The organism is Nocardioides sp. Z24_21 (assembly GCF_058134345.1).
The window spans coordinates 330,423-384,917 of sequence record NZ_JBYTTH010000005.1; the positions used below are offsets into that span (position 1 = coordinate 330,423).

Here is a 54,495-nt window from a genome sequence, read left to right on the forward strand (position 1 = left end):
GCAGCGACGAGCGGGTCGCCGTGGGCGGCACCGCCAACCTCGCCCGCTACGGCGACTTCGACACCGCCGTCCGTCCGCTCCTCGAGGCGCTCGAGGAGCACGTCGTGCTGCTCAAGCTGCTCGGGGAGTCGGGCGTCGACGCGCTGACGGTGCGCATCGGCCACGAGGGCCCCTACTCCGAGCTCGCGGCCACGAGCGTCGTGGCCACCGGCTACGGCCCGCAGGAGCTGCACCTCGGCTCCCTCGGCGTGGTCGGCCCCACCCGCATGGACTACCCCGGATCCATGGCAGCCGTGCGCGCGGTCGCGCGCTACGTCTCGCGGATCCTCGATGAAGGAAACCAGTGACCCAGGATCCCTACGACATCCTCGGCGTCTCGCGCGACGCGAGCGCCGACGACATCAAGAAGGCCTACCGCAAGCTCGCGCGGCAGCTCCACCCCGACGTCAACCCCGACCCGGCCACGCAGGAGCGCTTCAAGGACGTCTCGCGCGCCTACGAGGTGCTGAGCGACCCCGGCAAGCGTGCCGCGTACGACCGCGGCGGCGACGCGTTCAGCCAGGGGTTCGGCGCCGGGCAGGGCTTCAGCTTCACCGACATCATGGACGCGTTCTTCGGCGGCGGTGCCGCAGGCGGCGCGCAGACCCGCGGCCCGCGCTCGCGCGCCCGGCGCGGCCAGGACGCGCTGATCCGGCTCGACGTCGAGCTCGCCGAGGCCGCCTTCGGCGTGACCCGCGACCTCAAGGTCGACACCGCGCTGCGGTGCGAGGCCTGCCACGGCGAGGGCACCGCGCCCGGCACCAAGCCGGTCACCTGCGAGACCTGCCACGGTCAGGGCGAGGTCGCGGTCGTGCAGCGCTCGTTCCTCGGCGAGATCCGCACCCTGCGCCCCTGCGCGGCCTGCCGCGGCTACGGCTCGATCATCCCCGACCCGTGCCGTGAGTGCTCCGGCGACGGCCGGATCCGCTCCCGGCGCACGCTGACGGTCAAGATCCCGGCCGGGGTCGACCACGGCACGCGCGTGCAGCTCACCGGTCAGGGCGAGGTCGGTCCCGGCGGTGGCCCCGCGGGCGACCTCTACGTCGAGATCCACGTCGAGCCGCACCCGACCTTCACCCGTCACGGCAACGACCTGCACACCACGATCTCGCTGCCCATGACCGCGGCCGCCCTCGGCACGCACCTCACGCTGCCGCTGCTCGAGGCCGACCTGCCCGCGTCGTCCGAGGAGTCCTCGGAGACCGTGACGACCTACGACGTCGACATCCGTCCCGGCACGCAGTCGGGCAGCGAGCAGGTGATCCGCGGCTTCGGCGTGCCCAGCCTGCGCGGCGGTCGCGGCGACCTCGTCGTCAGCATCGCCGTGGAGACCCCCACCCGTCTCGATCCCCGCCAGGAGGAGCTGCTGCGCGAGCTGGCCGCCATCCGCGGCGAGGAGCAGCCCGACGGCAAGAACGAGGCGCCGCACAAGTCGATGTTCGGCCGGCTCCGCGACGCCTTCCAGGGCTGAGCCGGGGTGTCGCTCCCGGTCCATCTCGTCGAGTCGCTGGACGGAGCAGCGCCCGGCACGCTCGTCGAGGTGAGCGGCGACGAGGCGCACCACGCGGTCGCCGTACGCCGGCTCCGCGAGGGTGAGCGGGTCGTCCTCACCGACGGCCGGGGCACCTGCGCCACGGGGTCGGTTGCGTCGACGGGCAAGCGGGTCTTCGCCGTCACTGTCGAGGACGTCTCCCACGACGAGCGCCCCGAGCCGGCCATCACCGTCGTCCAGGCGCTGCCCAAGGGCGAGCGCGGCGAGCTCGCCGTCGAGGTGCTCACCGAGGTCGGCGTCGACCGCATCGTCCCGTGGGCCGCGTCGCGCTCGGTGGCGGTGTGGAAGGGCGAGCGGGCGACGAAGTCGCACGCGAAGTGGCAGGCCACCGCCCGCGAGGCAGCCAAGCAGTCGCGCCGGTCGTGGCTGCCCACGGTCGCCCCGCTGGCGACCACGGCCGACCTGGCGGCCCTGGTCACCGCGGCCGACCTCGCACTGGTGCTGCACGAGGACGCCACCTTGCCCCTGGGTGCGCTGGAGGTCCCCGAAGCAGGCCGGATCGTGCTCGTCGTCGGACCGGAGGGCGGCATCAGCCCCGACGAGCTCGCGGTGCTGGCCGACGCCGGCGCCCACGTCGTACGCCTCGGGGCCGAGGTGCTGCGCACGTCCACCGCCGGGGTCGTCGCCGTGGCCGCGGTGCTCGCCCGCACCAACCGCTGGGCCTGACGGCGCGTCCGACAGGACGAACCCGCCGGGCGGGCGTACGACAGCGCCTCCCGGCGTACGACCTCGGCGACTTCCTCCTGTCCGACACGCGCGGGACGCATCGGCCGGCCGCGCGGGACGCCGCCCGGGTGACGGCTACTTGACCGTGATCGTCTTGGTGTCGACGGCCGGGCCGGGGCCCTCGGTGCCACCCGTGGGGTCGTCGGTCTCGCACTGGACCACGACCTCACCGGAGACGTCGCCGAGCGGCAGGTCCACCTCGAACGGGAAGAGCCGCTTGTCCATCCAGGCCTCTGCCCGGTAGCCCTCGAGCGCGATCTCCGTGCCGCCCTGCAGGAGCCGGCACGGCCCACTGGCCTCGAAGGAGTTGGCGACCCCGGTCACGGTCAGGGTGTCGCCGGTGACCGTGTCGCCCTCGGCGGGCGAGGTGATGCTGACCAGGTTGAGGGTGCGCAGGGCGTTGGCCGCGGTGAGCTCGCGGTCGGTGCGGAGGCCGAAGAGCAGCGGCTCGGCGTCCGGGCGGCGGACGACCACGGGCACCCGTTCCTGCTGCACGCCCTGCAGCGTGTAGACCAGCTGCTGGAGCGCGAGGCGGGCGTCGCGCCGCGACATCCCGTCCGGGCGGTCGGTGAACCCGTCGGCGGGCACCTCCACGAGCAGCACACCATCGGTCGCCCGCACCGAGGAGATCTCCACCCCCGGCCAGAGCGTGCGGTAGTCGGGGTCGGCGGGCTGGCCGCCGCCCGCGACCAGCCGGGCCGCCTCGGTGAGCGGGTCGCCCTGCACCCGGTGGAACTCGCGGAACAGCACGGTGCGCCCGCCCGGTCCGTCGCCGGCGAAGTAGACCGGGACGGCCGTGCCGGCAGCGGAGGGCGCAGACGGCGACCCGGACGACCCGGACGGTGACCCCGACGAGGTGGGGGACCCGGTCGGCGACCCCGGGGAGGACGGCTGCGCGTCGTCGGTCGCGGTGGGCTGGCTCGCCTCTCCGGAGACCGGGGCGGGGTCGGCGCTGCACGCGGCCAGCGACAGGGTGCTCGCCACGACGACGGCGGCCGCGCCGACCCAGCGTCGTACGGGTCCGGGGGAGGTCATGGCGCTCACGGTAGTGGGGCCGACGGCCCGGACGACGGGTCACACGCCGCCCACGGGCACGCCCGGGCAGACCCTAGGCTGGGGCGATGAGCACCACGTCCGACGACTGCGTCTTCTGCCGGATCGTCGCCGGGGAGATCCCCGCCGAGGTCCTCGCCCGCAACGACCACGCCATCGCCATCCGGGACCTCCACCCGCAGGCGCCCTTCCACGTGCTGGTGGTCCCGGTGGAGCACCACGAGAACGCCGCCGCCTCCGCGGCCGCCGACCCCGCCGTCATCGGTCGGCTGGTGTCCCTCGCCGACGAGGTGGCGCGGGCGTCGGGCAACGACGACTACCGCCTGGTCGCCAACACCGGTGCGGGCGCCGGCCAGACGGTCTTCCACACCCACCTCCACGTGCTCGGCGGCACCTCGCGGCTGTCCGAGTCCCTCGTCTGACCCCCGCGTCGCCCCTCGCGCGGGCGCCGTCGCGGGGCGGGGCGACAACGAGGTGGGCCGGACGCCTCCCGGTCGGTAGCATGGGAGGGCTCCGCCATCGACCCGGAAGGCCGCCCGACACGGGCATCCATGACTGCGACGAACCAACCCGGCACCCCACAGGACCGACCCACCCACACCGTGGTCGTCCCCAACAGCATCGACATGGTCTCCGTCCTGGGGCCCGGTGACGAGCACCTCCGGCTGATCGAGCGGGCCTTCGAGGCCACCGTGCACGTGCGCGGCAACCGGATCACGCTTGCCGGGGAGTCCGCCGAGGTGGCGACGGCCGAGCGGCTCCTCGACGAGATCGTCACGCTGGTGCGCACCGGCCAGGGCGTCACCGGCGAGACGGTCGAGCGGATCATCCAGATGCTCCGCACGGAGACGCAGGAGCGGCCGGCCGACGTGCTGAGCCTCAACATCCTGTCCAACCGCGGACGCACGATCCGGCCCAAGACGCTCAACCAGAAGCGCTACGTCGAGGCGATCGACAAGAGCACCGTCACGTTCGGCATCGGCCCCGCCGGCACCGGCAAGACCTACCTCGCGATGGCCAAGGCCGTGCAGGCCCTGCAGGCCAAGGAGGTCAACCGGATCATCCTGAGCCGGCCGGCCGTCGAGGCGGGGGAGCGGCTCGGGTTCCTGCCCGGCACGCTCAGCGAGAAGATCGACCCCTACCTGCGCCCGCTCTACGACGCGCTGCACGACATGGTCGACCCCGAGACGATCCCCAAGCTGCTGGCCGCCGGCACCATCGAGGTCGCCCCGCTGGCGTTCCTGCGCGGCCGCTCGCTCAACGACTCGTTCATCATCCTCGACGAGGCGCAGAACACCACGCCCGAGCAGATGAAGATGTTCCTCACCCGGCTCGGCTTCGGCTCGCGCATCGTCGTCACCGGCGACACCAGCCAGGTCGACCTGCCCTCGGGCACGCAGTCGGGCCTGCGCGTCGTGGAGGGCATCCTCGACGGCGTCGACGACATCACGTTCTGCCGCCTCACCGGCACCGACGTCGTGCGCCACCGCCTGGTGGGACGCATCGTGGAGGCCTACGAGGTCTTCGACGCCGAGCGCGAGGCGACCCGCCCCGGTCCGAGGACCGGCGCGCCGAAGTCGGGCCCGCAGGCGGGCCCGAAGTCCAGCGGCGCGACGTCCGGCCCGCGGAGCAAGCGATGAGCATCGAGGTCCTCAACGAGTCCGGCCAGGAGGTCGACGTGCGCCGCCTCTCGCAGCTGGCGCGCTTCGTGATGGACCAGATGCGCGTGCACCCGCAGGCCGAGCTGTGCATCAAGGCCGTCGACGAGGACACCATCGCCGAGCTCAACGGCCAGTGGATGGAGAAGGAGGGGCCGACCGACGTGCTCGCCTTCCCGATGGACGAGCTGCGCCCCGGCAAGGTCAACGAGGAGCCCGAGGAGGGCGTGCTCGGCGACCTGGTGCTGGCGCCGGCGGTCGCCGGGCGGCAGGGCGAGGAGGCCGGTCACGGCCGCGAGGCGGAGATCGACCTGCTGACGGTGCACGGCATCCTGCACCTCCTCGGCTACGACCACGCCGAGCCCGAGGAGCACGCGGTGATGTTCGGTCTCCAGGGCGAGCTGCTCGACAAGTGGCGTTCCACCGCCGATCCCGCCTGACATGACCGCTGACATCTGGCAGCTCGGCTCGGCCGCCCTGCTCGTCGTCCTCGCGGGCCTGTTCTCCGCGGCGGACGCGGCGCTGGGGGCGTTCTCCCGGGCGCGTGCCGAGGAGCTGAAGGCCGAGGGGCGACCCGGCGCGGTGCGCCTGGTCAAGCTCCTCGACGACCCCGCGCGCTACCTCAACACGGCGCTGCTGATGCGCCTGCTGTGCGAGATCAGCGCCATCGTCCTGGTGGCCACGTGGGCGCGCGACGCCTACCAGGGCTCGCCCGTCCCGACGTTCCTCACCACCATCGGCGTGATGCTGGTCGTCTCGTTCGTCGTCATCGGCGTCGCGCCGCGCACCGTGGGTCGCCAGCACGACGTACGCGTGGCGCTCGCCTCGGCGGGCCCGCTCTCCCTCGTCACGACGATCCTCGGCCCGATCCCGGCGCTGCTGATCCTGCTCGGCAACGCGATCACGCCCGGCAAGGGATTCAGCGAGGGCCCGTTCTCGACCGAGACCGAGCTGCGCGAGCTCGTCGACCTCGCCGAGGCCGGCGCGATCATCGAGTCCGGCGAGCGGCGGATGATCCACTCGGTCTTCGAGCTCGGCGACACGATCACCCGCGAGGTGATGGTGCCGCGCCCCGACGTGGTCTACATCGAGCGCCACAAGAACATCCGCCAGACGCTCTCGCTGTTCCTGCGCAGCGGCTACTCCCGCATCCCGGTGATCGGCGACAACCTCGACGACATCGTGGGGATGGCCTACCTCAAGGACCTGGTCCGCCGCGACTTCGAGGCGCCCGACGTGGAGTTCACCCAGCGCGTCGACGAGGTGATGCGCCCGGTGCACTACGTCCCCGACTCCAAGCCGGTCGACGACCTGCTGCGCGAGCTGCAGGCCCGGCGCCAGCACATCGCCGTCGTGGTCGACGAGTACGGCGGCACGGCCGGGCTGATCACCATCGAGGACGTCCTGGAGGAGATCGTCGGGGAGATCACCGACGAGTACGACGACGACGAGGTGGAGGTCGAGCACGTCGAGGGCGGCGCCATCCGCGTCTCCTCGCGCTACCCGGTCGACGACCTCGACGAGCTGGTCGGCTTCGCGGTCGAGGACGACGACGTCGACAGCGTCGGCGGCCTGATGGCCAAGCACCTCGGCAAGGTGCCGATCCCCGGGTCCGTGGTGGAGTGCCACGGCCTGCGGCTGGAGGCCGAGCGCGCCACCGGACGTCGCAACAAGATCGAGACCGTCCTGGTCACGGTGCTCGCCGACGAGGAGCAGGGGGCCGAGGACGACCACCCGGTCACCTCGGCGGGACGCTCGGGCGCTCACTAGGGTGCTGCCATGAGCAACGACCGGCCCGCCGGCTCCCCGGACGCGCTGAGCGCCGAGGACGCCAAGCTGGTGACCCTCGCGCGGGCGACCCGGGCGAGGGCACGCGCCGACGAGGGAGCCGCGGTGCGCGACCTCGACGGCCGCACCTACGCCGCGGCGAGCGTGCGGCTCGAGCACCTCTCCCTCTCCGCGCTGGAGGTGTGCGTGGCGATGGCGCTCTCGTCGGGGGCGAGCGGCCTCGAGGCGGCGGTGGTGCTCCTCGACGGCGACCCCGGCCTCGACGCGGTCCGCGACCTCGCCGGCCCGGGCGTGCCCGTCCACGTGGGCGACGCCCGCGGAGACCTCGCCCGCACCCTCGCCACCTGAGGACCCCGGCCGATCGGCCCGTGAGCCTCGCGGACGTCGCCTCGTCTCGCTAGCGTGGGCGCGTGCGCACCCCCGTCGGATGGGCCGAGCACGCCGCTGGGACGGCGAGGCTCGTCGCCTCGTACGCCGCGGTGCCGCCCGGCGCCCCGGTCCGCCTGGCCAAGCGCACGAGCAACCTCTTCCGCGGCCGTTCCGACGCCGGCCCGGGTCTCGACGTCTCCGGGCTCACCGGCGTCATCGAGGTCGACGGCGACGTCGCCGAGGTACAGGGCATGTGCACCTACGAGCACCTCGTCGAGGTGACGCTGGCGCACGGCCGCATCCCGCTCGTGGTCCCGCAGCTGCGCACCATCACGCTCGGCGGCGCGGTCACCGGGCTCGGGATCGAGGCGACGAGCTTCCGCAGCGGCCTGCCCCACGAGTCGGTCCTCGAGATGGACGTGCTCACCGGGGCCGGCGAGATCGTGACGACCAAGCCCGGCGACGAGCTGTTCGACGCGTTCCCCAACTCCTACGGCTCACTGGGCTACGCCACCCGGCTGCGCATCGAGCTCGAGCCGGTCCCGTCGTACGTCGCGCTGCGCCACGTGCGCTTCGACGGCCCCGCCGCGCTCGCCGACGGGGTCGGGCAGGTCGTCCGCGACCGGGCGTGGCAGGGCGAGCGGGTCGACGCCCTCGACGGGGTCGCGTTCGCGCCCGACGAGCTCTACCTCACCCTCGCCCGGTGGACCGACGCCCCCGGCCCGACCAGTGACTACACGGGCCGGCAGGTCTTCTACCGCTCCCTGCAGCAGCGCTCCACCGACCGGCTCACCGTCCACGACTACCTCTGGCGCTGGGACACCGACTGGTTCTGGTGCTCGCGGGCGTTCGGGGCCCAGCACCCGGTGGTGCGCCGGGTGTGGCCGCGCCGGCTGCGCCGCTCCGACGTCTACTGGAAGCTCGTCGCGCTCGACCGCCGCCTCGGCGTCGCCGACCGGCTCGACCGACGTGCGGGCCGGCCGCAGGGCGAGCGCGTCGTGCAGGACGTCGAGGTGCCGGTCGAGCGGCTCGCGGAGTTCCTCGACTGGTTCGACCGCGAGGTCGGGATGCGGCCGGTGTGGCTGTGCCCCCTGCGGCTGCGCCGTTCGGGGGAGGCCGACGGCGAGCGCCCGTGGCCGGGCTACCCGCTGAGCGCCGGCACGACCTACGTCAACGTGGGCTTCTGGGGGATCGTCAACGTCGGGCCGGAGGCCCCCTCGTCGCCCCGCAACCGCGCCATCGAGGCGAAGGTCTCCGAGCTCGGCGGCCACAAGAGCCTCTACTCCGAGGCCTTCTACCCGCCCGACGAGTTCGACCGCCTCTACGGCGGCGCGCAGCTGGCCCGCGTCAAGGCCGTGCACGACCCCGACGACCGGCTGACCTGCCTCTACGACAAGGTGGTGCGACGACGATGACCAGCTCCGACCTCGGCTCGGGCGCGCGTGGACGGATGTCCATCGGCGACGCCATGGACCGGCTCGTGCGGGGAGGGCTGCCGCTGCTCTTCACGGCCTACGACGGCAGCAGCGCCGGCCCGCCCGACGCCGGCGTGGGGATGCACCTGCGCAGCGAGCGCGGGCTCGCCTACGTGATGACGGCGCCGGGCGACCTCGGCCTGGCCCGCGCCTACGTCAGCGGCGACCTCGACCTCTCGGGCGTCCACCCCGGCGACCCCTACGACGCACTGGCGCTGCTCAAGGACCACACGCGGTTCCGGGTGCCGACGCCGTCCGAGGCGCTGCACATCGCCCGCGACCTCGGACTCGCCCACCTCCGACCGCCGGCCCCGCCGCCGCAGGAGCACCTGCCGCGGTGGCGGCGCGCGGTGGAGGGGCTGCGGCACTCGATGACCCGCGACGCCGAGGTCATCGCGCACCACTACGACGTGTCCAACCGCTTCTACGAGATGGTGCTGGGGCCCTCGATGGCCTACACGTGCGCCCTCTACGAGACACCCGACGCGACGCTCGAGGAGGCGCAGGCGGCGAAGTTCGAGCTGGTCTGCCGCAAGCTCGACCTCCGTCCCGGCCAGCGCCTGCTCGACGTGGGCTGCGGCTGGGGGACGATGGTCCGCCACGCGGCCCGCGAGCACGGCGTACGCGCGCTGGGGGTGACGCTGTCGCTCGAGCAGGCCCAGTGGGCCAAGGAGGCCATCGACCGCGAGGGGCTGGGCGACCTGGCCGAGGTGCGCCACCTCGACTACCGCGACGTGGCGGAGACCGGGTTCGACGCGGTCAGCTCGATCGGGCTCACCGAGCACATCGGCGTGCGCAACTACCCGAGCTACTTCCGCCACCTGCGCGACCGGCTCCGACCCGGTGGGCGGCTGCTCAACCACTGCATCACCCGGCGCCATAACACCCGCCGGGAGACCGGGCGGTTCATCGACCGCTACGTGTTCCCCGACGGGGAGCTCATCGCCTCGGGCACGATCATCGCGGCCGCCCAGGACCAGGACCTGGAGGTGCAGCACAGCGAGAACCTGCGCCCGCACTACGCCGCCACGCTCCGCGACTGGAACCGCAACCTCGTCGAGCACTGGGACGAGTGCGTGGCCGAGGTCGGGGAGGGCACGGCCCGGGTGTGGGGCCTCTACATCGCCGGTTCGCGGCTCGGCTTCGAGCGCGACGAGGTCGAGCTGCACCAGGTCCTCGCCACTCGCAACCACGACGACGGCCGCTCCGACTTCCCGATGCGTCCGCACTGGTGAGCCACCGATAGCCTCCTCTGGTGAGCACCCGCGCAGCGCAGTTCCAGGCGACCGTGCGCCGCCGGGAGTCGCTGTCGGACCACCTCGTGCGCCTCGTGCTCGACGGGCTCGACGGGTTCGTCTCGACGGGCGTCCCCGACGAGTGGGTCGGCCTCGTGGTGCCCGGGCAGTTCCAGAGCCGCTACTACACCGTGCGGTCCTTCACTGACGGCGAGCTGACCCTCGACGTCGTCGTCCACGACGTCGGCCTGGTCACCGAGTGGGCGATGCGCGACTGCGTCGGCGACACGGTCACGGTCACGGAGCCCAAGGCGTCGTTCGCCCCGCCTCCCGGTGCCGGGTGGCTGCTGCTCGTCGGCGACCTGACCGCGATGCCCGCGATGGCCCGCATCACCGAGTCCCACCCGGAGCTGCCGACCCGCGTCCTCGCGGAGGTGCCCGACGACCTCGCCGGCTACCTGCCCGCCGACGTCGACGTCACCTGGCTCACCCCGCCCGCCCCCGGTCAGAGCGCGCTGGCGGAGGTCGTGGAAGGCATCGACTGGCCAGAGGGCGAGGGCTACTTCTGGATGGCGGGCGAGTCGGCCCAGATGCGCGCGATCCGCAAGCACCTGATGCGCGAGGTCGGGCTGCCGACCAGCCACTACGACGTGATGGGCTACTGGCGCGCCACGGCCGGGCGCCAGCCGCGCGCCGTCGACCCCGGCCCGATCTGGCGCGCAGGCACGGCAGCAGGAAAGACTGATGAGCAGATCTGGGCCGACTACGACGCCGCCAGGGAGACGACCGATGGCTGACCACGACGAGCCGCACGACGAGCCGCACGACGAGCCGCACGACCAGCCGGACGAGGACGACGACGAGCTGGACGACGAGATGGACGACGAGCTGGACGACGACTTCGACCTCTCCGGGGTCGCCCCGGCCGGCGCGTTCTACGAGGCGCCCGAGGGCTACCGCAGCGGGTTCGCCAGCTTCGTCGGGCGCCCCAACGCGGGGAAGTCGACGCTGACCAACGCGCTGGTGGGCCAGAAGATCGTCATCACGTCCTCCAAGCCGCAGACCACCCGCAACGTCGTGCGCGGCATCGTGCACCGCGACGACGCCCAGCTGATCCTCGTCGACACCCCCGGCCTGCACCGCCCGCGCACCCTGCTGGGCGAGCGGCTCAACGACCTCGTCCGCACGACCTGGGCCGAGGTCGACGTGGTCGCGGTGTGCTTCCCGGCCAACGAGAAGATCGGGCCCGGTGACCGGTTCCTCGTCACCGAGCTGGCCAAGGTGCGCCGCACCGTGCGCATCGCGGTCGCCACCAAGACCGACCTGGTGACGCCCGAGCAGCTCGCCCACCACCTGATGGACATCGCCGCGCTCGGTGAGGAGACGAAGACCGAGTGGGCCGAGATCGTCCCGGTGTCGGCGGTCGCCGGCGACCAGGTCGACCTGCTCGCCGACCTGCTCGTCAAGCTGCTGCCGGAGGGTCCGCCGCTCTATCCCGACGGCGACCTCACCGACGCTCCCGAGGAGGCGCTGGCCGCCGACCTGATCCGCGAGGCGGCGCTCGAGGGCGTGCGCGACGAGCTGCCGCACTCCATCGCCGTCGTGGTGGAGGAGATGGGCCTGCGCGAGGGGCGCCCCGACGACAAGCCGCTGCTCGACATCGTCGCCAACCTCTACGTCGAGCGCGACTCCCAGAAGGGCATCATGATCGGCCACAAGGGCTCGCGCCTGCGTGCCGTCGGGACGGCCGCTCGTCAGCAGATCGAGGCGCTGCTGGGCACCCCGGTCTACCTCGACCTGCAGGTCAAGATCGCCAAGGACTGGCAGCGCGACCCGCGCCAGCTGCGCAAGCTGGGCTTCTGACCGGCTCGCCCGCGCTCAGGCGGGCACCCAGCAGATCCCGTAGCGCTGGCCGGCGGCCCACTGGGCGCGGGTCGGGCTCTCCTGCGACCAGGTGAGGTCGAGCGGGTCGTCGGTGCGGCCGGCGGCGGCGTTGCGGCACACCGGCTCCATCCGGTCGGTGATCGCGGGGCGCCGGGGGAGGCGCTTGCCGGGGATGTCGACGGTGGCGACCGCCCGCCACGAGTGCCTCGCGCTGCACGCGACCCGCTCGAAGCGCGGGGTGCCGGGTGGCGCCGTGGCGCACATCGCGGGGCCCGCCCACCCCGTGGTCCGGCGCGGCAGGCGCAGCAGCCGGCGGGGTGCCGCGACCGCCACGACGTCGCACCGGAACCAGTCGGCGCCCACGTCGGCACGTGCCTGGCTCGGGCTGAACCAGACCGCGCGCACCATCCGCAGCCGCAGCTCGCGGGGCGTACGCCCGAGGTGGGCGGGGAGCCGCCGGGTGCAGGCCCGGCTCATCTGCCGCTGGGCGGCACCGGAGTCCACGCGCCGGGTGAAGCCGGACTTGGTGGTGAGGTCGAGCCGGCCGACGAAGTAGGTCTGGGCGGTGTGCGGCTTGCGGCACGCCACCGGCGCGGTGCGGCCGACCACCGCGACGGCCTGGCGGAAGGTGAGCGCGTGGCACTCGCCGACCTTGGGCCGTGGGCCCGGGTCCGCCCGGGGCTCGCTCCCGGCGGAGGTCGGCGATCCCGAGGGCGTCGGATCGTCGTCGGGCGTGGTCGGCCCCGACGTGCATCCCGACAGCACGAGCGCGGCGGCCGCGGCCACGAGCACGCGCCTCATCCCATCACCAGGGCGGCGATCGTGCCGCCGAGCTCGTACGCCGACTCGCGCTCCGGCTCGCCGACGTCGCCGAGCACCTCGAGGACCGGTGCGCTCTGCCGCCAGCCGAGGGCGCCCACGATCGACTGCACGGAGCGCACCGCCCCTGTCGTGTCGTAGCGACCGTGGACGTAGAGGCCGAACGGCTTCGGGCCGCCGTCGACCGTCGCCGCCGACCCGTCGTCGGTCAGCGCACCGCCGGCCTGCAGGAAGATGGAGTCGAAGAAGTGCTTGAGCGCGCCGCTCATGTAGCCGAAGTTGGCGGTGGTGCCGAGCACGTAGCCGTCGGCGGCCAGCACGTCGTCGGCGTCGGCCTCCAGCGCGGGGCGGACGACCACCTCGACACCCTCGATCGCCTCGTCCGAGGCGCCGGCCACGACCGCCTCGGTCAGCGTGGCGACCGACGGCGTCGGCGAGTGGTGGACGATCAGCAGGCGCGGCACGGGGCTGAGGCTACTCACCCAGCCTGTGCGCGGCGTACCGTCGAGGCATGACGTTCGACGTGGCGGGTGAGACCTACGACCGCTTCATGGGGCGGTACTCGCGGCCGCTGGCGGCGCGTCTGGCCGACTGGCTCGAGGTGTCGCCCGGGCAGCAGGCCGTCGACGTCGGCTCCGGGCCGGGAGCGCTGACCGGCGTGCTGGTCGAGCGGCTGGGGGTCGAGCGGGTCCGCGCGATCGATCCGTCCGAGCCCTTCGTCGCGGCGTGCGGCGAGCGCTTCCCCGGCGTGGACGTGCGATTGGGAACGGCCGAGTCCCTGCCGTTCGGCGACGACACGTGCGACGTCGCCGCCGCCTGTCTGGTGGTGCACTTCATGACCGACCCCGTCGCGGGCGTCGCGGAGATGTCCCGGGTGACCCGGCCGGGCGGCCGGGTCGGCGCCACCGTGTGGGACCTGGCCGGCTCGCGCGCGCCGATGTGGCCGCTGTGGGAGGCGGTGGCCGAGCTCAGGCCGGACCATCCGGGCGAGCGCGGCGACCTCCCGGGCAGCTCCCGCGAGTCGCTCGTGGCGATCCTGGCCGACGCCGGGCTCGACGACGTCGAGTCGGTGGAGATCGACGTGAGCGTCACCCATCCGAGCTTCGAGGAGTGGTGGGAGCCCTACCTCCACGGCGTCGGTCCGGCAGGGGAGGCGGTCGCCGCGCTCGGCCCCGACGGGCGCCGGGACCTCGAGTCGGTGCTGCGTCGTCGCCTCGGCGCGGGACCGTTCGAGATCACCGCCGTGGCGCACGCCGCCCGCGGCCGTGCCTGACCCCCCGTCTCACGACCCGGGAGCCGGGCGGCGCGCCGTCGTGGAGACGGGCTAGCATGTCTGCGTCATGATGCGCAGCCTTCTCCTTCGCCGCCGCAGCGAGGCCTGACCCGGCCCCCTCGTTGCGGAGTGTGGCGCGTGCCGGTCGCCCCTTCGAGCAGACCGAGGAACTCATGACCACCCTGAGCAGCACCCCGCCCCACGAGCGGAACCCCCAGCGCCCCAGCGGCATGAAGCCCCAGCGCTACCTCCCCTTCATCCCGGTCGACCTGGCCGACCGCACCTGGCCCACCAAGCGGATGACCCAGGCGCCGCGCTGGTGCGCGGTCGACCTGCGTGACGGCAACCAGGCGCTCATCGACCCGATGAGCCCGGCGCGCAAGCGGGAGATGTTCGAGCTCCTGGTCCAGATGGGCTACAAGGAGATCGAGGTCGGCTTCCCGGCCGCGTCGCAGACCGACTTCGACTTCGTGCGGATGCTCATCGAGGAGGACCTGATCCCCGACGACGTCGTCATCCAGGTGCTCACCCAGGCCCGCGAGGAGCTCATCGAGCGCACGTACGAGTCGCTGCGCGGCGCCAAGCAGGCGATCGTCCACCTCTACAACTCGACCTCCACCCTGCAGCGCCGGGTGGTCTTCGGCCTCGACGAGGACGGCATCCAGGACATCGCGGTGCGCGGTGCGGAGATCTGCAAGAAGTACGAGGAGCTCGTCCCCGGCACCGAGGTCTTCTACGAGTACTCGCCCGAGTCCTACACCGGCACCGAGCTCGAGTTCGCGGTCCGCGTCTGCAACGCCGTCCTCGACGTGTTCGAGCCCACCGCCGAGCGACCGGTGATCATCAACCTGCCCGCGACCGTCGAGATGGCCACGCCCAACGTCTACGCCGACTCCATCGAGTGGATGAGCCGCCACCTGCACCACCGCGAGCACGTCGTCCTGTCCCTCCACCCGCACAACGACCGCGGCACCGCGGTCGCGGCGGCCGAGCTCGGCTACCTGGCCGGCGCCGACCGGATCGAGGGGTGCCTGTTCGGCAACGGCGAGCGCACCGGCAACGTCTGCCTGGTCACGCTGGGGCTCAACCTGCTGACCCAGGGCATCGACCCCGAGATCGACTTCTCCGACATCGACGGCATCCGACGCACGGTGGAGTACTGCAACCAGCTGCCGGTCCACGAGCGCCACCCCTACGGGGGCGACCTCGTCTACACCGCGTTCTCCGGCTCCCACCAGGACGCGATCAAGAAGGGGTTCGAGGCGCTGGAGGCCGACGCCCAGCGCGCCGGCGTCCCGGTCGACGACCACGAGTGGGCGGTGCCCTACCTGCCCATCGACCCCAAGGACGTCGGCCGCACCTACGAGGCGGTCATCCGGGTCAACAGCCAGTCGGGCAAGGGCGGCGTGGCCTACATCCTCAAGCACGAGCACAAGCTCGACCTGCCGCGTCGCGCGCAGATCGAGTTCAGCCGGGTCATCCAGCAGCGCACCGACGCCGAGGGCGGAGAGGTCGCCCCGGCCGCGATCTGGGCCGCCTTCCGCAGCGAGTACCTCGACCGCGAGGCGCCGCTCAAGCTCGACTCGGTCCACACCTCCAGCGCTGCGGGGGAGAAGGACCAGCTCACCGTCCACGTCTACGTCGACGGCGAGCGGCGCGAGCTCACGGGCTCCGGCAACGGGCCCATCAACGCCTTCACCAACGCGCTCAACGAGCTCGTCGAGGCCGAGCAGGCGGCCGGCAACCCGGCCTACGTCGGCCGCGGCGACGTACGCGTCCTCGACTACGCCGAGCACGCCCTGTCGGCCGGTGGCGACGCCACCGCCGCGGCGTACGTCGAGTGCGCGGTCGGCGACAAGGTGCTCTGGGGCGTGGGGCTCGACGCCAACATCGTCACCGCCTCGCTCAAGGCCGTCATCAGCGCGATCAACCGCGCCTGAGCGCCGGCGGCGCTAGATTCGCGCCATGGTGGTCAGCGAGCGGGTCGGCCAGTTCTTCGTCGAGTCCGACGGCGGGCGCGACCGACTGGAGTACACCGAGTACGGCTCGGGCGACGACTGGGTGGTGCTGCTGCACGGGCTGCTCATGCCGCGGCGGATGCAGCAGCCGCTGGCCCGGGCGATGGCCGTGCGGGGGCTGCACGTGGTGACGCTCGACCTGCTGGGCCACGGCCGCTCGGACCAGCCGGCCGACCCGCTCGTCTACTCGATGACGTCCTTCGGCGAGCAGGTGGTGGAGCTGCTCGACCACCTCGGCGCCGACCAGGCGGTCATCGGCGGCACGTCGCTGGGCGCCAACGTCTCGCTCGAGGTGGCGGTCATCGCGCCCGAGCGGGTGCGGGGGCTGCTCGTGGAGATGCCGGTGCTCAACAACGCGCTGGTGGCCGGCGTCCTCGCGTTCGTCCCCATCATGCTGGCCGCGCGCTACCTCCCGGTCACCGCCAACACGGTGCAGCGGCTGGCGCGGTCGGTGCCTCGTGGCATCGTCCCGTTCTGGGCGGGGATCGGGCTCGACACCCTCGACCACCGCGCCGATGCCGTCGCCTCGGTGCTCCACGGGGTCATCTTCGGTCGCATCGCCCCGTCGTCGAGCCAGCGCCGCCGGATCCAGGCCCCGGTGCTCCTCATCGGCCACCCGGTCGACCCGATCCACCCCTTCGTCGACGCCGACATGCTGGCCGCCGAGCTGCCCCACGCACGCCTGGAGCGGGCGTCCTCCATCCTCGAGTGGCGCCTGCGCCCCGAGCGGCTCACCGCCGCCGCGACCGACTTCGCCCTGGACTGCTGGAGCGACCAGCCGGCCACGAGCGACTCCGGTTCCCGGACACGCTGACGCGCCGCGCGGCGTCCGGCAGGCTCCGGACGCAGCCGGTGGGGGACAATGGACGGGTGCCCCTCTACCGCGACGAGGCGGTCGTGCTCCGCACCCACAAGCTGGGCGAGGCCGACCGCATCATCACCCTGCTGACGCGTCAGCACGGGCGCGTGCGCGCGGTCGCCAAGGGCGTGCGGCGTACGACGTCGCGCTGGGGCTCGCGCCTCGAGCCGTTCACCCACGTCGACCTCCAGCTCGCCGAGGGCCGCAGCCTCGACGTGATCACCCAGGCCGAGACCCTCGACCCGTTCCATGCCCGGCTCGGGCTCGACTACGACCGCTACACCGCCGGCACCGTGATGCTCGAGACCGCCGAGCGGCTGGTCACGGAGGAGAAGGAGCCGGCGGTGCAGCAGTTCCTGCTGCTCGTGGGTGGCCTGCGCGCGATGGCCGGCGGCGAGCACCCTGCCAAGCAGGTGCTCGACTCCTACCTCCTGCGCTCGCTGTCGGTCGCCGGCTACGCGCCGTCGTTCGACCACTGCGTCCAGTGCGGCGTCGAGGGCCCGCACCGCTTCTTCAACCCCTCCGCCGGTGGCGTGCTGTGCGCCTCCGACCGGCTGCCGGGCTCGGCCACCCCCGCCGCCGAGACGGTGCTGGTGCTGGGCGCCCTCCTCGTCGGCGACTGGCCGGTCGTCCACGCCGCCGACCCGCGCCACCTGCGCGAGGCGAGCAACCTCGTCTCGGCCTACCTCGCCTGGCACCTCGAGCGCGGCCTGCGCTCGATGGCCTATGTCGAGCGCTGACCGGCCGATCGACTCGCCTGGGCTGACGTCAGGGGAATCCGCGGTGCGAACCGCGAGATCTCATGACGCCCGCGTGGCGCTGGCCCTTGAGTCTCCCAGCGACTCAAGGCCCAGTGCCGGCTGCCCGACTCTGCGACACGCCCGGGATGCGCGTTGAGTCTCTGGGCGACTCAGAGTCCAGCGTGCGGCAGGGGCGGCCCGCGACACGCCCGGGATGCGCGTTGAGTCTCTGGGCGACTCAGGGTCCAGCCCGGCCGGCTCGGCGCTCGGACGGGCCGCCGTTCTAGGCTCTCCACCGTGAAGCGAGAGGTGAGGCCGCCGACACCGCATCTGAGTGGGGCGACGCCGCCGCCGGTGCCGCGCGACCTGGTGCCCGAGCACGTCGCGATCATCATGGACGGCAACGGCCGGTGGGCCAAGCAGCGCGGGCTCCCGCGCACCAAGGGGCACGAGGAGGGCGAGAGCACGCTCTTCGACGTCGTCGAGGGAGCCATCGAGATCGGAGTGAGGGCGATCTCCGCCTACGCGTTCTCCACCGAGAACTGGTCGCGCTCGCCCGACGAGGTGCGCTTCCTGATGGGGTTCAACCGCGACGTGATCAGACGCCGCCGCGACGAGATGCACGAGCTCGGCGTACGCGTGCGGTGGGCGGGCCGCGCGCCGCGGCTGTGGAAGTCGGTGATCAGGGAGCTCCAGGTCGCCGAGGAGATGACCAAGGACAACGACGTCCTGACCCTGACGATGTGCGTCAACTACGGCGGCCGGGCCGAGCTCGCCGACGCCGCCCGCTCGATCGGCCGCGAGGTCGCCGCTGGACGGCTGAATCCCGACAAGATCGACGAGAGGACCTTCGCTCGTCACCTCTACGTCCCCGAGCTGCCCGACGCCGACCTCGTCTGGCGCACGTCGGGGGAGCAGCGGCTGTCCAACTTCATGCTCTGGCAGGCGGCCTACAGCGAGATGGTCTTCACCAACGTGCTGTGGCCCGACGTCGACCGGCGCCACCTGTGGTCGGCCATCGAGACCTACGCCAGCCGGGACCGGCGCTACGGCGGCGCCCTGCCCAACGAGCAGCAGGGCTAGCGGCAGGCCGGGCAGGTCCCGAAGATCTCCAGCGTGTGGCTGATGTCGGCGAACCCGTGCTCGGTCGCGATCGCGTTGGTCCAGCGTTCCACGGCCGGGCCCTCGACCTCCACGGTCGCGCCGCAGGCGCGGCAGACGAGGTGGTGGTGGTGCGTGTCGGAGCACCTGCGCCAGATCGCCTCGCCGTCCTCGTTGCGCAGCATGTCGACCTCGCCGGTGTCCGCCAGCGCGGCCAGGGTGCGATAGACGGTCGCCAGCCCCACCGAGTCGCCCTGTCGTGAGATCAGGTCGTGGATCTCCTGCGCGCTGCGGAAGTCGTCGAACCCGGCCAGCGCGGCCGCCACCGCGCGACGCTGGCGGGTGGGCCGCACCGAGGGCCGCGGGCTCGGGTCAGTGCTCGTCATAGTGCTCTCCGTGGGCGGCGTGGCGGTGGCCGTCGTGCACGTAGTCGACGTGGTCGTCGTGCGGCACCGCGGGGTGGCCGCAGTCCGTGCCGTGCTCGTGCGGGTGCTCGTCGGTGACGGTGTGGTCTGCGACCGTCACGCTGGGGAACGGCGAGTGGAGCCGCCGCCGGCGTCGCAGCCACACGCCGATCGGCCACGTCGAGGCGAACATCACGAGGGCCAGCAGCACGATGGTGGGCCCCGGGGCCACCGTCGCGCGGAACGACAGGGCGGCGCTCAGCAGCAGTCCGCCGAGCGCGGCCAGGACGCCGACCACCATCGCCCCGGCGATGGTCGTGCGGAAGGAGCGGGCGAGCTGCTGGGCGGTGGCGACCGGCACCACCATGAGTGCCGAGACCAGGAGCAGGCCGACCGTGCGCATCGCGACGGTGACCGTCACCGCGGCCAGCACGGCGACGAGCAGGTTGTAGAAGCGCACCCTCAGTCCCGCGACCCGGGCGAAGTCGGGGTCGCTCGCGACGGCGAAGAGCTGGGGGAGCAGGCCCAGGGTCGCCCCGAGCAGCACCACGGTCAGGCCGAGGGTGAACCACACGTCGCCGGCGGTGATGCTGGTCAACGAGCCGAAGAGGAACTCCTGGAGCCGTGCCGCGCCCTGACCGGCGAGCCCGGTGATCAGCACGCCGCCCGCCAGGCCGCCGTAGAAGAGCAGCGCCAGGGCGACGTCGCCGTTGGTGTGGCCGCGCTCGCGGATGAACTCGATGAGCACCGCGCCGAGAACGGCGACCAGCACGGCCGTCCAGGTCGGCGAGGTGTTGGTCAGCAGGCCGATGGCCACGCCGGTCACGGCCACGTGGCCGATGCCGTCACCGAGGAGGGCGAGGCGCCGCTGGACGAGGAACGTGCCGATGGCGGGTGCGGCCAGGCCCGTGAGCAGCGCGGCGAGCAGCGCGCGCTGCATGAAGGGCAACGAGAACAGGTCGAGGAACTCGCTCATCGTCCGCCGCCCAGCCCGTCGAGCGGTGAGCCCACGTGGGGGACGTGGTCGTGGGTGCCGTCCACCGGGTGGTGGTGGCCGTGTGCGTCCTCCTCGTCGAGGGCGGGGCCGTCGTAGGCGATGCGCCCGTCGCGCATCACCACGGCGCGGTCGATGAGCGGCGCCATCGGGCCGAGCTCGTGGGCGACCAGCACGATCGTGGCTCCCCGGTCCTTGAAGGTGGCGAGCGCGTCGGCCAGGGCGCGCTGGTTCTCCAGGTCGACCCCCGCGGTCGGCTCGTCCAGCACCAGGAGGTCGGGCTGCCCGGCGAGCGCGCGGGCGATGAGGACGCGCTGCTGCTGCCCGCCGCTGAGCTGCGAGACGCCGACGCCGGCGCGGTCGGCGAGGCCGACGACGTCGATCGCGTCGGTGACGGCCTGCCGGTCCTGGCGCGACATGGGGCGGAAGAGCCGGCGGCGGGTGATGCGCCCGGACGCGACGACCTCCCACACGGTCGCGGGCACCCCGCTCGCGGCGGACGGCCGCTGCGGCACGTAGCCGACGCGGTGCCAGTCGCGGAAGTCGTCGAACGGCGTGCCGAAGAGGTCGACGGCGCCGCCGGTCAGCGGCAGCAGGCCGGTGATCGCGCGTACGAGCGTCGACTTGCCGGAGCCGTTGGCGCCCATCAGCGCCACGAACTCACCGGGCTCGACGGTGAGCTCGATCCCGCGCAGGATCGGGCGGCCGCCGATGGCGACCGACCCGCCGCGGACCGCGACCGGAGGGGCCCCTGCGCTCACCGGCATCCGTTGGCCTTGCGGAGTGCCTCGAGGTTGTCGCCCATGAGGGAAAGGTAGTCGTCGTCGGCCGTGTCGTCGGAGAGCCCTTCGATCGGGTCGAGCACAGCGGTCGCGAGCCCGAGGTCGCCGGCGAGGGCGTCGGCCATCTTGCTGCTGGCGAGCCGCTCGGAGAACACCGTGGTGATGCCGTCCTCCCGGATCAGCTCCTGCAGCCGGGCCAGGTCGGCGGGGGTCGGCTCGGCGTCGGGGGAGAGGCCGGCGATCGCCTCGAACTGCAGGCCGTAGCGGGAGAGGTAGGAGAACGCCTCGTGGCTGACGACGGTGGTGGTGCGCGCGCACTCGGCCAGGCCGTCGGCGTACTGCTGGTCGAGGGCCTCCAGCTCCTCGCGCAGGGCCGCCGCGTTGTCCCGGTAGGTCGCCGCCCGGTCGGGGTCGATCTCGGCGAGCTGCTCGGCCACGGCGTCGCCGAGGTCGGCCATCAGGAGCGGGTCGAGCCAGAAGTGCGGGTCGAGCTCGCCGTGGTCGTGGCCGGCCTCGTCGTGCGCGTGGTCGTGGTCGGAGGTCGGCATGAGCTCGAGCACCTCGGCGGCGTCGAGCACCGCGGCATCGCCGGCGTTGGCCTCGACGGTGGCGTCGACGACGGGCTGGAAGTCGTGCTCGAGCACGACGAGGTCGGCCTCGGCGACGGCCGCGGTCTGCCGGATGTCGAGGGAGAGGTCGTGCGGCTCCGAGCCCGGCGCGGTGAGGTTGGTGACGTCCCAGTCGTCGCCGGCCACCTCTTCGGTCACCCACTCCAGGGGGTAGAACGCGGCGACGGCGGAGTGCCTGCTCCCGTCGCTCCCGCTCGTGTCGCCCGACCCGCCGCAGGCGGCGAGCAGGGCGGTGGAGGCGAGGGTGGCGACGAGGGCGAGGGGCCGAGGCGACATGAGAACGATTCTCACGCCGGTTGAGAACCGTTGTCAAAACCGTGCACCTCTAGGCTGGTGGCGTGCTCGTCGTCACCCGCCTCCGCGTCCCACGTCCCGACCCCGCCGCCGAGGCCGAGCTGCGCAGCGGTCTGCTCCGCGCCCGCGACATCCTCGCCGCGAAGCCCGGGTGGATCGGCGGCGAGGTGGGCCGCAACGTCGACGACCCGGCGCTGTGGGTGCTCACCACCCGCTGGGAGAACGTCGGCTCCTACCGGCGGGCACTCGGCTCCTACGAGGGCAAGATGCACATCCAGCCGCTGATGGTGCACGCGGTCGACGAGCCCAGCGCGTACGAGGTGGTCGAGGAGGGGACCGACCTCAACGAGGCGCAGCCGCGCTCGATAGGCTGAGCGCTCGTTCGCGCGAGCCGGCAGCCAGCCGGCCCGACCTGCTCCCACCCCGAGGAAACCCACCGTGGCCAAGCCCGCCCCGACCGCCCTGGACAACGTCGTCTCCCTCGCCAAGCGCCGAGGTTTCGTCTACCCGTGCGGTGAGATCTACGGCGGCACCAAGTCGGCCTGGGACTACGGCCCGCTCGGCGTGGAGCTCAAGGAGAACATCAAGCGCCAGTGGTGGAAGTTCATGGTCACCCGCCGCGACGACGTCGTCGGCCTCGACTCCAGCGTCATCCTGCCCACGCGCACCTGGGAGGCCTCCGGCCACCTGAGCACGTTCAGCGACCCCCTGGTGGAGTGCCAGTCCTGCCACAAGCGGTTCCGCGAGGACCACCTGCAGGAGGACCACGCGGCCAAGAAGGGCGTCGACGACCCCGACACCGTCGACATCAACGAGTCGGTCGCCTGCCCCAACTGCGGCACCCGCAACGCGTGGACCGAGCCGCGCAACTTCAACATGATGCTCAAGACCTACCTCGGCGTCATCGAGGACGAGTCCGGCCTGCACTACCTGCGGCCCGAGACCGCGCAGGGCATCTTCCTCAACTTCGCCAATGTGGTGACCTCGAGCCGCCAGAAGCCGCCCTTCGGCATCGCCCAGATGGGCAAGAGCTTCCGCAACGAGATCACGCCGGGCAACTTCATCTTCCGCACCCGCGAGTTCGAGCAGATGGAGATGGAGTTCTTCGTCAAGCCCGGCGAGGACGAGGAGTGGTTCCGCTACTGGATCGAGGAGCGCACCCGCTGGTACGTCGACCTCGGCATCGACCCGGCCAACCTGCGCCACTACGAGCACCCGAAGGAGAAGCTGTCCCACTACTCCAAGGGCACGACCGACATCGAGTACCGCTTCGGGTTCTCGGGTCGTGACTTCGAGGAGCTCGAGGGCATCGCCAACCGCACCGACTTCGACCTCAAGCAGCACAGCGAGTTCTCCGGCAAGGACCTGTCCTACTACGACCAGGCCGCCGACGAGCGCTACGTGCCCTACGTCATCGAGCCCGCGGCCGGCCTGACCCGGTCGCTGATGGCGTTCCTCATCGACGCCTACACCGAGGACGAGGCCCCCAACACCAAGGGTGGCGTCGACAAGCGCGTCGTGCTCAAGCTCGACCCGCGCCTGGCGCCGGTGAAGGTCGCGGTGCTGCCGCTGAGCCGCAACTCCGACCTCTCGCCCAAGGCCAAGGCGCTCGCCGCCGAGCTGCGGCAGAACTGGAACGTCGAGTTCGACGACTCCGGTGCCATCGGCCGGCGCTACCGCCGCCAGGACGAGATCGGCACCCCGTTCTGCGTGACCGTCGACTTCGAGACCCTCGACGACGACGCGGTCACCGTCCGCGAGCGCGACACCATGGCGCAGGAGCGGGTCAGCCTGGACGGCATCAGCCGCTACTTCGCGGAGAAACTGCTCGGCTGCTGAGGGTCCCCGCGCCCATGAGGTGTGGCAGTGTGGGCGATGACCCACACGCACGCATCGGGGGATGTCATGGGAGCTCGCGCGCGACTGCTCGCACTCACGCTGCTCGTCGGGCTCGCGCCCGGCGCAGTGGCCTCCGCGGCCTCGGCACCGCCTCAGGTCGTGACGGCCCGCGCGGACGATCCGCCGACCCGCACGATCACGCCCATGCGGCTCCCGCGCGGGAGCGACGCCCGGCTCGACCACATGCAGGACGGCGTGATCCACACCGCGGGCGGCGACACGCTGTCGATCCGCACGCCCGCCAACGGCGAGCAGCGGATGCTGCTGGGGGAGAGCCGCATGGGCTGGCTCGTCGCCGTGCGCAAGGGCTACCTCGGCCGCGTCGTCGCGATCCGGAAGGGCAAGGCCCCGCAGGAGGTGCGGCACACCCGCACCACGACCTACGGCCAAGGTGACGCGGCGATCGGCTGGCTGCTGTCCCGCGACGGCGAGATGCTCGTCTCCACGACGTACGACCGCGGCGGCGGCACGAGCAGCGTGCTGACCCTGGCCGGGGACTACCTCGGTGGCCGCTACAGCAGCAGCTACTTCACCCCCTTCGACGCCGACGCCGGCCACATCGCGACCTGGGGGGAGGACAAGCACTACCGCCTGCGGGTCATGGACTGGGTGCCGCGCACGTCGCGCACCGAGATCGCACGGAACGCCACCTGGGTCTCGCTGCGCGACGACCTGATGTTCGTGCGCACGACCGGGCGGCTCTACGGCCCGAGCCCGATCTCGGCGCCCGTCGAGCCCGCGTGGGCCGCGCCGTTCTCGCCGCTCGCGATCTCGCCTGACGGCGAGACCGCCGTGGGGCTGCGGATCTCCGGCTCGGGGTTCAACACCCCCGCCGTCCTCGACGTGCGCCGGATGAGCGACGGTGCCCTGCTCGACTCGATCGCCTTCGGGCGCAGGATCACCGAGGACAGCTGGTCGATCACCTCCGAGCACGAGCAGACGGCCGCGTGGGAGGGCAACCGGCGCTTCGTCTTTCAGCTGCCCGCGCGCGGTGGTGCGGTGCTCGTGCGCTGCGACCTCGCGCAGTCGTGCCAGCGCGCGTCGGACGTCGGGGGCAACATCTCGTTCCCGCACGAGTCCTTCATGTGGTGGTGAGCCTCGCAGTAGGGGTGGCGATCATGGCCGGGGCCGAAGCCGCCTGATTTGGGCCCGGACGGCCCGCGCTCGGAGAATGGGCCCATGCCCGCCGTGCCCGACTCCCTCACGCTGGGGTCGCTGCGCGTGGAGACGCCGGTCGTGCTGGCGCCGATGGCCGGCATCACCAACGCCGCCTACCGCCGCCTGTGCGCCGAGCAGGGCGCGGGCCTCTACGTCTGCGAGATGATCACCAGCCGGGGTCTCGTCGAGGGTGACGAGACGACGAGGAAGATGCTCGTCTTCGACGACCTCGAGTCGGTCCGCTCGGTGCAGCTCTACGGCACCGACCCCGTCTACGTCGGCAAGGCCGTGGAGATCCTCTGCGCCGACTTCGGGGTCTCGCACGTCGACCTCAACTTCGGCTGCCCCGTGCCCAAGGTGACCCGCAAGGGTGGCGGGGGAGCGCTGCCGTGGAAGCGCGGCCTGCTCGGCGAGGTGCTCGAGCACGCGGTCGCCGCGGCGGCGCCGTACGACGTCCCGGTGACGATGAAGACCCGCAAGGGCCTCGACGACGACCACCTGACCTACCTCGACGCCGGGCGCATCGCCCAGGAGACCGGCGTCGCGGCCATCGCCCTGCACGGGCGCACGGTCCAGCAGGCCTACTCCGGCCAGGCCGACTGGGACGCCATCGCCGCGCTCGTCGACCACGTCGACATCCCCGTGCTGGGCAACGGCGACATCTGGGAGGCGGCAGACGCGCTGCGGATGGTCGAGCAGACCGGCGCCGCGGGCGTCGTCGTGGGCCGCGGCTGCCTCGGGCGACCCTGGCTCTTCCGCGACCTGGCCGCTGCCTTCCACGGCGAGGCCGTCGCGACCCTGCCGAGGCTCGGCGAGGTGAAGGCGATGATGCGCCGCCACGCCGAGCTGCTCTCCGAGCACATGGGCCAGGAGCGGGGCTGCAAGGAGTTCCGCAAGCACATCGCCTGGTACCTCAAGGGCTTCCCGGCCGGGGGCGAGCTGCGCCACCAGCTGGCCCTGGTCGACTCGCTGGTCTCGCTCGACGTGCTGCTCGACGGCCTCGACGATGACGCGCCGTTCCCTGCTCGCGAGCTGGGCACGCCGCGGGGCCGCCAGGGTGCGCCACGCAAGAAGGTCGTGCTCCCCGAGGGGTGGCTCGACGACACCGACGGGCGCGGGGCGCAGCTGCGCGAGGACGCCGACGAGGCCACCGGCGGCTGAGCCCCGGTGGGGTCGGCGTACGCGCGCATCCGTAGGGGTGAGTCGGAACACGCCGAAATTAACTGGGGGAGATTGGGACAGGCCGAGAATCCTGTGCTTCACTCGATGATCCGCGTCGACGTGGGCACGAGTCCTTCCCCTGGTTCCACCTCGTGGTTCGGCGCACCGTCCCCCGTCAGCAAGTGCAAAGGATCAGCGCTGTGGCTCAGCATCGCCACAAGCGGGAAGCCCCTGCTATCTCCCCCCGTCCGTCCCGAGTCCCCCGTTCCGTCCTGGTGTCCGCGCCGCTCGCCGTGGTGGCGACGTTGTCCGCGGTGACCATGGGCGTCCTCGCCGCAGCGCCGGCGAGCCCCGATGACAGCCTGCTCGCGGCCTCCGGCACGTCGTCGGCCACCACCGACCAGGCCGACAACGCCGCGGCCGGCTCCTCGGCGGCGGGCGCCACGGCGCTCAGCCGCCGCAGCGGGACCCCCGTGTCCCGCTCGCAGATCCGTCACGCGGCCAGGGCCGAGGCTGCCGCCCGCGAGGACATGAGCGTGGACCGCAAGGCCCGCCGGCTCGCCAAGAGGCTCGACGACACGATGTGGACCACCGCGCCGCTCAACCTCTGGGAGGGCCCGTCGGACAAGGCGGACAAGCTCGGCCTGGTCGCGGCGCTGAAGCGGGTCTCCATCACCGGTCGCCAGCAGCTCGGTCGCGCCCAGATCGTCGTCGACGGTCAGTCGCGCTGGGTCACCGCCGACTACCTCAGCCAGAAGAAGCCGAAGCCCGAGAAGGTCGTCGAGGCCAAGCGGGCCGCCTCCGGCCCGAGCCTGGGCGGATCCTGCGCCAACGGCTCCTCGATCGAGGCCGGGCGCGCGTCGCTCCACGAGATCCACGAGGTGGTCTGCGCCAACTGGCCCTCGATCACCAGCTACGGCACGTGGCGCGGCGACGGCGAGCACGGCCAGGGCCGCGCGATCGACATCATGGTCAGCGGCGCCACCGGCTGGGCGATCGCCGACTTCCTGCGCGCCAACTACGGCGCGCTGGGGATCGAGTACATCATCTACGCCCAGAAGATCTGGTCGGTGGAGCGCTCCGGCGAGGGGTGGCGCGCGATGTCCGACCGCGGGTCGGTCACCGCCAACCACTACGACCACGTGCACGTCACGGTCTACTGACGGATCCCGGCACCTGGGTCCGGCCGCGAGGCTCGGCCCGGGATCAGGTCCAGCGGTCGCGCGGGTCCACGTCCGGGCTGTCGGTGACCGTGCGGATCAGCTCGAGCGCCGAGTGGGCGTTGCCCGCCGTCGCGGCCGCGAGGAGTGCCTCCTCGCCCTGGTAGTCGGTGAGCTCGGCCGGCACCACCAGCACGCGCAGCAGCGTGCGGTTGGAGGTGCTGAGGTGGGCGACGTGGCTGTCGTCGGTGGTGAACGAGCCGACCCTCACCAGGCCGCGGGCGACCTGGACGGTGCGCGGTCGCGTCCCCCAGTCGGAGGGCGAGACGCGCACCTGGGTGATCCGGCCCAGGTCGACCGGGAACTGGTCGACGAGCAGGCGCAGCTCGCTGCCGAGGTCGCGGGTGCGCGGCCACCAGCCGCCGTCGAGGGCGTTGCGCCCGAGGTGCTGGGCCAGCCGCAGCCGCACCGGTGCCTCGGTCTCCTCGACCATCTGGTCCAGGGTGTCGCGCGCGTGCTGGGAACTGTCCGGCGTCGTCATGACGTCCGCCTCTCGACCGGGAAGGCCTGCCTGGTGGCAGCCGGGTCACCGGTCCTTCCCCGCCAGCCTACGCGGTCGCCTCCCTCGATGTGGGCGGGTGTCGGCGGACGTCAGGGGGCGTCGCTAGGCTGACCGGCCGATGAGCATCGAGGATCTCTACGACGACGCGGCGCGCGAGCGCATCGTCGCCGAGCCGCCCAAGCGGGTCGACGCGCCCGTGCGCCTGGCGTTCGAGCGCGACCGGGCGCGCGTGGTGCACGCCGCGGCGTCGCGGCGCCTGGCCGCCAAGACCCAAGTGGTCGGCCCGCAGACCGACGACTTCGTCCGCAACCGGCTCACCCACAGCCTCGAGGTGGCGCAGATCGCCCGTGACCTGGCCCGCGCCATCGGCACCCACCCGGACATCACCGAGACGGCCGCGCTGGCCCACGACCTGGGCCACCCCCCGTTCGGCCACAACGGCGAGCGGGTGCTCGCCGAGCTGAGCGGCGACTGCGGCGGGTTCGAGGGCAACGCCCAGACCCTGCGGCTGCTGACCCGGCTGGAGTCGAAGACCTTCGACGCCGACGGCCGATCGGTCGGCCTCAACCTGACCCGGGCGACCCTCGACGCCTGCACGAAGTATCCGTGGTCTCGCACGGAGGCCACCGGCCCGCACGGCGTGCACGCCGACGGCACCCCACGGGTGGTCGTCAAGTTCGGCGTCTACGACGACGACCGGCCGGTCTTCGACTGGGTGCGCGCCGGCGTGCCGGGCAGGCGCCGCTGCCTGGAGGCGCAGGTGATGGACCTCGCCGACGACGTCGCCTACTCGGTGCACGACGTGGAGGACGGCATCGTGGCGGGCCGCCTCGACCTCACCCGCCTCGACCGCGACGCCCTGTGGGAGACCGTGCGCTCGTGGTACCTCCCCGGCGCGGACGACGCGGCGCTCGACGCCGCGCTGGCCGGACTGCGCGCCGTCGGGAGCTGGCCGCGGTCGTCCTACGACGGGAGCCGGCGCAGCCTCGCCGCCATCAAGAACCTCACCAGCGACCTCATCGGGCGCTTCTGCGGCAGCGTCCAGCAGGCGACGTTCGCCGCGACCGACGGGGAGCCGCCGGTGCGCCACCGCGCCGACCTCGTCGTCCCGGAGGCGACCGAGGTCGAGATCGGGGTGCTCAAGGGCATCGCGGCCCACTACGTGATGCAGGCCGACGACCGGGTGGTGCTGATGGAGCGCCAGCGTGAGCTCGTCGCCGAGCTCGTCGAGCGGATCTGGGTGCGCGGCGCCGCCGCGCTCGACCGGGTCTTCGTCGAGGACTGGGAGCGGGCAGGGGACGACGCCGGCCGGCGACGCGTGGTCATCGACCAGGTCGCGTCGCTGACCGACGCCAGTGCCGTGACCCGCCACGCGGCGCTCGGCTGAGCGGCCTGCGCGGCGGGTCGGGGACGGGCTACGGCAGGTCGCCCTGCGGGTAGGGGTCGTCCTGCCGGGCGGTGCTGTCGGGGTGGAGCTGGTCCTCGAGGTCGGAGCGGTGCCCGCCGTTGTTCGACGGGGTGACCTTGTCGGCGGCGGTGCCGGCGACCGAGGCGACCTTGTCCTTCACCACCGGAGCCTTGTCCTTGGCGAGGTCGGCGGCCTGGTGAGCCTTCTCCTGCACCCGCGGGTCCTCCTTGACCCGGGTGGCCGTCCTCTTGATCTGTTCGTAGCGTTCCCTGCCGGCGCGGGCGCCGAGCACGTAGCCGACACCTCCGGCGACGAGCAGCATGAGCTTCTTCATGGTTCTCCCTTCCCTGGTCGGTCAGTGGGCGCCGCGGCGCCGCCAGAGCAGCAGCACCACGGCCATCGCCACGAGCGACGCGGCGGCCGCGAGCACCTCGGTGCGCGGCTCGCCCGTCTCGGTGGTGGCGGAGTCCTTCAGCGAGGCGAGCTTCTGGCGCGCCTGCGACTTCACGTCGAGCTTGGCCGTCAGCTCGTCGACGGTGTGCGCGAGCTGCTCGCGCTGCAGCGCGATCTCGGCCTCCAGCTCCTCGGGCGTCTTCTGCTGATCATCCACGGTGCTCACCCTTCACGGTCGCGATGTCCTCCTTGACGCCCTGGATCGCCTTCTCGGGGGCCGGCGGCCCGGCCTCGGCGACCTTGCTCCTGCCGATCAGCCCTGCCACGGCAGCGGCGGCGAGCAGGACCAGTGCCACGATGAGCGCGGCGAGCCAGGCGTCGACGACGTGGGCGAGGCCGAGGATCGCGGTGGCGACCAGCGAGCCGAGGGCGAAGAAGGCGAGCAGCCCGGCGACGCTGAACATGCCGATCCCGACGCCGGCCCGTTTGCCCTTCTGAGTGACCTCGGCCTGCGCAAGGCGGATCTCCGAGCGGACCAGCTCTGGGATCTGCTCGGACAGCTGGTGGACGAGCGCTCCGAGAGTCTGACTCTCTGGCGCTCCGTGCTGAGCAGTCATGCGTCGACCTTGGCAGACCCACCGGGCCCACACCAGCGCCGTACGCCCCAAGGGGTGGCCGGTCCCGCGCGCGAGCCCGTCGCGGGGGTTGTGGAGACCCCGCGTTGGGCGTGGGAGCCCGCCCGTAGACTCCCCGGCGTGGCAGGCCGGATACGCGACGACGACATCGCCGAGGTGCGCGAGAAGGCGCGGATCGACGACGTGGTGTCCGGCTACGTCACGCTCAAGCGCGCCGGCGGCGGCTCGCTGAAGGGCCTGTGCCCGTTCCACGACGAGAAGACCCCGTCGTTCAACGTCAATCCGGCCCGCCAGTTCTTCCACTGCTTCGGGTGCGGAGAGGGCGGCGACGTCATCTCGTTCCTGATGAAGGTCGACGGGCTCACCTTCACCGAGTCGGTGGAGCGGCTCGCGGAGAAGTTCGGCGTCCAGCTGCGCCGCGAGGACGGAGACGACCAGCCCGCCCGCCCCCGGGGGCCCTCGCGCGGCCGGCTGATCGAGGCGCACAAGGTGGCCCAGGAGTTCTACGCCGAGCAACTGGGCGGTCCCGACGCCGTCGTGGCGCGCCAGTTCCTCCACGAGCGTGGCTTCGACCAGGCCGCGGCGGAGATGTTCGGCGTGGGCTTCGCCCCCCGCGACGGGGAGGCGCTCGTGCGCCACCTGCGCGGGCGACGGTTCACCGACGAGGAGCAGGTCGCGGCCGGTCTCGCCGCGCTCGGGCGCTCGGCCTACGACCGCTTCCGTGGCCGGCTGGTGTGGCCGATCCGCGAGGCCAACGGCGACACCATCGGCTTCGGCGCCCGGCGCATCTTCGACGACGACCGCATCGAGGCGAAGTACCTCAACACCTCCGAGACCGCGATCTACAAGAAGAGCCAGGTGCTCTACGGCATCGACCTGGCCCGCACCGCGATGAAGGACAGCCAGCAGGCGGTGGTCGTCGAGGGCTACACCGACGTGATGGCGTGCCACCTCGCGGGCGTCACGACGGCGGTCGCCTCGTGCGGCACGGCGTTCGGCCAGGACCACGCCCGCGTGCTGCGCCGGTTCCTCGGCGACCACGGCTCCTCCGGCGGCGAGGTGATCTTCACCTTCGACGGCGACTCCGCCGGGCAGAAGGCCGCGATGAAGGTGCTCGAGAGCGACCAGGTCTTCGCCTCGCAGACCTACGTCGCCGTCGCGCCCGAGGGGATGGACCCCTGCGACCTGCGGCTGCGGGAGGGCGACGAGGCGGTGCGCGAGCTGGTCGCCAAGCGCCAGCCGCTCTACCGCTTCGCGCTCGGCAACATCCTCGCCCGCTACGACCTCGACCGCGCCGACGGCCGGGTCGACGCGCTGCGCGACGCGGCCGGGCTGGTCGCGAGCATCCGCGACCGCACCAAGGTCGACTCCTTCTCCCGCGAGCTCGCCCACATGGTCGGCATGGACGTCGACGAGGTGCGCGCCGAGGTCCGCCGGGCCGCCAGCCGGCCCGCGCGCACCGACGACCGGCGCACCTCCCGCGTCCCGGAGGCCGCCCCGGCCGAGCCGGCCCGGCCCGCCCTGCCGAGCCTGTCCGACCCGCGGTTCCTGATCGAGCGCGAGATGCTCAAGCTCGTCATCCAGCACCCCGCCGGGGTGGGGCGCACCACCGCCCACGTGACCACCGACGACTTCACCCACCCCACCTTCCAGGGCGTGTGGGCCGCCGTCACCGCCGCAGGCGGCCCGGCCGGCGCCGGCGACGACCCGGGGTGGGCCGCCCGGGTGCGAGCGGCGGCCACCGACCCCGCCGTGATCGCCGCCGTCACCGAGCTCGGCGTCGAGCCGGTGCGCGGCACCTCCGACCCCACCCCGACGTTCGCCGTGGCCTACGTCTACCGACTCCAGGAGCTCACCACGTCCCGCCGCATCGCCGACGTCAAGGCCCGTCTCCAGCGCACCAACCCGGTCGAGCAGGCGCTCGACTACAACCGCATGTTCGGCGAGCTCGTGGTCCTCGAGCAGCACCGCCGACGGCTGCGCGAGGGCGCCGTCGGCCAGCCGGGAGGACAGTCGTGAGCAGGTGGCGCCGCCGCGGACCGCGCGCGTCCGTCGAGGTCGCGCCGGGGGAGCGGGTGCTCGCCACGGCGATCGCGACCGACGGCACGGTGCTTGCCGGCACCCGCGACGCGTTCTACGTCGTCGACGGCTCGGGCGGGTCCCGTCGGGTGCCGTGGGAGCAGGTCGAGGCCGCCGGCTGGGACCTCGACACCGAGACGTTCCGGCTCACCGAGGTGGGCAGCTGGGGCGAGGAGCGGCCCGTCCACACCGCCGTCCTCGACGAGCCCGGACGGCTCCTCGAGCTGGTCCACGAGCGGGTCACGGCGAGCGTGGTGCTGCAGCGCCACGTCTCGCTCGACGGGCGTCGTGCCCTGCGGGTGATCGCGCGGCGGGCCCCGTCCGGGGCGGGGGGCGTGCAGTGGGTCTACGAGTACGACGAGGGCGTCGACCCCGACGACCCGCTGGTCCGCGTCGCCGCCCGCGAGGCCCTGGAGCTGGCTCGGCGCGATGTCGGCCTGCCCTGATTTCGCCCGCGTACTCTGGGCTTGCTAAGGTTTCGCCTCGCTGCACAAGCGATCCCCTGTAGCTCAACTGGCAGAGCATTCGGCTGTTAACCGGAGGGTTGTTGGTTCGAGTCCAACCGGGGGAGCGTCCACCGCCTCCGACCTGTTCCGACAGGTCGGAGGCGGTTCTGCGTCCGGCCCGGGACGAGTGGCCGGGCGCGGCGAGGCCCGCGTCACCGGTCCGTCGATACGATGCGTGAGGGGTCGTGGGACTCGGAGAGAAGGCCGTACATGGATCGTCAGGAGTTCGGCCGACGCCTTGCCGACGCCGCCAGGGGGATGTCGGGCAACCAGGGACCCGGCGACACGGTGCGGCGCATCGCCGAGATGGCCGTCGAGCTCATCGATGCCTGCGACGTCGCCGGTGTCTGCGTGCTGCGCTCGTCGCGCCACGACACCTGCGCGCACTCCCATGTCTCGCTCCAGCTCATGGACGACCTGCAGCACGACCTCGCCGAGGGGCCGGCCATGGAGGACGCCCCGACCGCCGACGTGGTCGCCGTGCCCGACCTGGCCGGGGACGCGCCGTGGCCGCGGTGGGCGGCCGGCGTGGTCGAGCGCACCGGGGTCCGCTCCTACCTGGGCTTCCGGCTGTTCGTCGAGCGCGACAGCATCGGGATGCTCAACCTCTACGCCTACGAGCCCGGCGCGTTCGACCACGACGACCGCCTCGACGGCCTCGTCGTGGCCGCCCACGCGGCCGTGGCCCTCAGCGCCACGGTGCAGCACGACCAGATGCACACGGCGATCAGCAGCCGCCAGCTGATCGGCGAGGCCACCGGCATCCTGCGCGAGCGCTTCTCGCTGACCTCGGAGCAGGCGTTCGCCGTGCTCAAGCGGCTCTCCTCCCAGCACAACATCAAGCTCTTCGCCGTCGCCCAGCACGTGGTCGAGACGGGCACCCTGCCGGGCTCGACCACCTCGATCACCTCGACGGCCTCCGCCACCCCGACCACCTCGACGGCCTCCGCCACCCCGACCACCTAGCGCCGGTTGCCGTGGCGTAACGCTTTCGCCGCCCCGTGTGAACTGTGCGTTACGCCGCTCGCGGAGGGTCGCGCGCTGCGTCAGGGTGGTGCCATGTGCGCAGACCGGGTGCCGAGCGGGCAGGGGACGGCCGAGTTCGTCGTACGCCCCGACGGGACGCTGGTCGGCGACGACGGCGCCGCGGGCGCGGTGGCGGCCGCGCTGCCCTACACCGGGCGGCTGGCGCGGCGAGCGGGGGAGCTCCTCGACGTGGGCGACCTGCGGGCGATGGAGGCGTCCGGCCTGCGCCGCCTCGTCGTCGGCGTGACGTGGACCCCCGCCGGGGAGGGCACCTACCGGGCGGTGGCGACTCCCGCCGGGCCCCGCGAGGTGCCGACCTACACCGTGGTGGGAGCCGCCGACACGTCGTCGGCGCTCGCCCACTGCGTCTCCCGGATGACGGCGATCGACGGGGTGCGGTGGAGCGCTGTCGTCACGGCCGCCTCGCGCGTCGTCGCCGTGTCCGGCCATGACGGGTCGGACCAGCTCGCCGACGTGGGCAACCGGATGCTCGCCATCCTGCGCTCGCTGGAGGACCAGAGCGCCGCCGGGTTCGTGCGGCTGCGCTTCGAGCAGGGCGCCGTGGTGGGCGCCTCGCTGGGGCGCCACGCCCTGGTCGCCCAGACGGACGTCACCGACGACGACGCGCTCCTGGCGATGGTCGACGAGGTGCGTGCGGTCCTCGCGGGCCACGACCTGTCCACGGCGTCGGCGCCGGTCGTCCCGGACAGCGGGGCCGCTGCGCCAGCCCAGGAGGAGGCCGCGCCGGTGGCGCCGAGCCCGCCGCCCCTGGTGGGCGCCCGGTTCGCCGGGGCGGGGGAACGCGAGCCCCGGGCGCCGCGCCGCCGGCGGTTCGGCCGCCAGTCGCTCAGCCCCACCCCATCGGAAACACCTCGAAGGTCGACGCGTGCGTGACGCCGATGCCCTGGCCGCCGGCGCGGAGGATGCCGTCGAGGAACTCCTCGGGGTCCCAGCCCTCCCACCCGAGGCCCTCGATGTAGGCCCTGTGCTCCTTCAGCGACGCCACCCCCGCCGCGAAGGTGTCGGTGACGTCGACGGCGTGCGTCGCCTGCGGTGACCCGCCCACCCACACCGCCCCGACGCCGCCCCACGGCTCGAGGCCGTCGGTGAGCTGCTCGGGGAACACCCACCGGTTGCCCGCGTCGCGCACGGCGTCGAGGAGCGCCTTGCCGACGGCGATGTGATCGGCCTGGTTGAGCCGGGTGCCGCCGAAGGTGTCGCGGAAGTTGATGGTCAGGGCGACGTCCGGTCGCTGCTCGCGGACCACCTTCGCCAGCGCGCGCCGCAGCTCCACGCCGTACTCCAGGATCCCGTCGGGGAGGCGGAGGAACACCACCTCGTCGACGCCGACCGTGGCGGCCGAGGCGATCTCCTCCGCCTCGCGCAGGGGACCGCACTCGTCGGGGTGCAGGCCGTCGATCCCGGCCTCCCCGCTGGTCACCATGCAGTAGACGACCTTCTTGCCCTGCCCGGTCCAGCGGGCGACCGCCGCCGCCGAGCCGTACTCGATGTCGTCGGGGTGCGCCACGACGAACAACGCGGTCTCCCAGTCCTCGGGGAGCGGCTCGTAGGCGGGGGGCTCGGGTCGGGTGTCGGTCATGGGGGGAGCATGACACCGCGACGTGTTGTCTAGTCAAATAGGTCACTTACTCGTATATGGTCCGTCCATGACCTCGATCACGCCCACCCGTCGTGGCTTCCTCACCGCCGCCGCCGCGGCCGCCGGCCTCGCGGCCGCGCCGCCCGCCCTCTGGCGCACCGGCTCCGCCTTCGCGGCGTCCCCCTTCGTGCTCAAGCCGACGCCGCCGGCCTGGTTCACCGACTTCGGCACCAACGCCGAGATGCTCTGGAGCTCGGTCGACCCCGGGCGCTACCTCACGCCGCAGTCGCGTCTGTTCGTGCGAAACCACACGCGCACGCCCGTGATCGACCGCTCGACCTACGCGCTCCGGGTGCACGGCGACGGGCTGGCCACCCCGCGCACCGAGGCCCAGGCGCTGAGCCTCTCCTACGCCGACCTCCGGCGGCTGCCGCGCCACGAGCTCACCGCCGTGCTCGAGTGCACGGGCAACGGCCGCAGCCTGTTCCGCGACCAGCAGGGGCAGTCGGTGTCCGGCACCTCGTGGGGGCTGGGTGCCGTCGGGACGGTGCGGTGGAGCGGCGTACGCCTGCGCGACGTGCTGGCCGGGGTGGGGCTGTCCCCGGCTGCGGTGTCGATCCAGGCGACGGGACTGGACGACCCGTTCGTCTCCGGCGGCACCGACTACGGCCGCGTGCGACGCCCGTTCCCGGTCGCGAAGGCGCTCGACGACGCCCTCCTGGCGTGGGGCATGAACGGCGAGGACCTGCTGCCCGACCACGGCTACCCGCTGCGCCTCGTGCTCCCGGGGTGGGTGGGCATCGCGAGCATCAAGTGGCTCGGCTCGCTCGAGGTCTCCACGACCGAGCTGACGTCGCCGTGGAACACCACCTTCTACCGGATGACCGGGCCCGAGTGGCCGGCCGACTCCCCGCCGCTGACCGTCAACCCGGTGCGCTCGGCGTGGGAGCTCGCCCGCGACCAGGTGCTGCCGGCGCGCCCGGTCACCCTGACCGGGCGGTCGTGGAGCGGCGCCGGCCGGATCAGTCGCGTCTCGGTGAGCCTGGACGGCGGCGCCAGCTGGCGCCCCGCCGTCCTCGACCGGCGCTCGCGCCAGGAGGAGGGCTGGACGCAGTGGTCGGTGCGCTGGGCCCGCCCGCGGCCCGGGCGCCACGAGCTGCTCGCACGTGCCACTGACGACCAGGGGCGCACGCAGCCGCTCGCGGCCGTCCACAACACGCAGGGCTACTTCTTCGACGCCGTGGTGCGCCACCCCGTACGCGTCGCGTGAGCCCGCCGTCCGCGGGTCAGGCCATCACGCCGACTGCCTGCGGGGCGAAGCCGGGGAACACCTGGGCGACCGAGACCCCGAACCGTCTGGTCACGACCTCGGCCAGCACGCTGCGGTAGTCGGTGGTGACGAGCACGTCGGCGTCGAGCGTGTCCTGCAGGCCCGGCCAGGAGCCGTAGTACTGCCCGCCGCGGACGCCGGCGCCGGCGACGAACATGACGTTGCCGAAGCCGTGGTCGGTGCCGTAGTCGTCGTTCTCCTTCACCCGGCGGCCGAACTCGCTGAGGGTGACGAGGGTGACCCGGTCCGCGGCGGGGCCGAGGTCGGCGAAGAACGCCGCGATCGAGCTCGCCAGGTCGCCGGCGTTGCGCCGCATGTCGCCCCACTCGAGCGTGCCGGCGTCGGTGTGCATGTCCCAGTCGCCCTGGTCGACGGTGATCACCTCGGCGGCGACGCCGGAGCGCACGATCCGGGAGACGTCGGAGAGCGCCTTGCCGAGTCCGCTGGACGGGAACGCCGGGGTGGGCGTGCCGGCCGTGGTCTCGCGCGCCGCACCGAAGGACTGGACCCCGGAGATCGCGTCGCGCACGGCTCGTCCCATGGGGCTGCTGCCCTTCCAGGCGTGGGACAGCGAGGCCAGCCGGCGCCCGTCCGCCTCGGCACCGGCGACCTTGGCCTGGTCGACGCGGCTGACCACGAACGCGGGCTGGGTGCCGAACAGCGACGTCGGCACCTGGTTGCCCATCGCGGTGCCCTGCAGGGGCGTCGTGCCGGGCAGCTCGCCGAGGAGCCGGTTGAGCCACCCCGTGCGCTCGCTCGATCCCGGGGCGGCGTCCTCGATGGCCTCCATCGCCGCGAAGTGCGACCGGTTGGGCGTCGCCATGCCGGTGGCGTGCACGGCCGCGAGCGATCCGGCCTCCCACATCGGCAGCAGCGGGGCGAGGGCGGGGTGCAGCCCGAACATCGCGTCGGCCGCCAGGAGCGACGGGGCGGCGATGGCGAGCCGGGGGCGCGCGGCGTAGTAGACCGGGTCGCCGTGCGGGACGACGAGCGAGAGCCCGTCGGCCGCGCCGCGCAGCGAGAGCAGCACCAGCACGGAGCCGCCGGGCATGGCCAGCGACGACGCCGACCGGCCGGTGACGGCGTACGCACGGGGACCCGCGCCGGACAGCGACGGGCCGAGCGCGACGGCACCGCCGGCGAGGGCGGTGCCCAGCAGCGAGCGCCGGCTCAGCGCCATCCGGGCCTGGTCGTAGTCGGGGCATCCGCACGAGCGGGGCGACGCCGCGCCGGACGGGGTGTGGGGATCAGTCATGTCAGCACGCCAGGTGGTCGGGGGAGTCGAGGACAGCGGCCAGCAGCCGCGGGAAGCCCCATTCGTAGAGGCCGTGCTCGCGGTCGATCTTCTCCCTGGCCTTGCAGCCGGTGGCCAGGCAGGCGGTCTCGACGAGGCGCGCGGTGGCCGGCCGGTGCAGCAGGTCGCGGCTCACGGCGTCGACGAGGTCCTCGAACCGGATCGGCTTCTTGGCCGGCACCCAGGCGCTCGGCCTGCGGTGGCGCAGGCCCTCGGAGGGCCACCAGCCGCCCGCCATCGACCAGTGCATGCTCATCGAGCCGAGCGCACGGGACGGGGACGCCCAGGTGGTGTCGGTGACCGGGGTGCCGTCGGGTCGCGGCCAGGCGTGGGGGGTGAGGCCCAGGCTTCCGGCCTGCCACAGGATCGCGTTGGCGGCGGAGTCGTTGCGGCGCGGACGCCCGACCTCGACGCCGAGGGCGCGGTAGGTCGCGACGACGTCCTCGCCGGGGTCGCGCAGCTTGTCGCCGGCCGACCTGGGGAACTCCTTGCTCGCCACGAGGGCGCGGAGCACCGGGACGATCGCGGTGTCGTTGCGCAGGTAGACCTTCGCGAGCCGGCGGACCAGCGCCGGCGGCGGCTCGTCGTGGACGAACTTGGTCGCCAGTCGCGTCGCGACGTGCTGCGCGGTCGACGGGTGGTGGGCGAGGTAGCGCAGGTACTCGCGGGTGACCTCGCGGCCGTCGGCCTTGCGGTTGTCGTGGCGGAAGCCGCGCACCTTGACCCGTCCGGTCCAGTGGTCCTCCTTGACGTAGGACCGCTTCCACGTCTTCCAGAGGTCCACGTGCCAGCCGGTGAGGATCCGCGCGGAGGCCTTGACGTCGTCCTCGTCGTAGTTGCCCGCGCCGAGGGTGTGCAGCTCGAGCAGCTCGCGCCCGAGGTTCTCGTTGGGGGCCCGCTTGGTGGAGGTCGCGGCGGAGAGGAAGATCAGCATCGCCGGATGGGTGGTGGTCTCGACCAGCATCTGGTCGAAGCGGCCGAGGGCGTGGCGCCGGATCGTGTCGCCGTAGTCGGCGCGCCACGTGAACTGGGCGTCGCCGGTCACCGGGACGTGGAGCATCGCCTCCCAGAACTCGGTCATCTTCTCCAGCACCGGGCGGCGCGTGCGGATGCGCCGGAGCAGCAGCCAGCGCCCGTAGTCCTCCATCACCTGCCAGCCGCCGCGGATCTCCTGGGCCTGGCGCTTCCACAGGTCGGCAGGCCTCCGGTCGAGGTCGGGCCACCACCCGCGGACGGCGTCGGCCGACCCGTCGGGGAAGGAGCCGGGCGCGGTGAGCTGCTGCTCGAACCACGCCGACGCGCCGCCTGCGCGCTGCACGTCGCGCGCGAGGGTGGCGTCGACGCCGTAGCCGAAGCGCGTCACGAGGTGACGCTGCGACGGTGGCAGCAGTGCAGATCGATCCTTGGCCACCGAGGTCCTCCCCTACGCGCGCCGCTTCTGCGACGGGCCACTGTCCCACGCCGAGGACCCCTTGCGAAGCCGAACCGAGATCCCATTTTGCGTGCGGACGCTCGCGTGCGGTCCCATGCGGTCGTGGAGATCGTCGAGCTCGACCCGACCGACCCGGTGGCCAGGGCTGCGTGGCACGACGTCATGGAGCGCGCGGTCCGGGCCGACCGCCCGCACGCGCTGACCACGACGCTCCAGGCGTTCGAGGTGACCGCCACCTCGCCCAGCACCCACTACGCGCGCACCTGGCTCCAGGCCGTGGCGGGCGGTGAGGTGATCGGCGTGGCCGAGCTCGAGCTGCCCCTGACCGAGAACACCGATGTCGCCTGGGGCGAGGTGCAGGTGCTCCCCGCGCACCGGCGCGCCGGCATCGGCCGTGCGCTCTGGCAGGCGCTCGTGGAGCGCGCCGGCGCTGCGGGCCGCACCCGGCTCGGGGGAGAGGTCACCGTCGACGTCGCCGAGCCGGGGCCGGCCCACGAGTTCGCCGCCGCCATGGGAGCGGTCGACAAGCACCGCGAGGACCACCTCGTCGCCGACCTGCCCGTGACCGCCTCGCCGGCGGACCCTGCCTACGACCTGGTGACCTGGCGCGGCCGGTGCCCCGACGAGCACCGGGCCGCCTACCTGGCGATGCGCAACCAGATGAACGCCGACGTCCCGACCGGCGACCTCGAGCTCGACCCCGAGGTCCTCGACGACGAGCGGCTGGCCTCCTCGGAGGAGCGGCTGATGCGGGCGTACGACGTCCGGGTGGCCGCCGCTCGCCGGCGTTCGGACGGCACCTTCGGCGGCTACTCGCTGCTCTTCGTCCCGCACGGCACCGACTACGGCTGGCAGGACGACACCCTGGTGATGCCCGAGCACCGCGGTCACCGGCTGGGTGCGGCGCTCAAGGCCGCCAACTACGCCGGCCTGCCCCCGCACGTCCGGCTCGTGCACACCTGGACCGCCCCCTCCAACACCGCGATGCACCGCACCAACACCGCCCTCGGCTTCCGGGTGGTGGAGCACATGTACGAGGTCGAGGCGCGGATCGCCTAGGGTGCGCCCCGAGGGGCGGTAGCTCAGTCGGTCAGAGCAGAGGACTCATAATCCTTGGGTCGTGGGTTCGAGCCCCACCCGCCCCACCTCAGCACGCTTCTGACCTGCGGAAACAGAAGAGCCCTCGCCTGACTGGCGAGGGCTGTTCCCTAAATACTCCCCACTTACACCGCGTGGAGCATGGGCTTTGACGTAGGCAGCACCATGACGGACGCTGCCCGTGTCGGCGTTCCGGTCCTGCCCAGGTAGTTCGCCGTAACGTTGGTGTCGGCGTGACCCAACTGGTTCGCAATCTCCGCGAGCGCAGCGCCGTTCGCGTCGAGCCAGGTCGCTACCGTGCGACGAAAGGTGTGCGTGCCTGCCCAGGGCACACCGGCCTTCGCAAAGACGTTGCGCAGCGACTTGCTGACGTTGTTCCGGTCACGGGGCTGACCTGCCTTGCTGGCGAAACGCGTCACGCCGAACACGAGCCCCTGAGTCCCGTGGAGGGCGGCGCGCTCGCGCAGCCGCTCGCAGAGGTCATCAGCCAGTGTGAGCACCCGGTCAGCGTTGGCGGTCTTAGTGCCCCGCACCCGAACCGTTCCCGCGTCGAGGTCTACGTCAGTCCAGAACACGCAATGAAGCGCCTCCGAGATACGCACCCCGGTGCCGAACAGGAACGCGGCCACGTCGGCAACGTCAGCCGCGCTCGCCTCCGCAGCCTGCATTACCGCTGACACCTCCTCCGAGGTGAATGCTCGCCGCGTGTCCAAGTGGCGCTTGCCGCAGGCGTAGTCGCAGCCCTCATCGGCGCACTTCCGGTCCCCGGCGCTCCCGACCTTCGATCCGGGCATGTGCACGCGGTGCATGACGCTGGCAGGGATCGCGCCACGGCGCTCAGCCAGTGAGAGCACGCCTCCGAGCACCTTGCGAGCCTGCTTGGCAGCAGTCTCGCCACGGCTGTCAGCAATGTCCGTGAGCCATGCTTCGATCTTGCCCACGTCGTTGGCCTTGGTCAGCGGGAGGTCCGCCAATACGCTCCCGGTGATGCATCGCCGGACGTAGCCCTCATAGTCGTAGATGGTCTGCGCGGCCAGGGTCTTGCCTTTTGTTTTCTGCCGACGCTTCCAGTCGAGCCACACGTCGGCCGCACGGCTGACCGTGGTGTCATGCCGGAGGAGTTCGTCTCCGCCACGGTGCTCGGTGCGGGCGTTCTGCACCTTGCTCTGCAGCGCCCGTCGAGCCGCTGCGTCAGTCCGTCCACTGGCGGTGACCTCGCGGCGCTTGCCGTTGCCGTCGTTGAAGTAGCCACGGGCCTGCACCTGACCCGTCAGGGTCGGGTGGGTCGTGGTCGTGATCTTGCCCAAGGTGTAGGGCGGGTTCGCGGGGCGAGCCATGGCGAGGGTTCCTCTCGGTGCCGGGGTGATGCTCAGACGGTACGGGTAAGTGGGGAATAGTTCAAAGCGGGTTCGAAAATGCTCCGCTGGGAATGAAGAACGCTGGCCGGTTGGCTCCGCCTACGGTGTCCGGCATGCCGAAGAAGGATGCTGGGGAAATCCTGAGACAGACCAGAGCGACCGTCCGTCACCTGCGTCGTTCTTGCCGCGACTACGACGACGGGGACGTTGACGAGTCCGTACGCATCGCAATGGCGGTGCGGGTGTTGCTCCACGACGGCACCGAGAGCCCCGGAGGCTTAGAGCAAACGGGGCACCGTTCCCGACTCTGGATCATGGACTCGGCGGGCACACTGGACGGCCAATTGAGCCCAGCGCTCCTGAGCATGCACGTCTCGGGCAATGGGCAAGTGGGCTACCTCCCCAGGTTCCACAATCGCTCACACGCTGTCGACCGGATGCCGTCCATCAGCGAGCAACTAGCGACCCTGATGCAAGGCGGCACCGTCCTGCGTCCACCCGGTCTGCACACTCGGTTCAACGCGTGGTGGGTTGCGTCGGGCGTCATGGGCGAGGCCGCAGAACAGGTGACCCGCCGCGACTTGGTTCTGTGGCTGGCGAACAAGGAAGGCGGGGGGCACATCAGCCCGCGATCCAGCGGTGGGTACCACCAACTCGCCCGCATGAACCAACTCGGTTGGAGCGGGACTGGCCCGTGGGGAACGACAGGCTTTGGTGATCCTGTTGCTCCCTCGGTCAGGCAGGTGGCGTGGGAACTACTGACTGCCATTGAGCACCAAGCCCCGGAACTCATTAGCGATCCGTAGCGCCAGCGGTAGGGGGGTATGACCCCTTGGCTACGCCACCCGGATCGGAGGTGGATAGCCGCGCAAAAACTGCCACGGTTGCAGGGTCGAAATCCGGAGCGCTTCGCGTTCGACCGTCAGGACGGGTGACCGGGCGACCGGGCATGAGGATCGTCCGGTGATTCGATCGACCTCCCGACGACCGTCGGCCTTCGTGCTTGCCTTCGACATTGTGTCGATTGAAGGTTCTGAATAACACGGGTTAGAGAGCATGGTGGGGGTCGGAACAACCCGACCCCCATCCAATGCCGCTGCGCTCGGCAGAGTGCCTCCTATGGCTTCCTACGCGGCCTTACGGACCAGCGAGGCGCTGGCGTGGAGCCTGATTCGCTCACGCCTTGCCGTGCCCCATGGGGCGGCGGGGTCACCGGGTGCTAGGGCGAACGTTCCGCCCGGCGATGAGTACCACTCATGAGAGCGGGCGAGAAGCCCGCTCCTTCGCAGCGCTGCCGCCTGTCCAGCGGTCAATCTGATGCTCTCCTCACCATTGAGGCGCGCTGACTTCTGCTGACTCGTCAACGCGAACATTCGACCCGTGGTCATGCGATTGCTGCCTGTTCGCCGGGGTGAAGGTTGCGCTTGCTGGCATTGCGTCGGTCCTCAGCCTCAGCCCTGCGCAACTCGTGCTGACTGGCGATGGCATCGCGCTCGCGCACCTCGTCGGCTCGCTGCTGAATCCACTCACCGCACGGCACCTGGCTCCGGTAGGTGAGCACAACGTCAATGACGTGCACGCCGTTCGTTCGGCTGGACTCACGCAGAGAGACGTCGGCCTCGCTCATGAGCCCGTTCCCGTCAATGCCGCCAATGGACTTCTGAGCGCGCTCGCGCAGCGCGCCAGCAAAGTCATTGATGTTGACTCCGGAGACGTTGACGACGGCACGCATCGTGAGGGTTCGCTCTCCGTCGTCGTTGACGACCTCGGAGACCTTGGGGTCGTTGCCCATTGCAACGCTCGCGCCGTAGGCCACGCGCCACCCCTCGGCAGGGTTCTGAATGTTGACGTGGTTGGTCGAGTACCCCTCGGTGCGGCTGTGCCAGGAGAAGATGTTGACGCACCACGTCTTCACCGGTGACATGCCTTGGGCCTGTCGGATGAGGGGCAGCCCGTCGAGTGCACCGAAGACCTGCATGGTCAGGTTGTCAACGACACTCACCGATGCGCCAGTCGGATTGCTCGTCTCGACACCAGCACCCGTGACCCATCGGGACTCGTCCCCAACGCGATTGCTGCTGACGGTCAAAGCGATTCCACGATTCCGCGCCTCGTTCTCAAGACTGCCGACCTCGATGGGGCGATACAGGCCGGGACGGAAGTAGTAGACCTCCACCTTGCCGGACTGCTCCCCGGTCGTCGGGTTGACCTCGACGGCGCGGGCCTTTGGCTCAACGATCACCAGGGCAAGCGCGTCGACGGGAACATCCTTGCTCCACTCCCGGTACGGCGCGTTGGTCGTAATGACCTCGACACCGGGGATCGCCGGACCGAAGGCCGGTGCGACGTAGTCGGCAATGAGCGTGCCGACGCTGGGCAGGTCGCGCTTAGCGGCCTCGATGCGCCGGGGGAGGAACGTGGTCAGGTCCGCAACTTGAGCGTCCTCGCCGAAGGCGACCGCGTATGCGGTCGGCTCTACGTCTTCGCCGCGTCGCCACCTTGCCTGTACCTGTGAGACGGCGGTAATGCCGTCCTTGATGTCCTGAGCCTTTGTCTTGACCTCCGAGAGCCGCGCCGTCAGCGCGGCGACCTCGGCCATAGATGCGTTGCGAGCGGCGTTGATGCGCTCCGCAGCGGAGGCAATGACCTCCCCAATGTTGGGTGCCTGGTTCTTTGCAGCCATGTGCATTCACTTCCTTTCTCTGGTGGTGCTATTGCCATTGGGCAGCGCTCACCAGCACGCCGGACGGGCGTGCAGTGGTCATTGCTGCTCAACGCTCCCTCGCCGGATAAGAACCGGAATGATCGGAGGGAAGTTTCATTGACGGGCCAGCCGCGCTAGCGTGCTGGCTCCTCTTTGGCCGGAGGTTTCGAACCCTCCTACGACACAAAGGCGTCTCTTGGTCGGCACGAAGTGCCGACCTTCATTGGTCGGCTACGAAGTAGCAGACCTATCTACTACGTAGTAGTAGTTTGTTCGCCAATTGGCGACACCTCACCACGCGTGGCGACAACTAAATGACGATCCCCAACGCGGCCAATTGGCGATACCTGGCTAGTCGAAACTGGGAACCATTGCCATGCTCGCCTCATAGGCTGCGACTTCCTCAAGGGTGCGCCGCGCGGAAGCGCGGGCACCTTCAGGTGCGTTCGGGTCCTGCAAGGTTTCCCGTGCTACCTGCTCCCACGCCGGACCTGGCCTCACGAGTCCGGCATGAATGTCGGCCTTGCGTTGCTCCCACGCTGTGACGCGCTCGGGGTGCGCTCCGTTGGTCCTCGCTTTTTCGCCTGATCGCGTGGCGGCCTCGATGTGGGCCGTTGCTCCGGTGGCGAGAGGTCTTGGCACGAAGTCGTTCGGGTCGTTGGACCTTGCCCGGTGCACCATGACCATGCCGCTTCCGGGGGCGTTTGCTCGTCTGGTGACGTGTTCACTCACTCTCTGTTCCTCCTGTGTCGTCGTGCTCTCCTCCTTGGTGACGAGCGCCGCTGATGCGGCGCTCTCGCTTGGCACTGTGAGCCGGACTGTCGGGCCACGGATGCCCTTCACGGCAGGTGCAATGACCACGAGCCAGCCCTGCTCAATGAGCCAGTCCTGCACGGCCTCAACAGTGCGCTTGCCTACTCCCGCACGCTTGGCGAGCGCGGCCTGACTCGGGTGAGCGTCGCCCGTGCCCGCGAACGTCGAGTAGGCACTCATTACGCGAAGGATCGACTTGCCAGCGAGCGCGCGCGTCCCCTTGCCGCTGCGCTGCCCTCTGAGGTCACCCACGCCTCGCGCGTTGGCCTCCGATAGCCAACATCTCGCCCAGTCCCTCGCCTTCAATGCCCGCTCACACGCAGATCGGCTCAACGGTGCGCTCCGCCTCATGCGCTTCTACGTCGCACAGGCGGTAGCGGATGCTTGATCCGATCCGCACATAGCGAACGCCCCTTCCTGCGGATCGGTCGTTCGCGAGTCGCCCGGTGCTCGTGCACCACCTTTGGGCCAACTCCTCCGGCCGGAGAAAGACGTTCGTGTGCCTCCCGATCAATTTGATACTCCCTTCGTAGATTGCCTCCCATGTTTGGGCGCGTTGGAATACGCCCCGTTCGGGGCGTGTCACCGCTCTTCACCACTCATGGCCGTTACGGCTGACGCTCGGTGACGGTTGCGAAGCGATCGCGTGCCCGTTGCACGTTCTGTGGCACGGACCCGTCAAGTCCAGAGCCACGGTGTCTGCGGGTGATGTTGGGAACTCTACGGTGGGAGCGTTCCATAACTCGCGCGTGCAGCGAACAGGCGACGGCTGCCCATTGCCGTTCGCTGGCGACTCAGGATGTGACTCAGCCGAGCCTGACAGAACTCGCTCGCGCTGATTCCTCCTCATCGGGAATCACATGCGGCCGCAACTATCCGAGCGCGTTGTCGCCCTATTGACGACAACGCGCCCAATGAACAAGTCGGATGACGACGTGGGTCGACGGCTCGCCTAGCGGTACCCAATTGGGACAGCGCCATGACGGCGCTGGCCTCCCTGGGGTGCGAGAGTCATTGCTAGACGACGACGCATGCTAGACGAGCAACGGCAGACCCGCAGGGCTTCCCCAGCGTCGCTCTCACGGCCTCTCAGGGCTGTCGTCGGCTCACCGACGCGCTCGGACTTGGGTGACGCGCGCAGGGCGCTCCTAGCCGCCCCTGAGTCCGCGAAGCCCTTGGCTCGCGGTCGTTCCCTAGTAACTCCCCAGGAATGTAGGGAATGAGAGTGATCGGGGGTGAAGGTGCCCATCCGGACGGGAGGAGGGTCACGCTCAGAGATGAGTCTCGGTGACCTGCCAGGATTCGGTTACGCAGGACTCCTTGGGTCGTGGGTTCGAGCCCCACCCGCCCCACGCAGGCTCGCGCGTCGCGGCGATCAGCCCTCCCCGGCGATGAGGAGCTGGTCGCCCTGCTCCTCGAGCTGCAGCCGGCCCTGCTCGGTCATGGTCCGGCCGGACGTCGTCACGAAGTCGATCGTGTAGGACGCCGTCAGGGTCTGCGGATCCACCCGGACGGCACGAGGTGTCGCCGACTCGATCGTGCTCCAGAACCCCGTGTAGCTCCCGAGGCCGCCGCTCGCGGCCTGGAACTCCGGGGTCAGCAGCTCGAACGTCGACGCGGGGTCGGAGGTGACCTGCGCGAAGTAGTCGCGGACGAACGCCCGCGCGGCGGCCGGCGTCGCCCCGGACGCGCCGGGGTCGGTGGTCGTCTCCTCGGACGGGCTCTCGGACGGGCTCTCGGTGGGCTGGGAGGTCGGGTCGGACGTGGGCTCGGAGGTGGGCTCGGACGTCGAGCCGGACGGCTCCTCCGAGCTCGGGTCGGCCGACGCGCCCGGCGCGTCGTCGCCGGCGGTGGACCCGGTCGGGTCCTCGTCGCGCGGCCACAGCAGCCATGCGCCGAGGCCCGCCACCAGCGCCAGCGCGAGCGCCGCGGCCAGCCACCCCGCCGACCGGCCGCGCGACCCGGCCGGGGTCGTGGCCGGCGGGGGAGTGGGGGTCGGCCCCTGCGGCGGTGGCGGGTCGTGGTCGGTGACCGGTGTCGACGCGGCGGCCGCCTGTGCCGGGGTGGTCGGGGTGGTCCGCGCGGCGTCCCCCCGGGCGGACCCCGGGCCCGACGTCCCCGTCGGGGCCGCCATCGCGACGGTCGCGTCGGGGTCGGTCTGCTCGGAGACGGGGACGGGCGTCGCGGGCAGCGGGGCGGTGCTCGGCTCGCCCCGCGCGATCCGTCGCAGGTCGTCGCGCACGCGCGCCACGGGCCAGCGCTGCGCGGGGTCCTTGACCATCATCACCGACAGCAGACCCGCGACGGCGTGGTCGCCGGTGAGGCGGGGCGGGTCCTCGTTCACGATCCGATAGAGGCCACCGAGGACGTTGTCGCCCACGTCGTAGGGAGGTCGCCCGACGACGGCGTGGTAGAGCGTCGCCCCGAGCGACCAGACGTCGCTGGCCTCGCTGGCCGGTTGTCCCGACGCGACCTCGGGGGCGAGGTAGGCGGGCGACCCGGTGATCAGCCCCGTCTGCGTCAGCGCCGTGTCGCTCGCGGACCGGGCGATGCCGAAGTCGCCGAGCTTGGCCCGGTCGGCGCCGGTGAGGATGATGTTGCTGGGCTTGACGTCGCGGTGCACGATGCCGGCCGACCCGGCCTCCAGCAGCGCGTCGGCGGCCTGGGCGAGGATCGCCGCCGCGCGACGGTCGGGCAGCGGGCCCTCGCTCGCGACCAGCTCCGCCAGCGTGTGGCCGTCGACGTGCTCCATGACGAGCCAGTAGCAGTCCTCGTCCTTGACCAGGTCGAAGATCGACACGACGTGGGGGTGGTTGATCCCGGCGGCCAGGCGCGCCTCGCGCTGGGCTCGTACGACGTCGTCGTCGGTGGTGCCCGGGAGCAGGCCGATGCGCTTCACCGCGACCGGGCGGTCGAGCAGCTCGTCGTGCGCGAGGTGGACCACCCCGGCTCCACCGCGGCCGATCTCCCTCTCCAGGCGATACCTGCCTGCGATCACGTGTCCCCCTCTCGTGGCTGACGCACAAGGCTAGTCAGCTGCGCGGCGGCGTCCTCACCCCATGGGGCCCGCCCAGGGGGTACTAGCACCATCGGCCATCTCGCCGGCGCTGCGGCGCTCGCGCAGGCTGGGTCACACCTACCGAGGAGGACCCATGACCCGCACCACCGCCCGTACCCCAGCCCGTCCCACCCCTCCCACGTCGGCGACCCGCGACCTCGCCGGCTTCCTCGCCCGGGTTGCTCGCCGTGGCCGTCGCCCTGGCCGCCCTGCTGCTCGGGTCGCTCACGACGGTGGCCGCCGACGCGGCTGACGCCGTCGACCCGGCGAGCGCCGAGCACCCGACGTCGTGGCGCGGCGGTGGTGACGACCACGACCACGATGACGACCACGATGACGACCACGATGACGACCACGATGACGACCACGATGACGACCACGATGACGACCACGATGACGACCACGGCAGTCACGGTGGCGGCACCGACGACGGTCCGGGCGACGACAACGGCGGCAGCGGCGACAGCGGCGGGCGCGACGACGACCGGGTGATCCGCACCGGCGCCTGCGGCGCCGGTGCCGACTGGAAGCTCAAGGTCAAGACCGATGACGGCCGGCTCGAGGTCGAGGGTGAGATCGACAGCTTCGTCGCCGGCCAGCAGTGGCGCTGGACGCTGCGCCACAACGGCTCGGTCAGCGACCGCGGGGTCGGCACCACCACCGCGCGCAGCGGCTCCTTCGAGGTCGAGCGCAAGGTCGTCGACCTGCGCGGCACCGACACCCTCGCGTTCCGCGCCGTCCGTGCCGGGCAGACGTGCGCTGGTGTGGTCAACTACTGACCTTCCACTGATCTCCCCGGGGGACGATCCGCATGCGATGGCTCACGAGTCCCGTGGTGCAGTTCCTGGCCGCGGGATTCGCCACGCTCGTGGTCGTCGTCGTCGCGACCAGCGCCCTGAGCCGCTCGGCCGCCGACGAGGAGGCCGTCGCCGATGCCCGCTCGCTGACCCGCGTGCTCGCCGCGTCGGTGGCCGAGCCGGCGATCCCGCCGGGCCTCCGCGACGGCGACGCCGCCGCCATCGACCGGATGGACCGCACGGCGCTCGACCGGCTGCTCGTCGACGACGTGCTGCGGATCAAGCTCTGGGACGCCGACGGCACGGTGGTCTACAGCGACCGCACCGAGCTGATCGGCACGGTCTACCCGCTCGGCGACGACGAGCTCGAGGTGCTGCGCGAGGGCGGCACCGATGCCGAGCTGTCCGACCTCTCCCGCCCCGAGAACCGCTACGAGCGCGACCTCGGTGGCGACCTGCTGGAGGTCTACACCCGCGTCCGGTCCCCCGAGGGCGAGCCCCTGCTCTTCGAGGCCTACCTCGGCGTCGACGACATCCGGGCCAGCCGCGCGCAGATCCTCGACCGCTTCCTGCCGATCACCATCGGCGCCCTCGTCGCCCTGGTGGCGCTCGGCACCCCGCTGGTCGTGCTCCTGTCGCGGCGTCTCACGCGGGCGGCGCGCGAGCGCGAGCGCCTCCTGGAGGCGGCGGTACGCGCCTCCGACGCCGAGCGGCTGCGCATCGCCCGTGATCTGCACGACGGCGTCGTCCAGGACCTGTCCGGCTCGTCGATGGCGCTCTCGGCGCTGGCGGCGCGGTCCGACGAGCAGCACCGGCGCGAGCTCGAGGACGTCGGCCGGTCCCTGCGGGTCAGCATGCGGTCACTGCGCTCGCTGCTGGTCGACATCTACCCGCCCGACCTGCACACCGCGGGCCTGGCGGCGTTGATCGACGACCTGGTCGCCCCGCTCGCCGCGTCGGGCACCCGGGTCGACGTCGACGTGAGCGGCACCGGCGACGTGCCCCGCTCGGCGCTCGCGCTGGTGTGGCGGGTGGCGCAGGAGTGCGTGCGCAACGTCGCGAGGCACGCCCGCGCCGACCGGATGTCGCTCACCGTGCGTCGGGAGGACGACCGACTGGTCCTGGAGGTGGTCGACGACGGCGTCGGGTTCGACCCGGGCGCCAGCGGCGACGACGACCACTTCGGCCTGCGGGCGGCCGAGAGCCTCGTGCGCGAGCACGGCGGCACCTGGGAGGTGGAGTCGGCACCCGGCTCGGGGACGATGGTGCGCGTGGAGGTGCCGGTCGGATGATCCGTGTGGTGGTGGCCGACGACCACGCAGTCGTGCGCCGCGGCCTGGCCGGCCTGATCGAGTCGTCCGACGACCTCGAGGTCGTCGGCGTGGCCAGGGACGGCAACGAGGCGGTCGAGCAGGTGCGCGAGCACACCCCGGACGTGGTGGTGATGGACCTGCAGATGCCCGAACTCGACGGTGTCGCCGCGACCCGCGCGATCGTCGGGGCCGGCGGGAGCACGGAGGTGCTGGTGCTGACATCGTTCTCCGACCACGCGCGGATCGACGCGGCCATCGAGGCCGGTGCGGTGGGCTACCTGCTCAAGGACGCCGAGCCGGACGTCCTCCTCGACGGCATCCGCGCGGTCGCACGCGGGGAGTCCCCCCTCGACCCCCGCGCCGCGAGGCGCGTGCTGTCGCGCCGCCGCTCGGCGCCCGGCGCGACCGGCCAGGGCACGGCGGAAGCAGAGCTGTCTCCGCGGGAGGCGGAGGTGCTGCGCCTCGTGGTCGAGGGGCTGCTCAACAAGCAGATCGCCCAACGCCTCGGCATCACGGAGCGCACCGTCAAGGCCCACCTCACCTCGGCCTACCAGCGGATCGGGGTCGCCGACCGGACCCAGGCAGCACTGTGGGTCCAGCGTCACGACCGCGACGGGCCGTCGACCAGCCCTGCGGCGCCCTAGCCCTCGCCGGCGATGAGCAGCCGGTCGTCGCGCCGCTCGAGCTGGAGCCGTACGCGCTGGGTGCTGCGCTCGCCCGACTTCATCACGTAGTCGACGGTGTAGCCCACCGTGAGGTCGGAGGGATCGCTGGTGACGTCCACCAGCGAGGCGGAGCGCACCTGACTCCACCACCCCATGTAGCCCTCGAAGCCCCCGCTGGCGTCCTGGAACTCCGGGGTGAGCTGGTCGAACGCGCCCCGGGGGTCGCTGGTCACGGTGGAGAGGTAGGAGCCGATGAAGGCGTCCATCTGCTTGCGGGTGTCCTCGGCGGTGGCCGGGGGAGCGCTGCCGACCGGGGTCTGCGAGGTCTCCGGCGACGTGCGCTGTCGTTCCTCGGGGAGCGCCTCGGGCGTGCCGCGCCCGGCCCAGACGTACGCCGCGGCGATTGCGGCGAGCGCCAGCGCGGCCGCGGCCACCGGCCACGCCCAGCGGGCGGCGCGCCGACGCCGCGGCGGGCCGAGTGCGGGGGCCGGCTCGCGAAGGGTCGGCAGCTCGCCGGTGCGTTCACGGCGGGCCGTGGTCGTGTCCGGCGCCGGGGCGACGGTGGAGGCCTGTCCGCGCGCGACGCGGGCCAGCTCGTCGCGCACGCGGGCCATCGGCCAGCGGGCGTCGGGGTCGCGGTTCATCATCATGGTGAGCAGGCCGGCCAGCGGGTGGTCGTCGGGCAGTCGCGGCGGGTCCTCGTGCACGATCTTGTAGAGCGCGCCGATGAGGTTGTCGCCGACGTCGTAGGGCGGCGTGCCGGTGACGGCGTGGTAGAGCGTCGCGCCCAGCGACCACACGTCGCTCGCGGGGGTGGCCGACGCGCCGGAGGCGACCTCGGGAGCCAGGTAGGCGGGGGAGCCGGTGACCAGGCCGGTCTGGGTGAGCGAGTGGTCGTCCTCCGACCGGGCGATCCCGAAGTCGTTGAGCTTGGCCGACCCGCCGGAGATCAGGATGTTGCTCGGTTTGACGTCGCGGTGGACGATGCCGTGCGCGTGGGCCTCGACGAGCGCGTCGGCAGTCTGGGCGAGCAGGGCGGCGGCCTCCTCGGCGGCCAGTGGCCCGGACGTCGCCACGCGCTCGCTCAGCGTCTCGCCGTCGACGTACTCCATCACCAGCCAGCGCACGTCCTGCTCGTCGACGAGGTCGAAGACCGAGACGACGTGGGGGTGGTTGAGCGCCGCGGCCAGCCGCGCCTCGCGCTCGGCACGCTCCACCCCGGCGCTGTCGGAGCCCGGGATCACACCGATCCGCTTGATCGCCACCAGCCGGCCCAGCACCTCGTCGCGGGCGAGGTGCACCGTGCCGGACCCGCCGCGCCCGATCTGCCTCTCGAGCGTGTACCTGCCTGCGATCACGTGCCGTCCCTCCTGCGTCGTCGCCCTAGGCTAGTGCCCGTACCCGAGTCCGCCCCAGCAGAAGGAACACCCCCGTGACGACGCCCAATGTCCTCGACGAGCTGGAGTGGCGCGGCCTCGTCGCGCACTCCACCGACCGCGATGCGCTCCGCGCCGCGCTGGGCGAGGGGAGCGTCAGGTTCTACGTGGGCTTCGACCCCACGGCCCCCAGCCTCCACATGGGCAACCTGGTCCAGCTGGTCACCGCCCGGCGCCTCCAGGACGCCGGTCACACGCCGTACATCCTGGTCGGCGGGGCCACCGGGATGATCGGTGACCCGCGCGACTCCGGCGAGCGCACCCTCAACTCCCTCGACACGGTGAAGGAGTGGACCGAGCGGGTGCGCCGGCAGGTCTCGCGCTTCGTCAGCTTCGAGGGCGACAACGCCGCCACCACGGTCAACAACTACGACTGGACGGCGTCGCTGTCGACGATCGACTTCCTGCGCGACATCGGCAAGCACTTCCCGGTCAACCGGATGCTCGCCCGCGACACCGTGCGGCGCCGGCTCGAGTCGGGCATCAGCTACACCGAGTTCTCCTACGTCCTGCTGCAGTCGATGGACTACCTCAACCTCTTCCGCGAGCACGGCGTGCGGCTGCAGTTCGGGGGCTCGGACCAGTGGGGCAACATCACCGGGGGAGCCGACCTGGTCCGCCGGGTCACGGGCGAGAACGCGTACGGCTTCGCGACGCCGCTCATCACCAAGACCGACGGCACCAAGTACGGCAAGACCGAGGGCGGCGCCCTGTGGCTCGACCCCGAGATGCTCTCCCCCTACGCCTTCCACCAGTTCTGGCTCAACGTCGAGGACGAGAAGGTCGGTGAGCTGCTGCGCATCTTCACCTTCCTCTCCCGCGAGGAGATCGAGGACCTCGAGCAGCAGACGGTCGACAAGCCGTTCCTGCGCGCGGGCCAGAAGCGGCTCGCCGACGAGGTCACCGCGCTGGTGCACTCCGAGGAGGAGGTCGAGCACGCCAAGGCCGCCGCCGCCGCGCTGTTCGGTGGGGGAGACCTCGCCGCCATCAAGCCCGACACCCTCGCCGCCGCCCTGCGCGAGGCCGGCGGCACGACGCTCCCCGCCGGCGAGCTGCCCGGCATCCTCGACCTGCTCGTGGCAGCCGGCCTCGCCAAGAGCAAGGGGGAGGCCCGGCGCACCGTCGCCGAGGGCGGCGCCTACCTCAACAACGTCCGCGTGGAGGACCCCGAGCTCCGGCCGACCGACGCCGACCTCGTCGCCGGATCGTGGCTGGTGCTGCGGCGCGGGAAGAAGAACTTCGCCGGTGTCGAGGTGTCCTGAGGACGCGGTGGGCGGGCGCTCGCGGACCCCTCCCACGGGGTGCGGGGACGCGCTCCCACCCGCCCCAAGGGCCCCAACAGGCCGCTGACCTGCGGAAACGCAGATGTGCGCGCGGTCACACCGTTTCGATTTGCGCGATCGGTGCGGAGTGAATAATGTTCTCTTTGTCGCCAGGGAGCGGCGGGGAGCAAGACCGGTCAGGTCGGGCTCCCGGCCCCGGGCAGGACAACCCGAAGCGGTCATCGGTCACGGTGACACCACCGGGTCAGAGCGAAACAGCCGAGGATTTGCCACGGCAGAAAGTCGCTCGCTAGGTTTGACCAGTTGCCTCACGCAACCGAGATCCTCACCGGATCGCGATGTGGGTGCGTCTGATACTTGAGAACTCAACAGTGTGTTTGATTAGTCGACGAATTAGTTTGTTTTGCCCCGTTGACGTCATGTTCTGGCTTGTGCCTTTGGGTGTGGGTTGGTGGATGGTGTCGCGGTTTCTTTGACGATGATTCTGACAACATGTCAGTTTCGTTTTTTGTCATGGATGTGGCTCTTATTGATTGTCGTGCTTGTGTCTGCTGCCTGTTTGGTGGTGGGTGTGGGTGCGTGTTTTTCGATGGAGAGTTTGATCCTGGCTCAGGACGAACGCTGGCGGCGTGCTT

Annotated in this window: 54 protein-coding genes and 2 tRNA genes (1 of these 56 cut by a window edge); 37 read left to right on the forward strand and 19 right to left on the reverse strand. The window is 71.9% G+C overall.

The window, feature by feature from the left end; translation table 11 throughout:
* The 3 genes in view from hrcA to AC3X7Z_RS17045 are tightly spaced (at most 6 nt apart) and all read left to right on the forward strand, a layout consistent with a single transcriptional unit that may run on beyond the window.
* A protein-coding gene (hrcA, locus tag AC3X7Z_RS17035) for a heat-inducible transcriptional repressor HrcA (protein ID WP_489976678.1) crosses the window boundary here: on the forward strand, positions 1 to 347 show its 3' portion. Its footprint begins 676 nt before the window's first position; the window shows 347 of its 1,023 coding nt (coding positions 677-1,023); its start codon lies off the left edge, out of view; it ends in the stop codon at positions 345 to 347.
* On the forward strand, positions 344 to 1,510 hold the full coding sequence (dnaJ, locus tag AC3X7Z_RS17040) for a molecular chaperone DnaJ (protein ID WP_489976679.1): 1,167 nt from the start codon (positions 344 to 346) through the stop codon (positions 1,508 to 1,510). Before hrcA ends, dnaJ begins: the two co-directional genes overlap by 4 nt.
* Positions 1,511 to 1,516: 6 nt before the next feature.
* The gene (locus tag AC3X7Z_RS17045) at positions 1,517 to 2,257 is read left to right on the forward strand and encodes a 16S rRNA (uracil(1498)-N(3))-methyltransferase (RefSeq protein ID WP_489976680.1); all 741 of its coding nucleotides are present in this window, start codon (positions 1,517 to 1,519) and stop codon (positions 2,255 to 2,257) included.
* Between the two features lie 135 nt (positions 2,258 to 2,392).
* Here the strand turns inward: AC3X7Z_RS17045 and AC3X7Z_RS17050 are convergent, their stop codons facing one another.
* Entirely contained in the window at positions 2,393 to 3,352 is a 960-nt protein-coding gene (locus AC3X7Z_RS17050) for a Gmad2 immunoglobulin-like domain-containing protein (RefSeq protein ID WP_489976681.1), read from the reverse strand.
* A gap of 86 nt (positions 3,353 to 3,438) precedes the next feature.
* Here AC3X7Z_RS17050 and AC3X7Z_RS17055 point away from each other — a divergent pair, with 86 nt between their 5' ends.
* From AC3X7Z_RS17055 to era, 9 genes are all read left to right on the forward strand, one after another.
* On the forward strand, positions 3,439 to 3,792 hold the full coding sequence (locus tag AC3X7Z_RS17055; RefSeq protein ID WP_186341730.1) for an HIT domain-containing protein: 354 nt from the start codon (positions 3,439 to 3,441) through the stop codon (positions 3,790 to 3,792).
* 129 nt (positions 3,793 to 3,921) lie between these two features.
* Positions 3,922 to 5,010 (forward strand): PhoH family protein, encoded by a 1,089-nt coding sequence (locus AC3X7Z_RS17060; protein WP_489976682.1) that lies wholly within the window; start codon positions 3,922 to 3,924, stop codon positions 5,008 to 5,010.
* Positions 5,007 to 5,468 (forward strand): rRNA maturation RNase YbeY, encoded by a 462-nt coding sequence (gene ybeY, locus AC3X7Z_RS17065; RefSeq protein ID WP_186341732.1) that lies wholly within the window; start codon positions 5,007 to 5,009, stop codon positions 5,466 to 5,468. The genes AC3X7Z_RS17060 and ybeY overlap by 4 nt, the downstream gene beginning before the upstream one ends.
* Before the next feature lies 1 nt (position 5,469).
* The gene (locus AC3X7Z_RS17070) at positions 5,470 to 6,798 is read left to right on the forward strand and encodes a hemolysin family protein (RefSeq protein ID WP_489976683.1); all 1,329 of its coding nucleotides are present in this window, start codon (positions 5,470 to 5,472) and stop codon (positions 6,796 to 6,798) included.
* A gap of 9 nt (positions 6,799 to 6,807) precedes the next feature.
* The gene (locus tag AC3X7Z_RS17075) at positions 6,808 to 7,164 is read left to right on the forward strand and encodes a cytidine deaminase (protein WP_489976684.1); all 357 of its coding nucleotides are present in this window, start codon (positions 6,808 to 6,810) and stop codon (positions 7,162 to 7,164) included.
* 62 nt (positions 7,165 to 7,226) lie between these two features.
* Entirely contained in the window at positions 7,227 to 8,600 is a 1,374-nt protein-coding gene (locus AC3X7Z_RS17080; RefSeq protein WP_186341735.1) for an FAD-binding oxidoreductase, read from the forward strand.
* Positions 8,597 to 9,895: a class I SAM-dependent methyltransferase gene (locus AC3X7Z_RS17085; protein ID WP_186341736.1), complete on the forward strand. Its 1,299-nt coding sequence runs from the start codon at positions 8,597 to 8,599 to the stop codon at positions 9,893 to 9,895. Before AC3X7Z_RS17080 ends, AC3X7Z_RS17085 begins: the two co-directional genes overlap by 4 nt.
* Before the next feature lie 20 nt (positions 9,896 to 9,915).
* Positions 9,916 to 10,692: a siderophore-interacting protein gene (locus AC3X7Z_RS17090; protein ID WP_489976685.1), complete on the forward strand. Its 777-nt coding sequence runs from the start codon at positions 9,916 to 9,918 to the stop codon at positions 10,690 to 10,692.
* A 79-nt stretch (positions 10,693 to 10,771) separates the two neighbouring features.
* A complete protein-coding gene (era, locus tag AC3X7Z_RS17095) occupies positions 10,772 to 11,758 on the forward strand; it encodes a GTPase Era (protein WP_489976714.1) in 987 nt (328 codons plus the stop codon).
* Between the two features lie 15 nt (positions 11,759 to 11,773).
* Here the strand turns inward: era and AC3X7Z_RS17100 are convergent, their stop codons facing one another.
* Positions 11,774 to 12,580, reverse strand: a complete 807-nt coding sequence (locus tag AC3X7Z_RS17100; protein WP_186341738.1) for a septum formation family protein — start codon at positions 12,578 to 12,580, stop codon at positions 11,774 to 11,776.
* Positions 12,577 to 13,062, reverse strand: coding sequence for a flavodoxin family protein (locus AC3X7Z_RS17105; RefSeq protein WP_489976686.1), 486 nt, complete (start codon positions 13,060 to 13,062; stop codon positions 12,577 to 12,579). Before AC3X7Z_RS17105 ends, AC3X7Z_RS17100 begins: the two co-directional genes overlap by 4 nt.
* A gap of 47 nt (positions 13,063 to 13,109) precedes the next feature.
* Between AC3X7Z_RS17105 and AC3X7Z_RS17110 the strand changes: the two genes are divergently transcribed.
* The 5 genes from AC3X7Z_RS17110 to AC3X7Z_RS17130 all read left to right on the forward strand — a co-directional run bounded on the left by AC3X7Z_RS17110 (position 13,110) and on the right by AC3X7Z_RS17130 (position 18,571).
* The gene (locus AC3X7Z_RS17110; protein ID WP_489976687.1) at positions 13,110 to 13,871 is read left to right on the forward strand and encodes a class I SAM-dependent methyltransferase; all 762 of its coding nucleotides are present in this window, start codon (positions 13,110 to 13,112) and stop codon (positions 13,869 to 13,871) included.
* A 173-nt stretch (positions 13,872 to 14,044) separates the two neighbouring features.
* Positions 14,045 to 15,811, forward strand: a complete 1,767-nt coding sequence (gene leuA / locus AC3X7Z_RS17115) for a 2-isopropylmalate synthase (RefSeq protein WP_186341741.1) — start codon at positions 14,045 to 14,047, stop codon at positions 15,809 to 15,811.
* Between the two features lie 25 nt (positions 15,812 to 15,836).
* Positions 15,837 to 16,703, forward strand: coding sequence for an alpha/beta fold hydrolase (locus AC3X7Z_RS17120; protein ID WP_186341742.1), 867 nt, complete (start codon positions 15,837 to 15,839; stop codon positions 16,701 to 16,703).
* Positions 16,704 to 16,759: 56 nt separating this feature from the next.
* Positions 16,760 to 17,488, forward strand: coding sequence for a DNA repair protein RecO (gene recO / locus AC3X7Z_RS17125; protein ID WP_186341743.1), 729 nt, complete (start codon positions 16,760 to 16,762; stop codon positions 17,486 to 17,488).
* 309 nt (positions 17,489 to 17,797) lie between these two features.
* Complete coding sequence (locus AC3X7Z_RS17130; RefSeq protein WP_489976715.1) at positions 17,798 to 18,571, forward strand: isoprenyl transferase; 774 nt, start codon at positions 17,798 to 17,800, stop codon at positions 18,569 to 18,571.
* Here the strand turns inward: AC3X7Z_RS17130 and AC3X7Z_RS17135 are convergent.
* The 4 genes from AC3X7Z_RS17135 to AC3X7Z_RS17150 are packed head-to-tail and all read right to left on the reverse strand — an operon-like array spanning position 18,568 to position 21,674.
* Positions 18,568 to 18,975 (reverse strand): Fur family transcriptional regulator, encoded by a 408-nt coding sequence (locus AC3X7Z_RS17135; RefSeq protein ID WP_186341745.1) that lies wholly within the window; start codon positions 18,973 to 18,975, stop codon positions 18,568 to 18,570. The genes AC3X7Z_RS17130 and AC3X7Z_RS17135 overlap by 4 nt on opposite strands.
* Positions 18,962 to 19,969: a metal ABC transporter permease gene (locus AC3X7Z_RS17140; RefSeq protein ID WP_186341746.1), complete on the reverse strand. Its 1,008-nt coding sequence runs from the start codon at positions 19,967 to 19,969 to the stop codon at positions 18,962 to 18,964. Before AC3X7Z_RS17140 ends, AC3X7Z_RS17135 begins: the two co-directional genes overlap by 14 nt.
* Positions 19,966 to 20,754, reverse strand: a complete 789-nt coding sequence (locus AC3X7Z_RS17145) for a metal ABC transporter ATP-binding protein (protein ID WP_489976688.1) — start codon at positions 20,752 to 20,754, stop codon at positions 19,966 to 19,968. The genes AC3X7Z_RS17140 and AC3X7Z_RS17145 overlap by 4 nt, the downstream gene beginning before the upstream one ends.
* A complete protein-coding gene (locus tag AC3X7Z_RS17150; RefSeq protein WP_489976689.1) occupies positions 20,745 to 21,674 on the reverse strand; it encodes a metal ABC transporter substrate-binding protein in 930 nt (309 codons plus the stop codon). The genes AC3X7Z_RS17145 and AC3X7Z_RS17150 overlap by 10 nt, the downstream gene beginning before the upstream one ends.
* 62 nt (positions 21,675 to 21,736) lie before the next feature.
* Here AC3X7Z_RS17150 and AC3X7Z_RS17155 point away from each other — a divergent pair, with 62 nt between their 5' ends.
* From AC3X7Z_RS17155 to AC3X7Z_RS17175, 5 genes are all read left to right on the forward strand, one after another.
* Positions 21,737 to 22,066 carry an antibiotic biosynthesis monooxygenase family protein gene (locus AC3X7Z_RS17155; protein ID WP_186341749.1) on the forward strand — a complete coding sequence of 110 codons (330 nt, stop codon included), beginning with the start codon at positions 21,737 to 21,739 and terminating at the stop codon, positions 22,064 to 22,066.
* A 64-nt stretch (positions 22,067 to 22,130) separates the two neighbouring features.
* Complete coding sequence (locus tag AC3X7Z_RS17160) at positions 22,131 to 23,531, forward strand: glycine--tRNA ligase (protein ID WP_489976690.1); 1,401 nt, start codon at positions 22,131 to 22,133, stop codon at positions 23,529 to 23,531.
* A 66-nt stretch (positions 23,532 to 23,597) separates the two neighbouring features.
* Positions 23,598 to 24,686 carry a hypothetical protein gene (locus AC3X7Z_RS17165; RefSeq protein WP_489976691.1) on the forward strand — a complete coding sequence of 363 codons (1,089 nt, stop codon included), beginning with the start codon at positions 23,598 to 23,600 and terminating at the stop codon, positions 24,684 to 24,686.
* A gap of 84 nt (positions 24,687 to 24,770) precedes the next feature.
* The gene (dusB, locus tag AC3X7Z_RS17170) at positions 24,771 to 25,910 is read left to right on the forward strand and encodes a tRNA dihydrouridine synthase DusB (protein ID WP_489976692.1); all 1,140 of its coding nucleotides are present in this window, start codon (positions 24,771 to 24,773) and stop codon (positions 25,908 to 25,910) included.
* A 275-nt stretch (positions 25,911 to 26,185) separates the two neighbouring features.
* Positions 26,186 to 27,073 (forward strand): SH3 domain-containing protein, encoded by an 888-nt coding sequence (locus tag AC3X7Z_RS17175; protein WP_186341753.1) that lies wholly within the window; start codon positions 26,186 to 26,188, stop codon positions 27,071 to 27,073.
* A 43-nt stretch (positions 27,074 to 27,116) separates the two neighbouring features.
* Here AC3X7Z_RS17175 and AC3X7Z_RS17180 read toward each other — a convergent pair whose 3' ends face one another.
* Positions 27,117 to 27,611: a DUF5994 family protein gene (locus tag AC3X7Z_RS17180; RefSeq protein WP_186341754.1), complete on the reverse strand. Its 495-nt coding sequence runs from the start codon at positions 27,609 to 27,611 to the stop codon at positions 27,117 to 27,119.
* A 139-nt stretch (positions 27,612 to 27,750) separates the two neighbouring features.
* Between AC3X7Z_RS17180 and AC3X7Z_RS17185 the strand changes: the two genes are divergently transcribed.
* The gene (locus tag AC3X7Z_RS17185) at positions 27,751 to 29,019 is read left to right on the forward strand and encodes a deoxyguanosinetriphosphate triphosphohydrolase (protein WP_186341755.1); all 1,269 of its coding nucleotides are present in this window, start codon (positions 27,751 to 27,753) and stop codon (positions 29,017 to 29,019) included.
* 28 nt (positions 29,020 to 29,047) lie between these two features.
* Here AC3X7Z_RS17185 and AC3X7Z_RS17190 read toward each other — a convergent pair whose 3' ends face one another.
* From AC3X7Z_RS17190 to AC3X7Z_RS17200, 3 genes are read right to left on the reverse strand one after another with little or no spacing between them, the layout of a single operon-like run.
* Complete coding sequence (locus AC3X7Z_RS17190; protein ID WP_186341756.1) at positions 29,048 to 29,374, reverse strand: YtxH domain-containing protein; 327 nt, start codon at positions 29,372 to 29,374, stop codon at positions 29,048 to 29,050.
* 21 nt (positions 29,375 to 29,395) lie between these two features.
* On the reverse strand, positions 29,396 to 29,650 hold the full coding sequence (locus tag AC3X7Z_RS17195) for a DUF3618 domain-containing protein (RefSeq protein ID WP_186341757.1): 255 nt from the start codon (positions 29,648 to 29,650) through the stop codon (positions 29,396 to 29,398).
* Positions 29,643 to 30,050 (reverse strand): phage holin family protein, encoded by a 408-nt coding sequence (locus tag AC3X7Z_RS17200; RefSeq protein WP_186341758.1) that lies wholly within the window; start codon positions 30,048 to 30,050, stop codon positions 29,643 to 29,645. The genes AC3X7Z_RS17195 and AC3X7Z_RS17200 overlap by 8 nt, the downstream gene beginning before the upstream one ends.
* Positions 30,051 to 30,188: 138 nt before the next feature.
* Here AC3X7Z_RS17200 and dnaG point away from each other — a divergent pair, with 138 nt between their 5' ends.
* The 5 genes from dnaG to AC3X7Z_RS17225 all read left to right on the forward strand — a co-directional run bounded on the left by dnaG (position 30,189) and on the right by AC3X7Z_RS17225 (position 34,573).
* Complete coding sequence (gene dnaG, locus AC3X7Z_RS17205) at positions 30,189 to 32,087, forward strand: DNA primase (protein ID WP_489976693.1); 1,899 nt, start codon at positions 30,189 to 30,191, stop codon at positions 32,085 to 32,087.
* Positions 32,084 to 32,593: a hypothetical protein gene (locus AC3X7Z_RS17210; RefSeq protein ID WP_206054549.1), complete on the forward strand. Its 510-nt coding sequence runs from the start codon at positions 32,084 to 32,086 to the stop codon at positions 32,591 to 32,593. The genes dnaG and AC3X7Z_RS17210 overlap by 4 nt, the downstream gene beginning before the upstream one ends.
* A gap of 52 nt (positions 32,594 to 32,645) precedes the next feature.
* A tRNA-Asn gene (locus tag AC3X7Z_RS17215) sits at positions 32,646 to 32,718 on the forward strand.
* Positions 32,719 to 32,863: 145 nt separating this feature from the next.
* A complete protein-coding gene (locus AC3X7Z_RS17220) occupies positions 32,864 to 33,619 on the forward strand; it encodes a GAF and ANTAR domain-containing protein (RefSeq protein ID WP_489976694.1) in 756 nt (251 codons plus the stop codon).
* A gap of 93 nt (positions 33,620 to 33,712) precedes the next feature.
* On the forward strand, positions 33,713 to 34,573 hold the full coding sequence (locus AC3X7Z_RS17225; protein WP_489976695.1) for a hypothetical protein: 861 nt from the start codon (positions 33,713 to 33,715) through the stop codon (positions 34,571 to 34,573).
* On the opposite strand, the gene AC3X7Z_RS17230 is transcribed toward AC3X7Z_RS17225, so the two are convergent.
* Positions 34,527 to 35,279: a PIG-L deacetylase family protein gene (locus tag AC3X7Z_RS17230; RefSeq protein ID WP_489976696.1), complete on the reverse strand. Its 753-nt coding sequence runs from the start codon at positions 35,277 to 35,279 to the stop codon at positions 34,527 to 34,529. The two genes, AC3X7Z_RS17225 and AC3X7Z_RS17230, sit on opposite strands and share 47 nt — an antisense overlap.
* Positions 35,280 to 35,346: 67 nt before the next feature.
* Between AC3X7Z_RS17230 and AC3X7Z_RS17235 the strand changes: the two genes are divergently transcribed.
* The gene (locus AC3X7Z_RS17235; RefSeq protein WP_489976697.1) at positions 35,347 to 36,549 is read left to right on the forward strand and encodes a sulfite oxidase; all 1,203 of its coding nucleotides are present in this window, start codon (positions 35,347 to 35,349) and stop codon (positions 36,547 to 36,549) included.
* A gap of 16 nt (positions 36,550 to 36,565) precedes the next feature.
* Here the strand turns inward: AC3X7Z_RS17235 and AC3X7Z_RS17240 are convergent, their stop codons facing one another.
* Both AC3X7Z_RS17240 and AC3X7Z_RS17245 read right to left on the reverse strand, forming a co-directional pair.
* Positions 36,566 to 37,864 (reverse strand): DUF1501 domain-containing protein, encoded by a 1,299-nt coding sequence (locus tag AC3X7Z_RS17240; RefSeq protein ID WP_206054550.1) that lies wholly within the window; start codon positions 37,862 to 37,864, stop codon positions 36,566 to 36,568.
* Position 37,865: 1 nt separating this feature from the next.
* Positions 37,866 to 39,266, reverse strand: coding sequence for a DUF1800 domain-containing protein (locus AC3X7Z_RS17245; RefSeq protein WP_489976698.1), 1,401 nt, complete (start codon positions 39,264 to 39,266; stop codon positions 37,866 to 37,868).
* Positions 39,267 to 39,437: 171 nt separating this feature from the next.
* On the opposite strand from AC3X7Z_RS17245, the gene AC3X7Z_RS17250 reads away from it, so the two are divergent.
* The gene (locus tag AC3X7Z_RS17250; protein WP_489976699.1) at positions 39,438 to 40,394 is read left to right on the forward strand and encodes a GNAT family N-acetyltransferase; all 957 of its coding nucleotides are present in this window, start codon (positions 39,438 to 39,440) and stop codon (positions 40,392 to 40,394) included.
* Positions 40,395 to 40,406: 12 nt separating this feature from the next.
* A tRNA-Ile gene (locus AC3X7Z_RS17255) sits at positions 40,407 to 40,480 on the forward strand.
* 78 nt (positions 40,481 to 40,558) lie between these two features.
* Here AC3X7Z_RS17255 and AC3X7Z_RS17260 read toward each other — a convergent pair.
* Positions 40,559 to 41,770, reverse strand: a complete 1,212-nt coding sequence (locus tag AC3X7Z_RS17260; protein WP_489976700.1) for a tyrosine-type recombinase/integrase — start codon at positions 41,768 to 41,770, stop codon at positions 40,559 to 40,561.
* 134 nt (positions 41,771 to 41,904) lie between these two features.
* Between AC3X7Z_RS17260 and AC3X7Z_RS17265 the strand changes: the two genes are divergently transcribed.
* Positions 41,905 to 42,597, forward strand: a complete 693-nt coding sequence (locus AC3X7Z_RS17265) for a hypothetical protein (protein WP_489976701.1) — start codon at positions 41,905 to 41,907, stop codon at positions 42,595 to 42,597.
* A gap of 578 nt (positions 42,598 to 43,175) precedes the next feature.
* On the opposite strand, the gene AC3X7Z_RS17270 is transcribed toward AC3X7Z_RS17265, so the two are convergent.
* The 3 genes from AC3X7Z_RS17270 to AC3X7Z_RS17280 all read right to left on the reverse strand — a co-directional run bounded on the left by AC3X7Z_RS17270 (position 43,176) and on the right by AC3X7Z_RS17280 (position 48,306).
* Positions 43,176 to 44,474: a hypothetical protein gene (locus AC3X7Z_RS17270; protein ID WP_489976702.1), complete on the reverse strand. Its 1,299-nt coding sequence runs from the start codon at positions 44,472 to 44,474 to the stop codon at positions 43,176 to 43,178.
* A 372-nt stretch (positions 44,475 to 44,846) separates the two neighbouring features.
* Complete coding sequence (locus AC3X7Z_RS17275) at positions 44,847 to 45,488, reverse strand: hypothetical protein (RefSeq protein ID WP_489976703.1); 642 nt, start codon at positions 45,486 to 45,488, stop codon at positions 44,847 to 44,849.
* Between the two features lie 1,195 nt (positions 45,489 to 46,683).
* Positions 46,684 to 48,306, reverse strand: a complete 1,623-nt coding sequence (locus AC3X7Z_RS17280; protein WP_489976704.1) for a protein kinase domain-containing protein — start codon at positions 48,304 to 48,306, stop codon at positions 46,684 to 46,686.
* 248 nt (positions 48,307 to 48,554) lie between these two features.
* On the opposite strand from AC3X7Z_RS17280, the gene AC3X7Z_RS17285 reads away from it, so the two are divergent.
* Genes AC3X7Z_RS17285 through AC3X7Z_RS17295 form a run of 3 tightly spaced genes read left to right on the forward strand, consistent with a single transcriptional unit; the run spans position 48,555 to position 51,120 of the window.
* Positions 48,555 to 49,145: a hypothetical protein gene (locus AC3X7Z_RS17285; protein WP_489976705.1), complete on the forward strand. Its 591-nt coding sequence runs from the start codon at positions 48,555 to 48,557 to the stop codon at positions 49,143 to 49,145.
* Positions 49,146 to 49,177: 32 nt separating this feature from the next.
* Positions 49,178 to 50,455, forward strand: coding sequence for a sensor histidine kinase (locus tag AC3X7Z_RS17290; protein ID WP_489976706.1), 1,278 nt, complete (start codon positions 49,178 to 49,180; stop codon positions 50,453 to 50,455).
* The gene (locus AC3X7Z_RS17295) at positions 50,452 to 51,120 is read left to right on the forward strand and encodes a response regulator (protein WP_489976707.1); all 669 of its coding nucleotides are present in this window, start codon (positions 50,452 to 50,454) and stop codon (positions 51,118 to 51,120) included. The genes AC3X7Z_RS17290 and AC3X7Z_RS17295 overlap by 4 nt, the downstream gene beginning before the upstream one ends.
* Here the strand turns inward: AC3X7Z_RS17295 and AC3X7Z_RS17300 are convergent.
* Positions 51,117 to 52,499 (reverse strand): serine/threonine-protein kinase, encoded by a 1,383-nt coding sequence (locus AC3X7Z_RS17300; RefSeq protein WP_489976708.1) that lies wholly within the window; start codon positions 52,497 to 52,499, stop codon positions 51,117 to 51,119. The two genes, AC3X7Z_RS17295 and AC3X7Z_RS17300, sit on opposite strands and share 4 nt — an antisense overlap.
* A 74-nt stretch (positions 52,500 to 52,573) precedes the next feature.
* Here AC3X7Z_RS17300 and tyrS point away from each other — a divergent pair, with 74 nt between their 5' ends.
* Both tyrS and AC3X7Z_RS17310 read left to right on the forward strand, forming a co-directional pair.
* Positions 52,574 to 53,839: a tyrosine--tRNA ligase gene (gene tyrS, locus AC3X7Z_RS17305; RefSeq protein ID WP_186341771.1), complete on the forward strand. Its 1,266-nt coding sequence runs from the start codon at positions 52,574 to 52,576 to the stop codon at positions 53,837 to 53,839.
* Between the two features lie 472 nt (positions 53,840 to 54,311).
* A partial coding sequence (locus tag AC3X7Z_RS17310) for a hypothetical protein (RefSeq protein WP_489976709.1) occupies positions 54,312 to 54,495 on the forward strand: 184 nt, incomplete at its 3' end.

What these genes read in the sequence shown, in the direction of transcription:
- AC3X7Z_RS17050 (WP_489976681.1), bottom strand. Translation starts at nt 3,352, where the DNA reads ATGACCTCCCCCGGACCCGTACGACGCTGGGTCGGCGCGGCCGCCGTC.
- AC3X7Z_RS17055 (WP_186341730.1), top strand. Translation starts at nt 3,439, where the DNA reads ATGAGCACCACGTCCGACGACTGCGTCTTCTGCCGGATCGTCGCCGGG.
- AC3X7Z_RS17060 (WP_489976682.1), top strand. Translation starts at nt 3,922, where the DNA reads ATGACTGCGACGAACCAACCCGGCACCCCACAGGACCGACCCACCCAC.
- ybeY (WP_186341732.1), top strand. Translation starts at nt 5,007, where the DNA reads ATGAGCATCGAGGTCCTCAACGAGTCCGGCCAGGAGGTCGACGTGCGC.
- AC3X7Z_RS17070 (WP_489976683.1), top strand. Translation starts at nt 5,470, where the DNA reads ATGACCGCTGACATCTGGCAGCTCGGCTCGGCCGCCCTGCTCGTCGTC.
- AC3X7Z_RS17075 (WP_489976684.1), top strand. Translation starts at nt 6,808, where the DNA reads ATGAGCAACGACCGGCCCGCCGGCTCCCCGGACGCGCTGAGCGCCGAG.
- AC3X7Z_RS17085 (WP_186341736.1), top strand. Translation starts at nt 8,597, where the DNA reads ATGACCAGCTCCGACCTCGGCTCGGGCGCGCGTGGACGGATGTCCATC.
- era (WP_489976714.1), top strand. Translation starts at nt 10,772, where the DNA reads ATGGACGACGAGCTGGACGACGACTTCGACCTCTCCGGGGTCGCCCCG.
- AC3X7Z_RS17100 (WP_186341738.1), bottom strand. Translation starts at nt 12,580, where the DNA reads ATGAGGCGCGTGCTCGTGGCCGCGGCCGCCGCGCTCGTGCTGTCGGGA.
- AC3X7Z_RS17110 (WP_489976687.1), top strand. Translation starts at nt 13,110, where the DNA reads ATGACGTTCGACGTGGCGGGTGAGACCTACGACCGCTTCATGGGGCGG.
- leuA (WP_186341741.1), top strand. Translation starts at nt 14,045, where the DNA reads ATGACCACCCTGAGCAGCACCCCGCCCCACGAGCGGAACCCCCAGCGC.
- AC3X7Z_RS17120 (WP_186341742.1), top strand. Translation starts at nt 15,837, where the DNA reads ATGGTGGTCAGCGAGCGGGTCGGCCAGTTCTTCGTCGAGTCCGACGGC.
- AC3X7Z_RS17135 (WP_186341745.1), bottom strand. Translation starts at nt 18,975, where the DNA reads ATGACGAGCACTGACCCGAGCCCGCGGCCCTCGGTGCGGCCCACCCGC.
- AC3X7Z_RS17140 (WP_186341746.1), bottom strand. Translation starts at nt 19,969, where the DNA reads ATGAGCGAGTTCCTCGACCTGTTCTCGTTGCCCTTCATGCAGCGCGCG.
- AC3X7Z_RS17145 (WP_489976688.1), bottom strand. Translation starts at nt 20,754, where the DNA reads ATGCCGGTGAGCGCAGGGGCCCCTCCGGTCGCGGTCCGCGGCGGGTCG.
- AC3X7Z_RS17150 (WP_489976689.1), bottom strand. Translation starts at nt 21,674, where the DNA reads ATGTCGCCTCGGCCCCTCGCCCTCGTCGCCACCCTCGCCTCCACCGCC.
- AC3X7Z_RS17165 (WP_489976691.1), top strand. Translation starts at nt 23,598, where the DNA reads ATGGGAGCTCGCGCGCGACTGCTCGCACTCACGCTGCTCGTCGGGCTC.
- dusB (WP_489976692.1), top strand. Translation starts at nt 24,771, where the DNA reads ATGCCCGCCGTGCCCGACTCCCTCACGCTGGGGTCGCTGCGCGTGGAG.
- AC3X7Z_RS17180 (WP_186341754.1), bottom strand. Translation starts at nt 27,611, where the DNA reads ATGACGACGCCGGACAGTTCCCAGCACGCGCGCGACACCCTGGACCAG.
- AC3X7Z_RS17185 (WP_186341755.1), top strand. Translation starts at nt 27,751, where the DNA reads ATGAGCATCGAGGATCTCTACGACGACGCGGCGCGCGAGCGCATCGTC.
- AC3X7Z_RS17190 (WP_186341756.1), bottom strand. Translation starts at nt 29,374, where the DNA reads ATGAAGAAGCTCATGCTGCTCGTCGCCGGAGGTGTCGGCTACGTGCTC.
- AC3X7Z_RS17200 (WP_186341758.1), bottom strand. Translation starts at nt 30,050, where the DNA reads ATGACTGCTCAGCACGGAGCGCCAGAGAGTCAGACTCTCGGAGCGCTC.
- AC3X7Z_RS17220 (WP_489976694.1), top strand. Translation starts at nt 32,864, where the DNA reads ATGGATCGTCAGGAGTTCGGCCGACGCCTTGCCGACGCCGCCAGGGGG.
- AC3X7Z_RS17225 (WP_489976695.1), top strand. Translation starts at nt 33,713, where the DNA reads ATGTGCGCAGACCGGGTGCCGAGCGGGCAGGGGACGGCCGAGTTCGTC.
- AC3X7Z_RS17230 (WP_489976696.1), bottom strand. Translation starts at nt 35,279, where the DNA reads ATGACCGACACCCGACCCGAGCCCCCCGCCTACGAGCCGCTCCCCGAG.
- AC3X7Z_RS17235 (WP_489976697.1), top strand. Translation starts at nt 35,347, where the DNA reads ATGACCTCGATCACGCCCACCCGTCGTGGCTTCCTCACCGCCGCCGCC.
- AC3X7Z_RS17240 (WP_206054550.1), bottom strand. Translation starts at nt 37,864, where the DNA reads ATGACTGATCCCCACACCCCGTCCGGCGCGGCGTCGCCCCGCTCGTGC.
- AC3X7Z_RS17260 (WP_489976700.1), bottom strand. Translation starts at nt 41,770, where the DNA reads ATGGCTCGCCCCGCGAACCCGCCCTACACCTTGGGCAAGATCACGACC.
- AC3X7Z_RS17265 (WP_489976701.1), top strand. Translation starts at nt 41,905, where the DNA reads ATGCCGAAGAAGGATGCTGGGGAAATCCTGAGACAGACCAGAGCGACC.
- AC3X7Z_RS17270 (WP_489976702.1), bottom strand. Translation starts at nt 44,474, where the DNA reads ATGGCTGCAAAGAACCAGGCACCCAACATTGGGGAGGTCATTGCCTCC.
- AC3X7Z_RS17275 (WP_489976703.1), bottom strand. Translation starts at nt 45,488, where the DNA reads ATGAGTGCCTACTCGACGTTCGCGGGCACGGGCGACGCTCACCCGAGT.
- AC3X7Z_RS17290 (WP_489976706.1), top strand. Translation starts at nt 49,178, where the DNA reads ATGCGATGGCTCACGAGTCCCGTGGTGCAGTTCCTGGCCGCGGGATTC.
- AC3X7Z_RS17295 (WP_489976707.1), top strand. Translation starts at nt 50,452, where the DNA reads ATGATCCGTGTGGTGGTGGCCGACGACCACGCAGTCGTGCGCCGCGGC.